Here is a 57,671-nt window from a genome sequence, read left to right as displayed (position 1 = left end):
CGCCCAGGCCCGCACGGCGGCCGCTGCATTGGGAGGTGGCATCAACTTCGGCAACATGCTTGAGGCGCCAACCGAAGGAGCCTGGGGCCTGAAGGTCGAGGACGAGTTCATCCAGCTCGTCGGCACCGGCGCCAGCCCCGCCTACACCCGGGCTGTGCGCCTGCCGGTGCGATGGAGCAACCACGCCAGCGCCGACGCTGCGGCCACCATCGACCCGGGCTTCATGAGCCGTGTCGAGTCCGTCGTCAATCAGCTTCTGGCCCGTGGCGTGACCGTAGTGCTGAACATGCACCACTACCACCAGCTCGACGGCGACGCGGTGGAGGCCGGTGAGACCCGCGTCGCCACCGACGTGGTGCAGCTGCGCTTCTTGGCGATGTGGCGGCAGATCGCCGAGCGCTTCGCCGCGGCCGGGCCGGGACTCGTCTTCGAGCTCTACAACGAGCCGCACAACCAGCTGGAGGCCGACTGGAACACGCTGGCCTCGCGGGCGCTGCGCGTCGTGCGGGCGAGCAACCCCGGCCGCGTCGTCATGATCGGCCCGGTGCAATGGAACAGCGCCTATGCGCTGTCCAGGCTGCAACTGCCGGCCGATGTCCATCTGGTGCTGACCGTCCACCACTACGAGCCGTTCAACTTCACGCACCAGGGCGCCGAATGGATCAGCCCCGTCCCGGCAACCAGCGTGGATTGCTGCGACGCGACGCAGCTCGCCAAGATCCGCGAAGGCCTGGACCTGGCCATCAGCGAAGGCAGGCGCCTGGGCTACCCGGTGGTCGTCGGCGAGTTCGGCGCGTACAGCAAGGCCGCCATCGGCGCCCGCGTGCGCTACCTGCAGGCCATTCGCAGCGAGATGGCGGCACGCCAGCTACCGTGGATGTACTGGGAGCTGGCCTCGGGCTTCGGCCTGTATGACCCCGTAGCGCATGCCTGGCGGGCCGAGCTGGTGAACGCGCTGTACGGCACGACGCCATGAGGACCTTCAGAACAATCCGGAGACCTACGATGACCCTGCGTCAACTCGCCGCCGCCAGCCTGCTGGCCCTGTGCACCCAGGCCGCCACCGCCGCCGGGCCGCTGCCCTGGCGTGGCATCAGCCTGTCCAGCGCCGAATGGGGCGAGAAGCTCCCCTTCCCCGGCATCTACGGCAAGGACTTCGTCTACCCCAGCGTCGACAGCACGGCCTACTACCAGGCCGAGGGCATGAACGTCATGCGCATTGCCTTCCGCTGGGAGCGGCTGCAGCCCACGCTGATGGGCGAGTTCGATGCCGCCGAGCTCGCCCGGCTGCGCGCCTTCGTCGATGGCACCAGCGCCCGCGGCCTGCATGTGCTGCTGGACCCGCACAACTACGCTGCCTACCAGGACCAGCACATCGGCAAGCCCGAGGTGCCCATCGCCGCCTTCTCCGACTTCTGGCGGCGCCTGGCGCTGCAGTTCAAGGACAACCCCAAGGTCCAGTTCGGCCTCGTCAACGAGCCGCGCAACATGCCGACCGAAGTCTGGGCCGAGGCCGCACAGGCCGCCGTCGACGCCATCCGCGCGACAGGCGCCACCAACCTCATCACGCTGCCCGGCAACGGCTACACGGGCGCGTGGAGCTGGTTCGAGACGGGCTGGTACGGCACGCCCAATGCCGAGGTCATGGGCCGCGTGCGCGACCCGCTCGACCACATGGTGTTCGAGGTGCACCAGTACCTCGACAAGGACGGCTCAGGCACGAACGCCGAATGCGTCAGCGCGACGATCGGCGTGGAGCGGCTGCGACGCTTCACGGCCTGGCTCAAGGCCAACAAGCGCCGTGCCATCCTGGGCGAAGTGGGCGGCGGCGCCAACCCGGTGTGCGAGCAGGCCGTGCGCGGTGCGCTCAAGCACCTCGAAGACAACGCCGACGTCTGGGACGGCTGGCTGTGGTGGGCCGGCGGCCCGACGTGGGGCGACTACTTCCTGTCCCTGGAGCCGGGCGCCGATGGCAAGGACAAGCCGCAGATGCGCTGGCTGGCGCCGTTCCTGAAGCGTCCTTAAACGCGCGCCGAGCCTGTCCAGAACCGAACTCAGCGCGCCAACCGGAACACCGCCACCGCCTGCACGAGGCGCTGCGTCTGTTCCTTCAGGCTCTCGGCCGCCGAGGCCGCCTCCTCGACGAGAGCCGCGTTTTGCTGCGTCATCTGGTCGAGATGACCCACGGCGCTGTTCACTTCGCCGATGCCCTGGCTCTGCTCCTGCGCGGAGGCGCTGATCTCGGCAATGATGTCGCTGACCCGCTGCACGCTCTGGACGATCTGCCCCATCGTGCTGCCCGCCTCCGTCACGAGCGCGGCGCCCGAATCCACGCGCTCCACGCTGGACGCGATGAGCGTCTTGATCTCACGCGCCGCCGAAGCGCTGCGTTGCGCCAGACTGCGCACTTCGCCGGCCACCACCGCGAAGCCGCGCCCCTGCTCGCCGGCACGGGCCGCCTCCACGGCGGCATTCAGCGCGAGGATGTTGGTCTGGAAGGCAATGCCGTCGATGACACCAATGATGTCGTGAATGCGGCGCGAGCTGTCGCTGATTTCGCCCATCGTGTTGACGACGCGCTGCATCAGAGTCCCGCCCTGCTGCGCCGTGCCGACGGCCGACACCGCCAGCTGGTTCGCAGTCGTCGCCGAATCCGCTGTCTGGCGCACGGTCCCGGTCAGCTCTGTCAGCGACGCCGCGGCCTGCTGCAGGTTGGAGGCGGTCTGCTCGGTGCGCCCGGACAAATCCATGTTGCCGACGGCGATCTCACTGCTCGCGGTGCTAATGCTGTCGCTGGAGCCGCGCACCTCGCCGATCAGCCGCACGAGCGCGGCCTGCATCGTGCTCATGGCGGCCAGCAACTGGCCGGTCTCGTCACGCGATGACGGCTCGATGCGCCGGCTGAGGTCGAAATGCGCGATGGCATCGGCCACCTGCACCGCGTTGCGCAGCGGCCGCGTGATGGAGCGCGTCAGGCCGACGGCGATCAGCACGCCCGCCAGCAGCGTCACGCTGCCGAACACGACCAGCGCCACGCGGGCTTTCTGGTTGGTCGCAACGACCAGCGCGATGCCGGCGTCCAGCCGTTCGCGCTGCAGGTCGGCCACCGCACGGATGCCGTCGAGATACTCGCGTGATGCCGGCAGGAAGCCTTCGAAGAGCTGCTGCGTCCGGGCGGCATCGCCCGCCTTCTTGGCGTCGCTGATCTGGTCGCGCAGGCTGATGAAGCGCTTGCGCAGATCACCCACCTTGTCGAAGACCTCGCGCTCCTGGGGCGTCTTCAGCGCCTTGTCCAAGCGGCCCTGGAACTCGCTCGACTGCTTGGAGGCCTCGGCGGCGTCCTTGGCGAAGAAGCCCGCCAGGCTCGGGTCCTGGCTCGCTGCGATCGCCGTCGTGCGCGTCGTGCCGTTGAACACCACGCGGTACCAGTCGCTCGCCAGCCGCTCGCTGACGAGGGACTCCTCGTACATGACGCGGGTCTCTTCGGCGACGCGCTGCAGGCCCAGATAGCCCAGTCCCGAGCCGACCAGCGCGACTAGCAAGACCAGCGCCTGGGCCCAGCCCAGTCGCTTGCCGATCGAGGTACGAATTCCCAAGGCATCCAGCATGGTGTCCTCCTCGTGTGGGGGACACCAGCCTAGGCCTCAGCCCCCAGGCTCACAAGGCGACGCGTCGCCGAAAGGGATGAACCAGGCAGCAATGCACACCCGCCCCGTCGCCACGCGGCGAAAACGAGACGGGTCCATGCGGTTCAGCGGCCGAAGCCACCCTTGCGCGGGCCGCCCGGGCCGCGGCGCTCGCCGCCGAAGGACGGGCGATCACCGCCGCCACCGAAGCTGGGCTTGCCAGCGAAGGCCGGCTTGCCACCACCGTGGAAGGGACGGTCGCCGCGCTGCTGCGCGCCACGGTCGTCACGAGGCTGGAAGCCGCGGTCGTCGCGCGGCTGGAAACCGCGGTTGTCGCCACGCGGCGGGAAGCCCTGGCCCTCGCCACGCGGGGCGAAGCTGCGGTCTTCACGCGGCGCAAAGCCACGCTCGTCGCCACGCGGTGCGAAGCCACGGTCGGCGCCGTGACCGAAGGGCTTGCCACCGCCATGGTGCGGGCGGCCACCGTTGTCGTCGCGGCGGAAGTTCTTGCCACCGAAGCCGGGGCGGCCACCGAAGCCGCCACGCGGGCCGCGGTCGTCGAAACTGCCGGCCGGGCGCGGCGGGAAGATGCGCGGTTCCTGTGTCTTGGGCTCCAGGCCGGCGATCTGCTGCACGGGAATCGTCTGCGTCGTGAACTGCTGGATGCGGCGGATCATGCCCACGTCGTCACGCAGGCCCAGCGTGATCGCCAGGCCCTGGCGGCCGGCGCGGCCCGTGCGGCCAATGCGGTGCACATAGTCCTCGGCCTTCATCGGCAGGCCGTAGTTGATGACGTGGCTGATCGTCGGCACGTCGATGCCGCGGGCGGCCACGTCGGTAGCCACCAGCACCTTCAGGTCACCGCGGCGCAGGCCCATCAGCACGCGGTTGCGCTTGCCTTGCGGCATCGCGCCGTGCAGCGGCGCCACGGCATGGCCCAGCTCGGCCAGGCGGTCGGCCAGCCAGTCGGCATCGCGTTGCGTGCTCGTGAAGACGACGGCCTGGTCCAGCTCCGGCTGCGCCAGGATGGACTCCAGCAGCTGGTCCTTGTGGTGCGGGTTGTCGGCCCAGTGCAGGCGCTGCTCGATGTTCTCGTGCGTGTCGGTGTGCGTGGCGACCTCGATGCGCTGCGGGTCTTTCAGCAGCTGCTGCGCGAGGCGGCCGACGTGGCCGGCGAAGGTGGCGCTGAACATCACCGTCTGACGTTCGGCCGGAGTGTTGCCGGCGATCATGTTGATATCGTCGATGAAGCCCATGTCCAGCATGCGGTCGGCTTCGTCCAGCACCAGCATCTCGACGTTGCTCAGCACGCACTTGCCCGAGTTGATGTGGTCGATCAGGCGACCCGGCGTGGCAATCAGGATGTCCAACGGACCGGTCAGCTGACGGATCTGCAGCGGGTAAGGCATGCCGCCCAGCACCGTGGCGACCTTGAGGCCCGGGATGTGGCGGCCGTAGGTCTGCGCCGCCTTGGCGACCTGCATGGCCAGCTCGCGGGTGGGGGCCAGCACGAGCACGCGCGGGCCGTAGATGACGCCCTTCTCACGGCGCTTGGTGTTGTCGCCGCGGGCGGCGAGGATCTTCTCCAGCGCCGGCAGGATGAAGGCGGCCGTCTTGCCCGAACCGGTGCGCGACGAGACCATCAGGTCCTTGTTCGCGATGGCGGCGGGGATGGCTTGCGCCTGCACATCGGTGGCGTTCTCGTAGCCGGCGTCCTTGACGGCTTGCAGCACGGCGGGGCTCAGGCCCAGGGTCTCGAAACTCATTACTTCGTTCTTTCGTTCATTCACCGCGCAGACCCGAAACAGGCCATAGGCGCAGCGCCGAGGAGCATCGGGCTCATCGGAATCACACAAGTCGCTGGGAGAAAGCTCGCGTCGTGCGGCTCGGGCAGAGGATCAGCCCGGGTGCGGCGCGGGGGAACAGTCAGTCAAAGCGACGGCTTCATCGCCGCCGACCGATCCGTGTTCGGAGTCCGATTCGAATGATCGAACGAGGTCAGAGGAGACGTCATACACCTGGGTTGCCCCCAGGCGAAGCAGCGACTATAGCACGCCTCAGGGTTTTCACCAAATGTTCATTGTCTCTGGCACACTGGCGGTCCCGGGTCGGCAGCACACCCAGGCCTTGCCGCACGGCTTTCGCCGTGAGCTGAACCTGCCATCAAACGCCTTCGTTCACGTGAACCCCACGCGTGCGCCCTGGCTGCAAGACGGCAAGCACAGCCTTATTACCGTTGGCGTGCGCATGGAGTGCCACCGTGCCCCGTGAATCGTTTCCCCTCGTCGTGGACGACCTGTCCACTTTTGCCAAGTCGCTGCGCACGCAGCTGCTGGCCCACGAGCAGACGCCTGGCCACCAGACGCTGTTGAACATGCTGGCCCGCGCGGCCGGGCATCGCAACCTGCAGCACCTGCAGGTGCGCCCGCCCCCGCCAAGCCCCCAGGCGCCCGCACCGCACAGCGACCTCGTGCGCCGCACGCTACGGCTGTTCGACGAGCAGGGGCGCCTCACGCGTCTGCCCGTCAAGCGCTCGCTGCAATTGATGGCGCTGTGGGGCCTGTGGATGCGCTTCGACGCCAAGCGCCCCTACCGCGAGCGCGAGGTCAACCAGATCCTGACGGCCTGGCACGGCTTTGGCGACTACTGCACGCTGCGCCGCGACCTCGTCACGCAGCGGCTGATGGCGCGCACGGCGGACAGCTCGGTCTACACGAAGCTGCCGGCACGGCCTGGCGAGGACGCGATGGCGCTGATGCGCGCGCTGCGCCAGCGCGGTCACTGATCCATTAGCTGGCGAACACGCGCCTCGTCGGCCGGTGTGGCCGGGTGGTAGACGATCAGCGTCAGGTCCGGCCGACCTTCCACGGCGAAACCGCTGTACTCCAGCGAGATCGGGCCGGCCACCGGATGCTCGATCTGCTTGGCCGCCTCGCCGTAGCTGCCGCGCACATCCAGCTCGGCCCACATCGCGGCGAACTCGGCATTGGCTGCGCTCAGCTCGCTGACCAGCGCCTGCATGGCCGCCATCGCGCCGGCCCGCGCCGCGTCGGCGCGGAATGCCGCGACGACAAAGCGCGCGTCTTGCGCCCAGTTGGGCATGCGGCCCCGCGCGGCAGGGTTGGCGAAGATGTGGCGGAGGATGTTGCGCCTGTCGGGTGGCATGGCCGCGTAGTCGTTCAGCACGGCAGCGCAAGCACGGTTCCAGGCGACAACGTCCCAGGTCGGTGTACGGATCATGGACGGGCAATGTTCCAGCGCGTCCAGCACGCGCTGCAGCCGCGGCGGTACGTCGGTGGCCACTTGGTAGCGGACCTCGGGCGGACGGTTCTGCGCCAGCAGGAACAGGTGCTCGCGCTCCACGGCACTCAGTTGCAGCGCGCCGGCCAGGCGCTCCAGCACCTCGGTCGACGGCGCGCCGCCGCGCCCCTGCTCCAGCCACGTGTACCAGGTCGGACTCACATGCGCGCGCTGCGCCACCTCCTCGCGGCGCAGCCCGGGCGTGCGCCGACGCGCCAGCGGCAGGCCCAGCGCGGCGGGGTCCAGGCGGGCACGGCGCTCCTTTAGGTAGCGGCCCAGCGGGTTGTCTTCGACGGCGGACATCGTGTTCCTGTTAGTGGCCATACCGGTATGCGCCCACGGCTTCACGCATGCGGCCCGGCTCGCGACAGTGGCGCCACTTCCACCGTTTTACAAGGACTCTTCCCATGCACGTGTTCGTGACGGGCGCGACCGGCTTCATCGGCTCGGCCATTGTGCAAGAACTGCTTTCCCACGGTCACCGCGTGACCGGCCTGGCGCGCTCGGACGCCGCGGTCGAGGCGCTGGCCGCCGCCGGCGCCGCCGCCTACCGCGGCTCCATCGAAGACCTCGATAGCCTGCGTCGCGGCGCGGCCGCGGCGGATGCGGTCATCCACACGGCTTTCAACCACGACTTCTCCCGCTTTGCCGCCAGCTGCGAGGAAGACCGCCACGTCATCACCGCGCTGGGCGATGCGCTGGCCAGCAGCGGCCGCCGTCTGGTGGTCACCTCGGGCACCGCGCTGGTGGCCGGCAAGGCGCTGGCGATCGAGACGGATGCGCCGTCGACACGCCACCCACGAGCGGCGTCCGAGCAGGCCGTTGCGGCGCTGGTCGAGCGCGGCGTGAACGCGAGCGTCGTGCGCTTGCCGCCCTCTGTCCATGGCGACGGCGACCATGGCTTCGTGCCGCTGCTCATTGACCTCGCGAGCCAGAAGGGCCTGGCCGCGTACGTTGGCGACGGCCACAACCGCTGGCCTGCCGTGCACCGGCTGGATGCGGCCGAGCTGTTCCGCCGCGTGGCCGAGGCGGGTCGGGCCGGCGTCAGCTACCACGGCGCTGCCGAGACCGGCGTGCGCTTCTGCGACCTCACAGCGGTCATCGGCCGGCGGCTGGGCCTGCCGGTGCGGGGCCTCGAAGTCGACGCCGCGGCAGCGCACTTCGGCTGGCTCCATCACTTCGCCGGCATGGACAACCCGACCAGCAGCGACTGGACGCAGCGCGAGCTGGGCTGGCGACCACGTCGTATCGGGCTGCTGGCTGACGTGGACCAGCCGGGCTACTTCAGCAACTGAGCCGGCAGCCACCCGCGCAAGCTGTTGAAAAAGGCCAGGCCATCGGCGCGGGCCAGGTCATCGCGCGTCAGGCTCGCTTCCTTGATACGCCCCTGCGCCAGCAGTTCGGCGCGCAACACGCCCGGCAGCAGGCCGGCGGCCAGCGGTGGCGTCAGCCACTGGCCGTCGAGCTGGACGGCAAGGTTGCCGAAGCTGCACTCGGTCAGCTCGCCGGCCTCGTTCCAGAGGATGACGTCGAAGGCCTCGGCCGGCTTGTCCACTGCGTACAGCTCGCGGCGCGTCGTCTTGTGGGCGAGGAATTCGGCGCGGGGGCCCAGCGTCGGCATCGATCGATGTGCCAGCGCAAGCTGCACCGGCTCGGGCGTGGGCGTGAAGGCGAACATCGTGTGTTGCAGGCAACCTCCGGCGTCGCAGGTCAGCCGCAGGCGCCAGCTGCCTTGCGTGTGCGCCGCCGCCGCATCCTTCAGGTGAGCTTTCGCCTCGGCCATCGAGAACCGCAGGCCGAAGTGGCGCGCGGTGCGCTGCATGCGAGCCAGATGCGCATCGCCACGCTGGGCGACGCCGTTCTCCAGCCGCAGCGTCTCCAGCGCCTCGAAGGGCGCTTCGGCGCGGGCCAGAAAGCGCGACTTGGCGCGCCACTCGGCAATCTCGGCGGCGGCTTCGCTGTCCAGGGTGATGGCGCTGCCGACGCCGCAGGTAAGCTGTGCATGGTCGAACTCGACGGTGCGGATGGGCACGTTGAACGTCGCCACGCCACCCGGCTGGATAAGCCCCAACGCGCCGCAATACCAGCCGCGGGCGGTCGGCTCCAGATCGCGAATGATCTGCATCGCCCGCATCTTGGGCGCGCCGGTCACCGAGCCGCAGGGGAACAGCGCCGCGAACGCGTCCGCCAGCGACAGCCCGCGACGGCTGACGGCAGTGACGGTGGACGTCATCTGCCAGACCGTCGGCAACGCGTGCAGCTCGAACAGCCGCGGCACGCGCACCGTGCCCAGCTGCGCGACACGGCTGAGGTCGTTGCGCAGCAGGTCCACGATCATCAGGTTCTCGGCGCGTTCCTTCTCGCTGGTGCGCAGATGGGCCTGGGCGGCCTCGTCGTCGACGCGGTCACGGCCGCGCGGTGCCGTGCCCTTCATCGGCTGGGCCGCCAGCAGCCAAGAGCGCTCGGCGCCGGGCACCGGACGCCAGTCGAAGAACAGCTCCGGCGACACGCTGGCCGCCCCGGCGCCACGCAGGAACAGGCTGAAGCCGCCCGGCTGGCTCGCGTGCAACGCAAGGAACAGCTGGGCCGCATCCAGAGCGGTTGTTTCGGCGCGCAGCCGCGTCGTCAGGTTGACCTGATAGCAGTCGCCGGCGCGGATGTAGTCGCGGATGCTCTCGATGGCGGCCGTCGCATCCGGCTCGTCGGCCTGCCAGTCGAGCAGGCCGGTGTGGGCTCGCTCGCCCTCCGGCCACGGCTCCGGCGGCGTGTCATAGACGGCGAACTCGGCCAGCGGCGCGGCGGCGTCGTGCGTCGCCAGCGCGGGGTCGAAGGCGCCTGCGGCCTCGTAGCGCAGCCCGCCCAGCACCCAAGCACCGGCGCGGGCGGCGGCCTCTGCGTCGGCGACGACCGCCCTGACCTCCCCGAGCACCGAGGCGCGCAGCCAGCGCGACGGTGACGTGTGCCACGCGCCGCGCACGCGCTCGCCGTCCTCGCGGGCCAGCGGATGGCGGGGAAAGTCGAACGCCGCGTAGATCAACTCAAAGCGCCAGGAACGTCGTCCGGTAATGCGCCAGCTCGTCGATGGACTCGTGGATGTCGGCCAGCGCCGTGTGTGCCTGCGCCTTCTTGAAACCCTCCAGCGCGGCCGGCTTCCAGCGCTTGGCCAGCTCCTTCAGCGTCGACACGTCGAGGTTGCGGTAGTGGAAGAAGCTCTCCAGCTCCGGCATGTAGTTGGCGAGGAAGCGCCGGTCCTGGCAGATGCTGTTGCCGCACATCGGGCTCTTGCCCTTGGGCACGTACTGCTTCAAGAAGGCGATAGTCTGCGCGGCGGCCTCGGCTTCACTGATCGTGGAGGCCTTCACGCGGTCGATGAGGCCGCTGCGGCCATGCGTGCCCTTGTTCCAGGCGTCCATCGCGTCCAGCGTCGCGTCGCTCTGGTGGACGGCGAAGACCGGCCCTTCGATGCGCTTGTCCAGGTTGGGGTCGGTGACGACGACGGCGATTTCGATGATGCGGTCACGGTCGGGATACAGCCCCGTCATTTCGAGGTCGATCCAGATCAGGTTGTTGTCGCTCAGGGTCAGGGTGTCGGACATGGTGGGCTCTCAGGCTAGGGGGCAAATTCTCGCAGCCTAAACTCGAGGGCTATGTCCCCCCTGCTGTTGTCCGCCGCGTTGGCCGTCGCGCTCGCTGCTTCCCTGCTCGTGAAGTTCTGGCTGTCGTCACGGCAGATCCGCCATGTCGCGAGACATCGCCACATGGTGCCCGCGGCCTTTGCCGGCAGCGTCACGCTGTCGGCCCACCAGAAGGCTGCGGACTACACCATCGCCCGCAGCCGCTTCGGTCTGCTGGCGCTGGCCTTCAACGCCGCCGTGCTGCTGGGCTGGACGCTGCTGGGCGGATTGGACGTGTTGAACAGCTGGGTGCTGAAGGCCAGCCAGGCCTTGCCAGAGGGCTGGCAGCCGATGGGATACCAGCTGGGCCTCATCACCGCGTTCGCACTCGTTGGCGGCCTGCTGGACCTGCCGTGGGAACTGTGGTCCACCTTCCGCATCGAGCAGGCCTTCGGCTTTAACCGCACGACGCTGCCGCTGTATTTCGCCGACACGGCCAAGGCGCTGGCTGTCGGCGTGGCCTTCGGGCTGCCCATCGTCGCGCTGATCCTGTGGCTGATGGGTGCCGCCGGCCCGCGCTGGTGGCTGTGGGCCTGGGGCGCGTGGATGGGCTTCCAGCTGCTCGTCATGGTGCTGTACCCAACCGTCATCGCGCCGCTGTTCAACAAGTTCGAGCCGCTTGCCGATGCCACGCTGAAGACCCGCGTGGAAACTCTGATGGCCCGCTGCGGATTCGCCGCCAAGGGCCTGTTCGTCATGGACGGCAGCAAGCGCTCGGCCCATGGCAATGCTTACTTCAGCGGCTTCGGCCCGGCCAAGCGCGTGGTGTTCTTCGACACGCTGCTGGCCAAGCTCAACGGGCCCGAGGTGGAGGCCGTGCTGGCGCACGAACTGGGGCACTTCAAGCACCGCCACATCACCAAGCGCATCGTGCTGGCGTTTGCGATGAGCCTGGCCGGCTTCGCGCTGCTGGGCTGGCTCGCCCAACAGCCCGCCTTCTACCTGGGCCTGGGCGTCAAGCCGTCGATGACGGCGCCGAACGACGCGCTGGCGTTGATCCTGTTCCTGCTCGTCGGCCCGGTGTTCGGCTTCTTCGTCACGCCACTGGCCAGCCACTTCTCGCGCCGTGACGAATTCCAGGCCGACGCCTACGCCCGCGCGCAGGCCAGCGGTGCCGACCTGTCATCCGCGCTGCTCAAGCTGCACGAGGACAACGCCGGCACGCTGACGCCCGACCCGGTCTACGCCCGTTTCTACTACTCGCACCCGCCGGCTGCCGAACGGCTGGCCGCCCTTGCCTCATGACCGACCTGCTGCTCGCCCAATGTGACCCGAAAGCGCCACTGCTGGATGCCCCGACGCGCGAGCGCCTGCTCGCCGCGCTGCCCGGCTGGGCGCCCGACCCCGAGCTCAAGCTCATCGGCCGCCGCTTCGGCTTCGACAACTTCTACCAGGTCATGGCCTTCGTAGACGCCGTCGCCGAGATCGCGCACGCGCAGGACCACCACCCTGAAATGCTGGTGGGCTACAACGCCTGTACCGTCAGCTGGACGACGCATTCCCGTGGCGGGCTGACGCTGAACGACGCGATCTGCGCGGCCCAGGTCAGCGCGCTGCCCGAAGCGACCGGCGAATGAGCAAGTTCCAGGCGCTGGACCTGGGACTTGTCGTGCGCGGCCATGGCCGGCATTACATCGTCGAAGACGCAGACGGCCAGCGCCTCGTCTGCCATCCGCGCGGAAAGAAGAGCGACGCCGTCGTCGGCGATCAGGTGCGCTTTGCCGAGTCCGGCGACGAGGGTGTCATCGAGGCCGTCGAGCCACGGCGCAACCTGCTGTTCCGGCAAGACGAGTGGAAGACAAAGAGCTTCGCCGCCAACCTGGACCAGCTGCTGGTGCTGGTGGCCGTGGAGCCGGTGTTCAGCGAATCGCAGCTGGCGCGCGCGCTTGTCGCCGCTGAGTTCGCCGGCATCCGCGCCGCCATCGCGCTGAACAAGACCGACCTGCCCGGCACGCCCGAGGCTCGCGAGCGCCTGGCGCCGTACCGGGCCATGGGCCTGACCGTCTTCGAGGTCGCGCTCAAGGCCGACCGTGAGGGGTCGCGCGCTACGCTGTCGCCCTGGCTGCAAGACCAGCGCACTTTCGTGCTGGGACCCAGCGGCACCGGCAAGAGCACGCTGATCAACCTGCTCGTGGACAACGCCCAGGCCCAGGTCGGCGAGATCTCGCAGGCGCTGAACTCCGGCCGGCACACGACGACGACGACGCAGTGGTACTGGACCGATGCGACGCGCGCGACCGCGCTGATCGACTCTCCAGGCTTCCAGGAGTTCGGCCTGCGGCAGATCGACGCGGCCGCGCTGTGGCGCTACATGCCCGACCTGCGCGAGCACGCCGACTGCCGCTTCCACAACTGTTCACATATTCACGAACCGGGCTGCCGCGTGCGCGCGGCGGTCGAGGCGGGCTTGATCAGCGCCAGCCGATACCGCATATACGGGGAAATCCTTGAAGAACTCCAACGCAAGTCCTGGTGAAACCCGCTCTCCTGCCCCTGTTTGCCGCCGCCCTGCTCGCGGCCTGCGCGACGCCCCCCGCGCCTGACACGCCGCCGCCCGCCGCCGCGGGCGACTGGCAGCCGCTGGGCCTGCCCGGCAAGAAAGCCACGGTCTACCGTTGGACCGAGAAGGATGGCCGCGTGGCGCTGGAGGCCAGTGCCGACCATTCCGCCAGCCTCTGGCGCAAGCGCCTGCAGCCGTCGATGCTGAACGTCGGCGAGGTCAGCTTCTCGTGGTGGGCGCAGAACCTCATCCCGGGCGCCAACGTCTCGGAGATCGACCATGAGGACGCCATCGCGCGCGTCATCTTCGGTTTCGGCGGCGACGTGGACAAGCTGCCGTTGAAGACGCGTATGAAGTTCGAGCTGGCCCAGGCACTGACCGGCGAGCAGCCACCCTACGCGACGCTGATGTACGTGTGGGACAGCCAGCTGCCGGTAGGCACCGTCGTCATCAACCCGCGCAGCGATCGCATCCGCAAGATCGTCGTGGACTCCGGCCCCGCCGGCCTGCACCGCTGGCGCGACCACAAACGCGACCTGGCCGCCGACTTCAGGCTGGCCTTCGGCGAGGAGCCCGGGCCGCTGGTGACGATGGCCGTCATGACCGACAGCGACAACAACGGCGCGTCGGCCCGGACCTGGTACGGCGCGGTGGAAGTGTCAAAGCCCGCCGCCGTCAACGGCGGGGCGGCTGGAGCGGTGACTCCAAGGGCAGCGGCGCCGGGTCCTTGACCTCGCGCACCTCGATGTCGACGACATCTTCCGCCGCGGCGGACGGCGGACGGCGCTGCGCCCACGGATTGCGGTTCATGCGGAACTGCAGGTTGGGCTTGCGCCCTGTCAGCAGACTCGCCACCACGAGCACCATGAACGTGACGATGGCGAACAGGAACAAGCCCAGGCCGAGCAGCGCCCCGGCGATGAGGATGACGACGCGGAGCAAAAAACGGATCAGACCCATGGCCTGATTTTGCGACCGTTCAGCCGCGGCCGACAAAAGGCATGGCAGAAGCCATCACCGTCATGTTCAGCACGTTGGCCGACAGCGGCAGGCCGGCCATGTAGACGACGGCGCGTGCCACGTCATCCACGTCCATGCGCGGCTCCACGGCCGTCGTGCCATTGGCCTGCGGCACGCCGCGCGTCATCCTGTCGGTCATGTCGGTGGCAGCATTGCCGATGTCGATCTGGCCGGCCGCGATGTCGAAGGCGCGACCGTCCAGGCTCAACGACTTGGTCAAGCCCGTGATCGCATGCTTGGTAGCCGTGTACGGCGCCGAGAACGGCCGCGGGGCGTGGGCCGAGATGGAACCGTTGTTGATGATGCGGCCGCCGCGCGGCAACTGCGCCTTCATCAGCGCGAAGGCCGCGCGGGCGCACAGGAAGCTGCCGGTCAGGTTGGTGTCGACGACGGCCCGCCACTGGGCCGGCGTCAGCTCGTCGATGGGCACGGCCGGCGCGCTGATGCCGGCGTTGTTGAACAGCAGGTCCAGCCGGCCGAAACGGGCCTTCAGCACCGTGAACGCCGTCTCCACCTCGGCCTCGTCGGCCACGTCGGCGGACAGGTGCAGAGCGTCCTCCAGCGTCTCGCGCAGCGGCGCCTCGCGGCGGCCCATCAGCGCGAGCGTCCAGCCGTCGGCCGCCAGCGCCCGCGCCACGGCCCGACCGATGCCGGAGCCCGCGCCCGTGACCAGCGCGACCTTCATCATCAATTGCCGACGGCGTTGACCAGCGTGCGCTGCACCCAGCCGCTGAAGTTGGCCGCATCCACCTTGACGAAGCCGTCCTTCACCTCGCCGGTAGCCACCAGCTCATCGCTGCGGTTCAGCGTGGCGACCACCTTGGAGTCCTTGGACGGCGATGCATAGGCCTTCACGTTGGCGATCTTGGGCGCCAGCATCTGGCCGGCATTGATCGGCGCACCGGCCTGCGTGGAGCCGGCCGCATTGGCGTCGCCCGAGGCGCTGCCGGTGCGGATGAGGCTAGGCTGGTCGCGGATGGTCAGCACGATCTTGTTGTAGTTGTCGAGGAAGCTGGCGGCGATCAGCTTGCCTTCGGCCGTGCTCGTGTAGCCACCCATTCCGCCGACGGCACCGCCCCCGAAGCCCCAGCCGCCGATGGAGAAATCGGTCTTGCTGGCCTTGCCCTCGGCCGCGGCCACCTGGATGCTGGAGCGCACGTCGGCGATCAGAAGGCTGGTGGAGGCGTCCTTGAACTTCAGGCCGCCGGCGATAGCGCCGACGATGCCCAGCTTGCCGCCGAGGAAGCCACCCAGGCCGCCGCTGGTGTTGGCGCCGACCTGCACATTGGGCGTCATGACGAAGTCAGCGGCCTGCATCTGGCCTTTGCCGACGTTGGACTCCTGACGCATCTCGCCGGCGGCGGCCAGCGAGCGCTCCTGCTGCAGGTTCTGCATGGCCACGCCACGCTCGACGACGTCGAAGCAGCCGGATTGCTGGATCATCATGCGCAGCAGCGACGCGGGCGAGCCGAGGCCGTACTGCGACAGGTGGTTCCAGCCGTACTGCGGCTCGGCCACAGCGATGACGCCCAGCTTCTTGGGGCACTTCTCGACGGTAGAGCCCGCGTCTTCGGCGTGGGCGGTGGCCGTCGCGAGGCCGGCGAGCATCAGGGCGTACAGGGTCTTGTTCATTCACGGTCCTCCGGAAAACCCGGCATTGTGCCGAGCGCAGATGGCAGGTCGCATCGGCAACCCGCCTGAGCGGTGTCGCCTGGATCAGGGTCGCAGCACGAGACGGTGCTGCGCCGGGCCGGGCAGGAAAGGCAGCGGCTCGCCGGCCAGCCAGGCCGCGTGGTCGCTGCGGTAGAAGGGTGACATCGGGTGGCCGCTTTGGCCACCGGGGATGACGAGGATGCCGAGTTCTTCGTGCCCCGGCGAGACGACCATGCGTTCGCTCTGGCCATGGCCGTGGTTGTGCACGCGCGGCATGTGGCTGTCGCCGGCCATGCCTTGCGATGCCTGGTCGAGCCAGCCGGCCAGCACCGGCACGGCCGGGCTCAAGGGGTGGCGCATGTTCGTCGGGTTGTCCTGGCCCCAGGAGGCCAGCCGGCCGTGTCGCTCGACGATGACGCGGCGGCTGTCCAGCACGGCCCGCTGCAGCAGCGCCTGCCAGCTGGCATGACCGCCGGGCAACGTGTCGGGGCGGGCGGCCTGGATCAGCGCCCAGCCGGGCGTCTCAGGCACGATCTTCAGGTCGTGCAGCTTCAGCCCATGCACCTCCATCAGCGCGGCCAGCGGCGCAAGGATCGACTGCAGTGCCTGCTCGCGGAAACTCCGCACGAGCAGGTAGCCGACGGCGTCGGGCCGGGCGGCGTCCGCACTGCGCACCACCTCGGCGCGGTAGTCCGCCAGGCCGTTGGCGGTGACGAACTCGGGCGTCAGCACCTGATCGAGCAGCAGCCGGCGCCACCGCTGCAGCAGCAGCGCGCGGTGATCCAGCTGGATGGCGTGCAGGCTGGCTTCGTCGAAGCGTTGCTGCGCGCGCAGGTCGTCGCGGATCTGCATCGCGCGGGCGCCGAGGTCCCAGCCGCCGTTGCCGAGCAGCTTCATGGCTTCGCCGCCGACCATTCGGGCATTGGCCGTCCACAGCCGGCCGTCCGCCGGGTCGACAACGCGCGGCTGCTCGGCGGGCGACAGATAGCCCTGCCAGCGCGGCCGGCCGTCGCTCCAGTCCTGCGGCCGGTCCATGTCGCCCGCGTCGGCCAGCCCGACGCGGCGCGGAATGGCGCCGATGATTGTCCAGGCGATGCGGCCCGACGCGTCTGCCACCAGCAGGTTCTGCGCGGGCATGCCGGCGCCAGCGACGCGCTGCACCGCGTCGTCGACGCTGCCGGCCGTCTCCATGTGGAACAGCCGCAGGTTCATGCCCTCGGGGTCGTGCGCCACCCAGCGCAGCGCATAGGCCTGAGACGGCGGGGAGGGCAGGTCTAGCACGGGCCCCCATTCGCTGTCACGCACCACCTGCTCCACGGCCTCGCCGCCGGCCACCTCGATGCGCTCCACGCTGCGCCGCAACGGCTTGTCCACGCCGCCGGACCGGTAGTGCGTGCCGGCGGCATCGAGCTGCAGCGTGACGACATCGGCCCAGTCCGATGTCGTGTTCGTGAAGCCCCACGCCACTCGGCCGTTGCTGCCGACGACGAGCAGCGGTGCGCCTGGCAGTGTGACCCCGGCGATGTCGTGCCCGCCGGCGCCATCCTTCCAGACCATGCGCGCCTTGAACCAGGTACCCGGGGACCTCAGGCCCAGGTGCATGTCGTCGGCCAGCAGCGCCCGGCCCTCGGCACCATGGGCCGCGGCGACGGCGAAGTTGTTGCTGCCGAGGTCGCGGGCATCCTGCAGGCGACAGTCGCTGCACGCCGTCTTCGTGCTGCGCAGCGCGGCCGGCATCGGCCCGGCAGGCACCGGCACGGCAGCCACGCGGCTGTCGTCCAGCGCGGCCTGCCAGTCGGCACTGTGCTGACTCAAAAAGGCATACCAGTCGGCAGGCACTGCGTCGTGCAGCACACCCATGGCCAGGTCGTCGCGCCCCTGGGCGGACTGGAGGTCCAGGTACATGCCGTAGGCGACGAGCAGGCTGTCCTCCTCTGCCCAGGGCAACGGGCGCTGGCGCAGCAGCAGGTACTCCGGCGGACGCGCTCCCAGCGCGGCCAGGCCGGCGTTGACACCGGCGGTGTACGCGTCCAGCAGTTCGCGCTCGTCGCGCGGCAGCGCCGCAAGCGCCGCGACGGCGCGGTGGCGGAAGCGGTGCACGCGCCGCGCGCGGTCCAGCGGCAGCGCCATCGCGCCGACCAGGGCCGACAGCTCGCCCGCGGCATTGCGGCGCATCAGGTCCATTTGGAAGAAGCGCTCCTGCGCATGGACGAAGCCCAGCGCCCGGGCGACGTCCGTGCGGCTCTCGGCCAAGACACTGACGTAGCCGCGCTCGTCGCGCTGCACGTCCACCGGCGCGGACAGCATGGGCACGGTGTGCTCACCGTCGAGCTGCGCGAGGCTAGCCCGCAGCAGCAGCCACACCACCAGCGCCAGCAGCAGCGCGATCGCCAGCAGCGCGACCAGCCCCCGCCTGAGCCAGACCCAGGTCGCGCGCCGCGCCATCAGAACGTGCCAGGGTAGCTGCCGCCGTCGAGCAGGACGTTCTGCCCGGTCAGGTAGCCCGCGTGCACGCTGCACAGCATGGCGCAGACGGCGCCGAACTCGGCCGCCGTGCCGAAGCGCTGCGCAGGGATGGCCGCACGGCGCCGGGCCGCCAGCTCGTCCACAGGCACTCCGGCCTTGGCAGCCGCAGCGCTGAAGTTGCTGCGCAGCCGGTCCGTGTCGAAGGCCCCGGGCAGCAGGTTGTTGATCGTCACGTTGGCGCCGGCGAGCCGCGGCTGGCGGGCAAGCCCGGCGACGAAGCCCGTCAGGCCCGAACGCGCACCGTTGGACAGGCCCAGCGTATCGATCGGTGCCTTGACCGCGCCGGACGTGATGTTGACGACGCGGCCGAACCCCCTCTCCGCCATCGCGTCGACGGTGGCCTTCATCAGCTCGATGGGGGCCAGCATGTTGGCCTCCACGGCGGCCAGCCACTGCTCGCGACCCCAGTCGCGGAAATCGCCGGGCGGTGGACCACCGGCGTTGTTGACGAGGATGTCGACCTGCGGGCACGCAGCGAGTGCGGCGGCACGCCCGGCTTCAGTGGCGATGTCGCCCGCCACGGCACGCACCTCGGCGGCAGCATTGAGCATACGCAACGCTTCGGCCGTGACCTGCAAGTCCGCTTCGCCACGCGCCGTGATGACGACGTTGACGCCCTCCCCCACCAGCGCCTCGGCGCAACCGCGCCCCAGGCCTTTGCTGGCTGCGCACACCAGCGCCCAGCGCCCCTTCAAACCCAGATCCATGTCGCCAACCTCCTGATGCAGTCCCCGAAGGGCGGCTGCATCATCGCGCGGAACCTGCGGGTCCGGCTCCGCCGGCGCGCTAGGTTCGCCCCCTTGAGGGGGCCGGCGAAGCCGGTACGGCGTGGGCTAATCACCGCCTGAATTTTCCATCCTCACCCACGATGGACACGTCGGTGAAGTCCAGGCCGTTGTGGTCCTTGTCGGTGTAGTGCACCTGCAGGCCGCCGAGGTCGAACCGCGCGCCGTCCAGCGCCTTCAGGAAGCTCTCGCGGCTGATGTCCTTGCCGGCGCGCTTGAGGGTCTCCACGACCAGCTTGGCCGCGGCATACCCTTCCAGATGGGCGGGCGTCAGCTCGTTGCGGCCCGCGGCCTTCGCGGCCAGCAGGGCCTCTCGCACCATCAGGTTAGCCGTCGAACGCTCGTACGGGAAGAGCTGCGTCACGATGACGCCGCGGGCATCCTTGCCCAGTTCCTTGACGAATTCAGTGGACGCGTTGTTGGACAGCGTGGCGATATGCGCCGTCGAGTCGGCTTCCCGCAACGCCTTCACGCCTTCGACGACGGCGTAGCCGGGGCCGATCAGCACGACGGCCTCGATGCCGGCCTTGGCGATGGCCTGCATCGTCGGCGCCAGCTCGGGCTTGTTGCGGTCGAAGCGCAGGTTGGACATCGCTCGAAGCTTGATGTCATCCAGGCCCTTGATGGCGCCCTTGCCGGCGTCGTTGCCGAACGGATCGTTGACCTGCACGATGGTGATGCGCTTGACGCCGATGCCCGCCAGGTGCTTGACCGCGCGCTCGGCCTCTTTCTGGTAGCTGGCGCGCAGATGGAAGACATAGGGCTGCACCGGCTCGCGCAGGTCCATCGCGCCCGTGGCCGGGGCGACGAGCGCGAGCTTGTTCTCCTTGAGGACCGGCAGCATCGCCTCTGTCGGTCCCGTGCCGCGGCTGAGCATCAGCGCGATGACGCCCTGTCCCGCCAGCGCCTTGGCCTGGGCCACGGCTGCCGCGTCGTTGTACCTGTCATCGGCCGTGACGAGCTCGATGTTCTGGCCCTTGATGCCCCCCTGGGCATTGACCGAATCGAAGTAGAGCTTGGCGCCCTCCGCACTCTCCTGCACGATGCCGGCCACCGGTCCCGTGAACCCGGCGACCATGCCGATGCGCAAAGTGCTCTGCGCTGAAGCGCCGCTCATCCCGATGCAGGCAGCCATCGCGGCTGCCACGCGGACCCAACGATTCAATTTTTTCTCCTCAACGACGCCGGCTCGGCGCAGCCCGGCGGCGGATTTTGGGGCCAGCCCCCTACTTTGCAGGAGGCACTCACCCCCGGGAAAAACCCGGCCCCAATGGCCCGCAGTTGCGCATTCCGACCGGATTTGGCGCCATACACTCGGTCGGCTGCCGCGCCTCGAGCGCCCCGCCATGCCGGACCGTTATGCCCCGATCACCGCCGCCCTGCCCTCGGTCGCTCCGCGCCTGATCGGCTGGCAGCGCAACTCGCTGACCTTCGCCATCACGCTGGCCCTGCTGCTGGGCCTGCTGCTGCCGACGACGGCCGTGCTGGTCTACGACAGCCAGACGACGCGCGCCACGGCGATGGAAGATCTGCGCCGCGACCTGGCTCGCACGACCGAGGTCATGTCACTGTCGCTGGCCGAACCGGTGTGGCAGGTGTCGCCCGACCTGGCCGAGCCCATGGTGAAGGCCCAGGTGGACGATCCGCGCTTCGTCGCCGTGCGCGTCATCGAGCCGGGCGCCACAAGTCCCTTCCTGTCCTTCGAGCGCCGGCAGGACGCCGACACCGGTGCGCTGACGCTCAGCCAGAGCCGCCCCATCCTGCGTGACGGCCGCGAGATCGCGCAGCTGACCGTCACGATGACCGCGGCCCCGCTGCTGCAGGCCAAGCAGGCCGAGGTATGGCGCACGGTGTGGCGCAGCGGCCTGACGCTGACGCTGTCGCTCGTGCTCATGCTGTGGGTGCTGCAGCGCTATGTGCTGCGGCCGATGACCGCCCTCACCGGCGCGGCCGAGGCGCTGGCCGCCGGTCGGCTGGAGCAACCACTCCAGGTGGGCGGCGCCGACGAGATCGCCCGCGTGGGCATGGCGATGGAACGCATGCGCCAGGCGCTGCTGTCGGCCTTCGAGGCGCTGCGCCAGCACAACCTCAACTTGGAAGAGACTGTCACGCAGCGCACCGCCGAGCTCACGGCCAGCAACGCCGAGCTGTCGCAGGCGCTCGCGACGCTGCAGACGGCGCAGCGCGAGCTGGTCGAGTCCGAGAAGCTGGCGTCGCTGGGCCGGCTGGTGGCCGGCGTCGCGCATGAGCTGAACACGCCGCTGGGCAATGCGCTGACGGTGGTTTCGACGCTGGATGACCGCTACAGACAGCTGGAGGCGCTGCTGGCCGGCACCGTGCAGCTGCGCCGCAGCACGCTGGAGGAGCTGGCGCGCGACACGCGGCGCGCGCAGGACATCTTGCAGCGCAACGTGCAGAAGGCGGCCGACCTCGTGCGCGATTTCAAGCAGGTGGCCATCGACCAGACGGCCGACCTGCGGCGCGACTTCGAGCTCGGCAAGGTCGTGGAGGACGTGCTGGTCATGGTGGAGCCGAGCTTCAAGAAGACGCCTTACGTCATCGACACCGACCTGTGCCAGGGCTTGAGGATGAACAGCTACCCCGGCGCGCTGGGCCAGGTGCTGACCAACCTGCTGATGAACGCACTGTTGCACGGCTTCGACGGCCGCGAGCAAGGCCACGTGACAGTGCACTGCGCGGCGCTGGGCAGCAACGAGGCCGAGCTGAGCGTCACGGACGACGGCCGCGGCATGGACGAGTCCGTGCGGCGGCGCATCTTCGACCCTTTCTTCACGACCAAGCTCGGCACCGGCGGCTCGGGCCTGGGCATGCACATCGTGCACAGCATCGTCACGAACGTGCTGGGCGGCCAGATCGAGGTGAAGTCGTCGCCCGGCCAGGGCACGCAGATGCTGATCCGGCTGCCGCTGGTGGCACCGCAGCGCAAGGGCGCCTAGGTTTACTGCGACGACGCGGAGGCGGGCATGGACGCTGCCTCGACAGCTGCGCTGACGGCTGCGGAAGCCGCGGGTTCTTGGGCGGCGCTCACGTCATGCTTCTCGCCGCCCATGTCGATGTTGCCGCCGCTCTTCATCAGGATAAACAGCGCCAGCGCGGCGAACACGACGAAACCCAGGACGATCTTCCACATGCCATTGTCTCCAGTTGACTGACCGGAGATTCTGTGCGGCGAGGCTGACGCTCAACTGAAGGCGTCAACTGAACGCGAAGTGCTGCGTACCGCCCGCCCCATCGCTGCAGGTCAGCGCATGGTCGCGGCTGGCGAAGTCGATACGCAGCGCGGACCAGTGCGCGCCATGCTCCCAGCGCAGCTGCAGCTCGGTGTCGCTGCTGGCGCCGACGCTGAACGTGCCGCCGAAGGCCGGGTGCCGGTTGCGCAGCCGGATCAACTCGATGAGACGGCCCACGACGGGCCGTTCGCACTCGCGCGCGATCTCGTGCTCGCTGTAAAAGTGCCGATTGATGTCACGGCCGACCTGCGTGCGGGCGAGCAGGTCCAGGTCGTTGTGGCCGGCCAGCAGGCCGACGTAGTAGACCTGCGGCACGCCGGGCAGGAAGAACTGCAGCGCACGGGCCAGCAGGTAGGCCGTCTCGTCGCGGCCCATGGCGTCGAAGAAGGTGCAGTTGACCTGGTAGAGGTCCAGGTTGCTGGCCGCCGCCCCCGTGGCCAGCCGGCTCTCGCCGCCGCTGGCGGCGTGGATGCGCTCGACGAGCGCATCCAGCTCCTCGGGCGGCACAAGGCCCGGGCGGGCCGCGCGGTCGCTCGCGTCGGCGCCGATGTCGATGATGCCGATACCGTCGTGCGTGTCCAGCACCGTCAGTGCGTTGGTGGGGCGGATGCCGATCCAGCGCTTGAGCGCCGTGGCGGTGCCGAAGCTGAAGGCGTGTAGCACCAGCGGCGGCAGCGCAAAGTCGTAGACCCAGTCGACCCGGCCGGCGATCTCGATCTGGCGCTGGTAGTAGGAATGGATCTCCACCAGCACCTCGATGCCGAGCGCCTTCGCCTCGGCAGCGAACTCGCCGATGAAATCGAAGGTCTCAGGCATCATGAAGCAGCTCGCGCCAGCCTTCTTGATGGCGTAGCCGACGGCGTCCAGCCGCACCATGCGGATGCCGTTGTCGGCAAAGGTGCGCAGGATGCCGCTCAGGTAGGCGCGGCCCTGCGGGTGGTGCACTGCGATGTCGATCTGCGCGGGCGTGAAGGTCGTCCACAGCAGGCGCCGCTCGCCATTGCGCAAGGTCGCATACGTCAGAGGCAGCCCCGGGCGTGGGCGGTAGACGGCCAGCAGGTCGCGCTCGTTCACGCCCTGCGGGAAGACGGCATCCAACGTCAGGAACAGCCCCGCATAGGCCGAAGCCTCGCCATTCTCGGAGTAGTCCTGGAACTGCGGCGAACCGCTGGACATGTGGTTGACGATGACGTCGGCCATGACGTCGAGCTGGCCGGTCAGCGCCTTGATATCGGCCCAGTCACCCAGGCGCGGGTCGACCTCGGTGTGGTCGATCGGGTCGAAGCCAGCGTCTGCGCCGTCGATGGCATGAAAGAACGGCAGCAGATGCACACTGCCGAACACGCCGGCCAGCGGCGAGCCGGGCTCGGCAAGCAGGCGGCGAAGACGCTTCAGGTCGCCACGGTCGCGCTGACCGCCGAGGCGGTCGACATAGGTGATGAGCTGGACTTGGTTTTTCATGGCGATTTCTCGGAGGGCACGCGCAGCACGCACAGCGCGGCCAGCGCCAGCAGCACGCCGGCAAGACGGATGACGTTCTCGGGTCGGCCGCCCAGCAGGCTGTCGTAGATCAGCGGCAGCGTCACCGCCTGGATCAGCATCGGGATGACGATGAACATGTTGAAGATGCCCATGTAGACACCCGCCCGCTCGGGCGGGATGCTGCCGGCCAGCAGCACATACGGGTTGCCCATGATGGAACCCCACGCCAGGCCGATGCCGACCATCGGCAGGAACAGCCACGCCTTGTCGCGGATGCCCGGCAACGCCCACATGCCGGCCGCGGCGCAGGCGAGCGCGAACGCATGGACCCATTTGGCGCCGAGGCGGCGCGTGAACGGAAGCATGGCGAACGCGGCGACGAAGGCGACCGCGTTGTAGAAGCCGCCCACCTGGCCGTTGAGCAGGCTGGCGTCCCGGAAGCCGGCGCTGTGCGGGTCGGCCGTGCCGAAGACCGTGGCCGCCAGCATCGGCACGATGTAGATCCAGTAGCACATCATCCCGTACCACTGGAACAGCGCCATCCACCACAGCCGGCGCATCGTGGGCGGCATGTCGCGCAGCGCGGCGCCGATCTCCGCCAGGGCCGGGCCGAGCCCGCGCGGCAACGCGCGCAGCCGGGCCAGCTCCTGCGGCGGCAGCGGCAGCTCGGGCACGCGCCGCACAGACCACCACACCGTCGTGAACGACAGCAGCGCCCCGATCAGGAAGGCGAGCGTCGTGACGACCGGAATGCCATTCGCGCCAAGCGCATCCTTGCTCAGGCCGAGGCCCACGAGCAGGCTTGGCGTCAGGTAGGCCAGCGTCTGCGCGAGGCCCGTGAACGACGCCTGTGTCAGGAAGCCGCTGGCATGCTGCTCTTCGCGCAGCCGGTCGCTGACATAGGCCCGGTAGGGCTCCATCGTCACGTTGTTGGCAGCATCGAGGATCCACAGCAGGCCGGCAGCGAACCACAGCGCCGGGCTGAACGGCATGGCCAGCAGGCCCAGCGAGCAAATCAGCGCGCCGATCAGGAAGTACGGCGTGCGGCGCCCCCACCGGTGCGTCGTGCGGTCGCTCATCGCGCCAATCAGCGGCTGCACCAGCAGCCCGGTGATCGGCCCGGCCAGCCACAGATAGGGCAGGTCCTTGCCGTCAGCGCCCAGCATCTGGTAGATCGGGCTCATGTTGGCCTGCTGCAGGCCGAAGCTGAACTGGATGCCGAGGAAGCCGGCATTCATGTTGACGATCTGAGAGGCCGACAGCCGCGGCTTGTTCATCGGGAAGGCCAGGGTCATGCACCCTCCTCGGCGGCGGGCAGCTGGTGCAGGGCCTCGCGCCACGGCGAAAGTGCCGCCGGGTCCGCCGGCAGCGGGCCGCGCACGCCACAGATCATCGCGGCGTAGCGGTTGGCAAGATGCAACGTGGCGTCGAGGTCGCGCCCCAGCGCGAGACCGGCCAGCAGCATCGCCGTGAAGCCATCGCCCGCGCCGACACTGTCGACGAACGCCGGCGGGTCCACGCCCTCGCCGCTGGCGATCTGCTGCCCACGGATGCCGAAGAACGCATAGCCCGACGCGCCGCGCGTCAGCACGACGCGCTCCAGCGCGAAGCGGGCCATCAGCGCGGGCAGCGTCGGCTCGAACCACGCCAGCAGCCGCTCGAGTTCGTCCTCATTGAGCTTGACCCAGTCGGCCAGCATCAGCGATTCGGCCGCCAGCGCGGGCGTGTCGGCGCCTGCACGCAGGTTCAGGTCCAGCAGGCGCCGGCCGGCCGAGCGCTTCAGTAGAGCGCGGAGCGTCGACCGGGAGACCACATGGCGCTGCGCCAGGCTGCCGAAGTAGACGAGGCCCGCATCGCCAGGCGCCGGCGGCGCCAGGTGATCCCACGCGGCATCGGCATGGATCTCGAAGCGGTGCCCGCCCCCCTCCTCGTGCACGCTGACGCGGCCGGTGGCGTGGCTGGCGTCGCGCTGGATGTCGTCCACGGCTAGGCCGTAGCGCGACGCGCTGTCGAGCAGCAGTCTTCCCGCCATGTCGTCCAACCCGATGCGGCTGACGAAGCGAACGGGCGCGCCGAGCGCGGCCAGCGAGCGCGCCACGTTGAACGGCGCGCCACCGGCGACGGCGCCGTCGTGGAACTCGTCCACCAGGGCCTCGCCCAGCACCAGGACGGGATGGGCCGTCATCGCGATCAGAAGCTGTAGCGCAGCGAGGCCTTGACCGTGCGGCCCGTGTAGGCGCGCGCCGCACCGCGACCGTCGTTGCTCTCGGTGTAGGCCAGCTCGTTGAGCAGGTTGTTGGCGGCCAGCGTCAGCGTGGCGCGCGGCGTCAGCGCATAGCTCGCGAACGCGTTGACGACCGTGTACGCCGGCAGCGTGATCGTCAGTGGTCCGGCCGGGCCGTCGTCCCGGCTCTTGGTGGTGCCGACGATGCCCAGGCCCAGCGTCAGCGCATCACCGATGTTCGCCGTGGGCGTGAGCTGGTAGACGACCTTGGCCTGGCGCTTCGGCGCGCGGCCGTCGGCCTGCTTGGCGCTGGTGTAGGTCAGACCGCCCAGCACGCTGAAGATGCCGACCTGCGCCGACCCCTCCAGCTCCAGCCCGTTGCTGCGGTAGCTGTTGGCCTTGGCGACGATGGGCGTCGTCGTCACGTCTACGTTGACCTCGTCGGTCTTGGCATGAAAGAGCGTGGCGAACAGGCTCATGCCATGGCCGCGCAGCTTCACGCCCACCTCGGCCTGCTTGACCTTGTTGGTCGGGATGGTGGGACTCCTGCCGTTGACGAGGTCGGGGCTGTTGAAGAAGGTGATGCGGTCGGCGTTGTAGGCCGCGCCATCGGAGTAACGGGCGAAGACGGACAGATCGTTGCTGAGCGCATAGTTCCCGCCCAGCGAGTAGGACGTGCGGCCAAAGTCGTAATCGATGACGTTGGGCTTGCTCAGGTCGTAGCTCAGGCCGGCGTTTGACTGGTAGTAGGCGCCGCTGGCCTTTTGGTTGTCGCGGCGCACGCCGATGTCCGCCGACAGCGCGCCGGACTCCAGGTTCAGCACCAGGTAGGGCGCGTCGGTCGTGTACTTGCTGTCCTGCGTGTTGCTACAGCAGCCGCCGAATCCCGGCGCGCCATTGATGACGCCGGGCACGTTCAGCAGGCGCGCACCGTTCTCGTCAGCCGACAGCGAGTACTGGTTGAAGTTCCACGTCAGGTCCAGCTTCTGCACAGACGTGTAGAGGCCGGCCACCGCGCTGAGCCTGCTGCCGCCACCGAGGTCGAAGTCACGCGAGAACTTCAGGTCGTTGGCCATCAGGCCCACGTTGTCGACCTGGGTGTTGAAGACGACGGCGGTGAACTTGTTGCCGGTGTAGGCCTTGCCGGCATCGGCACCGGTGGCAATCGTGGTGCCGGCTGGCGCCGCGGCCACGTCATCGCCCGGAAAGATGCCAATGAAACGACCCGAGTTCTTGCTCCACGAGAACTTGTCCTGCAGCCGGAAGCCGCCGCCGGCGTCCAGGTCCACCTCGGCGCCGAAGGCATCGCTCTTGGCGACCAGGCCGTCGCGGATGTTGCTGGTGGCGCGGCCGTTGGTAGCCGTCAGCGTGTTGTCCAGCGGCCAGCCAGCGTTGTAGAAGGCGGTGCGGCGCGGGTCCAGCCCGGGGATCTCCTGGATGCTGCCGTTCACGTACTTCACCGGCGTGGGCATGAAGGTGGGCGTGTGGTCGTCCAGGTGCTTGACGCTGAAGCGCACGAAGCTCTTGCCCTCCAGCTCAAACGTCACGTTGGCGCGGATCTGGCCGCCGTTCTCGGTACCGTCGGCGCCCTTGCGGCCACCATCACCCGTGCGGTAGAAGCCGCCGACGAAGAACCGCGTCTTGGGCGCAAGACGTCCGCCGTAGCCGATGTCCACACGGGTCTGCTCGAAGTCCAGCCCCTTGGTGAGCTGGATGCTGCCGCCCTGCTCCAGGCCGGTCTTGGTGATGAAGTTGATGATGCCGCCCGGCGCGCCGGTGGCCAGCAGCGCGGCCGAGCCGCCGCGCACGACCTCCAGCCGTTCGAAGCCAGCATCAGCGCGCATCCAGGTGTCGGGCGTCGCGAAGGCGATGTCGCCGAACTGCAGGATGGGCAGGCCATCTTCCTGGAACTGGATGTAGCGCGCGCCACCGGCGGACACGGGGATGCCGCGGACGGCGACGTTGGCGTTGGACTCGCCGCCGCTGGCCTCGGCGCGGATGCCCGGCACGGCCCGCAGCACGTCGGTCGCGCTGGCAGCCGTGACGGCTGTGACGCCCTCGCTCTCGATCGTCGAGATGGCCACGCTGGATTTCATCTTCGACTTGGCCGACGACGACCCCGTGACGACCACAGCCTCGAGCTTCAGGCCGTCGGGCGCCGCCGTGGCGGCCTCCTGAGCCTGCGCGCCGGCGCCGGCCAGGACCAGCGCGATGGCCACGGCGATGGGATGCACGGCGCCCGGGCAGCGGGGGATACGGGGGATGAGGTGGTTCGAGGTCATGGTGTCTCCTTGGGTAGCGCTCTGGTGGCGGGAGGCTGGCCCGGGATCGGTCTCGGGTGCCGTGGCGGCATTCTGCGACTCCAATGCAATCGATTGCAATTCGTCGTAAATACCTATTTAAGTTCAAATTAACAACATAGCCAACCACCAGATGCAATCGATACCAACAAGCCGAAAGCACGGTCGACCGTGCCTGATGTTTCAGCCGCCCGCCATCGGCGCGCTCTCGCGAAGCTTCAGATAGACGGGCATCGTGCGCGGCTCGGCCCGGTCGCCGCGCATCTGGCCCAGCAGGGCCTCGACGAGTTCGGCGCCGGCCTCGGCCACCGGTTGGTGGACGGTCGTCAGCGGCGGATCGCAATAGGCGGCCAGCGGCATGTCGTCATAGCCCACGACGGCGACGTCGCCCGGCACGCTGCGGCCGACGGCGCGCAAGGCCTGGATGGTCAGCAGCGCCAGAACGTCGCTGCAGCAGACGACGGCATCGAAGTCGCGCACGCGGGCACAGAACTCGCGCAGCACGTCACCGGCAACGCCAGGCTCGAACGGCGCGGGCGACTCCAGCGCCGGGTCCACCGCGACGCCGGCTTCGCGCAGCGCCTGCGCGTAGCCCTGCCGACGCAGCCAGACTTCCGGTAGGTTGGCGTCGCCGACGAAAGCGATGCGACGCCGGCCCTGCTGCAACAGGTGGCGCGTGGCCAGCGTGCCGCCCAGCACGTTGTCGCCGCCCACGCTGCAGTAAAGCTGCTGCGGCATCTCGCCACCCCATACGACCAGCGGCAGTTTTCGCGCCGCCATCTCGTTGAGCTGGTCGTGATGGCGCCACTGCCCGATGAGGATGATGCCGATGGCCTTGCCGGAGTCGAACCAGTGCGAGGCCAGGTCCAGCCGCTCGGCGTCCACGCGCGACAACAGCATGTCGTAGCCGCGGTCCGTCAACGCGTCGGCGATGGAGCCGACGATGGACAGGAAGAACGGGTCGGAGATGTGCTGACGCGACGCCGCGTCATAGGGCACGACGACGGCGACGGTCTTGTTCTCCTGCAGCCGCAGGTTGCGCGCTCCGAAGTTGATCGAGTAGTTCAGCGACCGCGCCAGTTCGGCCACTCGCTGGCGGGTCTCGGCATTGACGAGCTCGCTGCCGTTGAGCGCGCGGGACACGGTGGACACCGACACGCCGGCCAGCCGGGCGATGTCGACCATCTGCAGGCGGCGCTGTTCGCCGCCGGACTCTTGCTTGGAATTGGGCTTGGACATTGACGTCATCCTCTCAGTCTCGCCGTCAGCAGACAAGCGAGGCCACCCGCAGCGCACAAAAAAGCCGGCAAATGCCGGCCTTGCTGCGCGGCCCGGAGCAGCGCTCCGGGCTTGCGTCTGACGTCAGTCCTTGCCGTAGATGTCCACATCCTTCGTCTCGCGGACGAACAGCAGGCCGATGACGAACGTGACCGCTGCGATGACGATGGGGTACCAGAGGCCGTGGTAGATATTGCCGTTCTGCGCCACCATCGCGAACGTGATGGAGGGCAGCAGGCCACCGAACCAGCCGTTTCCGATGTGGTACGGCAGGCTCATCGACGTGTAGCGGATGCGGGTCGGGAACATCTCGACGAGCGCCGCGGCGATCGGGCCGTAGACCATCGTCACGTACAGAACCAACACGAACAGGATGGCGATGACCATCGGCACGTTGGCCTTGGCCATGTCTGCCTTGGCCGGGTAGCCGGCGGCCTTCATCGCGTCGCCCAGTTCCTTCTTGAAAGCCGCGATGGCCTTGGTGCTCGCTTCGTCGAACTTGTGCTCGGTCAGCTTGCTGGCGGTGGGCACGGCGATTTCCTTGTCGCCGATGCGCACGACCGTCGGCACACCGGCGCCGGCCTCGACCGTCTCGGAGCTGGCCGACGACACGGCCAGCGCACGCTTGGCGATGTCGCAGGCGCTGGTGAAGTCCACCTCGCGCGCCACCGGACTGCCCTGGAAGGAGCAGCTGGCGGTGTTCGTCACCAGCGTAACCTTGGCCGTTTCCTGAGCCTTGGCGAGGTCCGGGTTGGCCGCGCCCGTCAGCGCCTTGAACAGCGGGAAGTACGTGACGGCAGCCAGGATCAGGCCGGCCATGATGATGGGCTTGCGGCCGATCTTGTCGGACATCGAACCGAACACGACGAAGAACGGCGTGCCGAGGATCAGCGAGATGGCGATCCAGATGTTGGCGCTGGACGCGTCGACCTTGAGCACCGACGTCAGGAAGAACAGCGCGTAGAACTGGCCCGTGTACCAGACCACGCCCTGGCCGGCGACCAGGCCGAACAGCGCCAGCAGCACGATCTTCAGGTTCTTCCACTGGCCGAAGGATTCGGACAGCGGCGCCTTGGAGGTCTTGCCCTCGGCCTTCATCTTCTGGAAGGCCGGCGACTCATTCATCGACAGGCGAATCCACACCGAGATGCCCAGCAGCAGGATGGACACGATGAACGGCACTCGCCAGCCCCACTCGCCGAATTCCTTCTCGCCCAGCGAGGTCCGCACACCGAGGATGACCATCAGCGACAGGAACAGGCCCAGCGTCGCAGTCGTCTGGATCCACGACGTGTAGGCGCCGCGCTTACCCTGCGGCGCGTGCTCGGCCACGTAGGTGGCGGCACCGCCGTACTCACCGCCGAGTGCCAGGCCCTGCAGCAACCGCAGGCCGATCAGGATGACCGGCGCGGCCGCACCGATCGTCGCGTAGGACGGCAACACGCCGACGATGAACGTCGACAGGCCCATGATCAGGATCGTGACCAGAAAGGTGTACTTGCGGCCGATCATGTCGCCGAGGCGCCCGAACACCAGCGCGCCGAAGGGGCGCACGATGAAGCCGGCGGCGAAGGCCATCAGCGACGCAATGAAGGCGGCCTGCGGGTCCAGGCCCGCGAAGAACTGCTTGGCGATGATGGGCGCCAGCGAGCCGTAGAGGTAGAAGTCGTACCACTCGAACACCGTGCCCAGCGAGGAAGCGAAGATGACCTTCTTTTCCTCTTTGGTCATCGGCGCCGCGGCGGAACCTGCTGCAGTTGCCATTTGAAAAGTCTCCGTCTGTTGTCAAGCCGCCGCCCGACGGGCGGCCTTGCAGCGCGACTATTCACAGGCCCTCTGACCGTGTTCTGACGCCAGTCTGAATCGAGGCTGACAAACTCCGCAGGAACCCGCGGTTCGCATTTCTCAATGCGAGAGTTGAAGGCCGTCGCGGGTAAATCCGGGGGGCGTGATCTGCATCACGCCTGACCGTCGTCAATGCCTGCGGGCGACACCCGGCCGCGGCTGTGCGGCGGCCTCCCAGGCTCCGCTGCGGAACCACGGATCGCCGTCCAGCGCCGCGCGCACCATCGGCAGCGCGTCCTGGCCCCAGAACAGCCGGCCGTCCAGCTCGACGGTAGGCACGCCGAACACGCCCAGGCGCAGCGCGGCCTCGGTCTCGCTGCGCAGACGCTGCTTAACGGCCTCGCTAGCGGGGTCCTGCGCCGGCGCCAGCCGTTCGGTCAGCGCCGCCAGCCGGGCCGTGTCGTTGGCGTCGGCGCCCGCACCGCGCCAGACGTGGTGGAACAGTTGCTCGACGACCCAGCGCCCGGGCGTGTCGCCAGGCTCGCCCTCGACCGCGGCGCAGGCCCAGGCCAGGCGCAGCAGCGGAAGCGGGTTGAACGGATGCTGGGCCGGCGGGTCAAGCGGGACACCCTGGCGGTGCGCCAGCCAGGCTACCTGGCGGAAGGTCCAGCGCCGCTTGACCTCGATCTCGGCCGGCCCCTTCTGGCCCAGCGCCTGCAGCAGCGCCGCCAACAGGATGGGCCGGTAGACCACCTCCACACTGTGGCCGGCAAGCGCCTCCGGAAGGGCCTCGAAGCCCAGCGCCGCGTACGGCGAGATGGGGTCGAAATAGAACGTCAGTCGCTTCACGCAGCCTCCGGCGATGCAGACGGCGGGCCCAGCCACAGGCCGCGACGCTGCAGCTCGGCCTGCCGCGCGGGCAGTTGGGCCAGGATGTGGCCGTGGCGGCCCGCCGGCGCAGTGCCCCAGCCGGCAATCTCGTCAAGCCGGCGCGCGCAGCCCCGGCACCAGCCGCTCGCGGCGTCCATCACGCAGACGTTCACGCACGGCGAGCGCACGGCGGCGGTCATGCCGGGCGGCGTCATGGCTGCACCACGTCCAGCACCGGCGCGCCGGTCAGCTGGACCAGCGCCGCCGGCGTCAGCTTGAACACGCCGTTCGGATGACCGGCCGCGGCCCAGATGACGTCGAAGCGGAACAGCTCGCGGTCGATAAACAGCTGCGGCGCGGTGAAGCCGGCCACCGGCGCAAAACCGGTGGGCGACACGCCACCGATGGAAAAGCCGGTGCGGCTCTTGACGAATTCGGCATCGGCGCGGCCCAGCGGGCCAGTGAGCGGCGTCAGCCTGGCCTCGTCGACGCGCTTGTCGCCGGACGTGATGACAAGCACCGCCGTATCGTCCGCCTTGCGACGGAAGACCACCGACTTGGCGATCTGCCCGAGCGTGACGCCCAGTGCGTCCGCGGCCTCCTGGGCGGTGCGGGCGGCAACGTCGAGCCACAGCGGCGGATGCGGGTGAGCCTGCGCCTGCAGCGCGGCGGTGACGCGCCGGAACCCTTCGGGTCGGGCGTCCTGGAGATCGGTATCAGCCATGGACGCGATTGTGGCCATATCGCCGGCCCTCGGTCGTCGATGTGGGTCGTGAGGCCGCCATGCCGGCGATCCTTGGCGACACGTGGCTACCCCACCGCCTCGCGATCACCCGCCAGCGGCAGGTACAGAGGATTTGCGACACGCACCGGCACCACGTCCAGCAACGCACCGAGCACCGTGTAGTCGACACCGGCGGGCGTCGCGTCGCGCCAGCCGACGAGGCCGGGTCCACGGTGCAGGCGGAACTCGAAGCCGATGTCCGCGTGCTCGTCGCCGGCGCGCGAGTGGCCGCGGCAGGCCAGTCCGCGCACCTCGGGGAACGGTCCGTCCAGCAGCTGCACCAGCGCGCCGATCAGGCAACCGTCGCCGAGGATGTCGAGGAAATACCGTTCGGCCCGCAGGCTCGGCACGAAGCCGGGCGCCGCGGGGTCCAGGCGCTGGCCCTGCTGCTTGCGGTCGGCAGGAGTCGTCTGCCCGGTCGCGAGGTCATGGCAGTCACCATGATCCAGGTAGCTCAGGCGCGCCCCCCGCAGGTTGAATGCCGGCAATGCGGGGTCATGCGTCGCATCGCCCAGGTCCACCAGCACGGCGCCGCTGCCACCGATGACCTCCAGCCGGCTGCCGTGGATGACGGCCGCAGCGTTCTCGTCTACCCCGAGGCCCAGACGGCAGCCGAGGCGGTGCAGCGCCGGCAGCATGCGGCCGATGCGCCCGCGCTTGAGGAAATGCTGGTCGATGAGCAGGCCGTCGATAAAGCCGAGGCCGTGGTCGTACTCCTGCCCGGCGCGCCAGCGGCCGTTGAGGATGGCGAGGTTGTCCATCGCATCGCGGAACATCATGCGGCTCATGACGGCCGCACCGGCGCTGGTGCCGGCGATGACACCGCCGGCCTCGAAGACGCTGCGAATCGCCTCCAGCATGGCCGTCGGCCGGCCGCCGGGCTGCAGCGTGTCAACGATGAACTCCTGCGCGCCGCCGGAGAAGAACACGGCCCGGCTGGCCGCCACGCGGGCGATCAGCGCCGCGTCGTTCAACTGCGCCGCCAGGTCGATGCCGTCCCATTGCGGCGCGACGGGGATCAGCTCGGCCGCCGCGCCACAGCGGTTCAGCGAGGCGACGATCTGCGCGCCGATGCGCTCGGGCTCCGTCGCGGCCGTCGGGAAGACGGCGATGGGCACGCCGGCGCCGCCGGCTTCATCGACGATGCGCTGCCAGACGGCATCGCTGCCGACCTTCAAGGCACCGCCGATGACGATGACGGTGCCGGTCGCGGGAGAAGTCTGCAAGATGAAGGCCGCCGCCCGACGACGCGCCGGGCATGAAGGAGTTCGACAGCCTGCCATCTTGGCAGGCCTCGGGCCAGCCGCGCCACGGGTGATGCCCGCAGGGTGGACAGGCGGGGCGAAGGCGACTACTGCGTCACGCTGCCCTTGGACTGCGGCGGCGGCGTCCAGCCGCCATACAGCGGCATGGGCAGGCGCACCGGGCTGATGTCCAGGTACAGGTTGGTCACCGTGAACTGCTCGCCGCCGAACTCCTCAGTGCTCCAGCCCAGCGAATCCGAGCCCTTGTAGAGCCGGAACAGGAAGCCCAGCTCAGCCAGTGGGTCGTTGGCCTTGGGCAGCACGTCGAACGCCAGGCCCTTGACCTCCTTCTGCACGCTGTCGATGAGCCGGCTCATCGCGCCCGAGATGGTCGAGTCGCCCAGCATGTCGAGGTGGAAGACATCGTCCGTGTAGTAGGGCTTGAAGTTGGGCGACTCGGCGTCGTGCAGCTCGCCGCGCAGCTTGGGGGCCGACGGCGTCGTCGAACGCGCGCGCAGGTGATAGCGGTCGCCATGCTCCAGGTAGGACAGCCGCGCGCCCTGCACGTTGAACGCGCCGAGCGACGCATCGGTGCTGGCCTCGGTCAGGTCGACGATCAGGCAGCCGCGGTCGCCGATGACCTCGATCTCGTCGCCACGGATGATGGCCGCGGTGTTCTCGTCCACGCCCAGGCCCAGCTTGTAGCCCTTGGCCATCATCAGCGGGATCATGCGGCCGAAGCGGCCGCGCTTGAGGAAGTGCTGGTCGACAAACAGGTTCGGGCCGACGAAACCAAGCCCGCGGTCCACCTGCTTGCCGTCGGCGAAGCGGCCCTTGAGGACATTGATGACGCTGGGCGCGTCGCGGAACATCGTCGTGCTCATGATGGCGGCACCGGCTGACGTGCCGGCCACGACGCCGCCACGGCGGTAGACGTCCCAGATGGCCTCCAGCATGGGCGTGCTCTGGCCCCCGGGCTGCAGCACATCGACGATGCGCTCCTGCACGCCGCCGGTGAAGAACACGCCCTTGGCCGCCTTGACCTTGCCGATCAGCGCCGGGTCGCGGACGACCTTGTTCAGGTCCACCCACAGAAACTTGGGCGCTACCGGCAGCGCCTCGGCGACTGCGCCGCGGCGCTGCAGCAGGTCGACGATCTGCTTGGCGCTGGCCTCCGGGTCCTCGCTGGCCGTGCCGAAGACGACGAAACGCGAACCCTTGCCGCCGGCCAGCTGCACGAGGCGCTGCCAGACCTCCTCGTTGTCCGCCTTCAGCGCGCCGCCGATGGCCACGGCGTAGCCGCGGATGGCCGGCTCGGCGTCAGCCAGGGGCTGGAGCGCGCCGGAAGGGGCCGACGCGGCTGCGGCGGCTGGCGCCGCCTTCGGCGCAGTGGCCTTTGCGGCCGCTGCCGGCGTGGATGGACGGAACAGCCGGAACCCCTGTGCCCCGCTCGCTGCCGTCGCCGGCGCAGTGGGCGCCGCCGCCTGCACACCCATCGCCCATGCCATGGCCACCACACCGGCCCAAATCCATGCCCTCATGCCCTGCATCCTCCTCGTCGTCGGCTGCGGATCATGACAGACGTCGTGTGACGCGTAGCCCCTCATACGGACGACACCATGCGTGGCGCGCAAGAGACGATTCCGAGGCGCGGTTGATGGCGTGCGATGTGGCTGTCCCTAGACTCGGCCCAAACCCTATCCGTGAAGGAGTTCCGTCGATGAAGTCCCCCCGCCCTTCCCGCACCGCCGCCGCTGCCGCCGTGCTCGTCACCCTCGCCTGCTCCGCGCAGGCACAGGACAAGCTCGAGCGCGTCGAAGTCACGGGTTCGGCCATCAAGCGCATCGAGGGCGAGACGGCGCTGCCGGTGCAGGTCATCACGCGGGACGAGATCGACAAGGCCGGTGTGACGACGGCGGCGGAGCTGATCTCGCGCCTGAGCGCCAGCGCGGCCAACCTGACTGATGGCGGCAGCGTGGCCTACGGCGGCTTCCGGGACCAGATGGGCTTCAATGCCGCCAACCTGCGCGGCCTGGGTGTGTCGTCCACGCTGGTGCTGCTGAACGGCCGCCGCGTGGCCAACTTCGCGTCGCCCGGCGACGCGGCCGGTGTGGATCTCAACAGCATCCCGGCAGCGGCGATCCAGCGCGTCGAGGTGCTGCTGGACGGCGCGTCGTCGCTGTACGGCTCGGACGCCATCGGTGGCGTCATCAATTTCATCACCCGCAAGGACTTCACCGGTGCGGAGGTCAGCGCGCTGGCCGGCAACACGACCGAGGGCGGCGGTGGCAACAAGCGCTCCGCGACGCTGGCCGGCGGCTTTGGCGACTACGGCCGCGACGGCTTCAACGTCATGGCCGTGCTGGACGTGCAGAAGACCACCAGCCTGAACGCGTCACGCCGCAAGTTCATTAAGGAGCTGGACATCCCGGGCCGGCTGCCGGACCTGCTGTCCAGCGCCGGCTTCCCCGGCAATATCAAGCTCGACGAGAACCTGGACGGCTCCGAGCAGCGCGACCTGCTGATCGCCGAGGGCTTCAAGGCCAATGGCAAGGACGTCATCAGCAGCTACACGATCAACCCGGCCGCAGCCACCGGTTGCAACCCGCCGGCCACGCTGTACCTGCCGAACGGCATCGGCGGCGTCGATGGCTGCACGTACGACTACATGCGCGACATCGAGCTGTACCCGAAGTCCACGAAGAGCAGCCTGTTCAGCCGCGGCGTGCTCAACCTGGGCGGAGGGCACCAGCTGTTCCTCGAGGCATCACTGGCGCGGGCCCGCACGCTCTACACCGGCACGCCCAACCGCGTTGACGCAGAGATGGACGTTTCGCTGATCCCGTCGCTGAAGAACACGGGTCTAGCCGCCTTCGACGCTGGCGACGAGCGCCGCGTCATCGTCGTGCGCACGCGGCTGCAGGAGGCTGGGCTGCGCACCAGCGAACTGGTGTCGTCCACCAACCGCTTCGTCCTCGGCACGAACGGCGTGCTGGCCGGCTGGGACTACGAATGGGCGCTGAACCACAGCACCAGCAAGGTGTCCGACCGCGACCACCAGGGATATCTGGACGAGAAGATGATCATGGATGGCTTCGCCGACGGCACGTTGAATGCCTTCGGCCCGTCCAGTGCCGCCGGCCTCGCGTTGTACGAGAAGGCCCAGATCCGCGGTGAGGTGCGCCGCGCCACCGGCACGATGGACAGCCTGGACTTCAAGGTGTCCAAGGCGCTGGCGCAGTTGGCCGGCGGTGACCTGGCACTCGCGCTGGGCGGGGAGATCCGCCGCGAGAAGCAGAACTACCACCAGTCCGACGCGCTGAAGCAGGACCTCATCCTGGGCGAGACCTCGCAAGGCCCCGACTCCGACTTCGGCAAGTCGCGCAGCATCGGTGCGGCCTTTGCCGAGATCAGCGCGCCCATCACCCAGCAGCTGGAACTGCAGGGCGCCGTGCGCTATGAGCACTACCAGGTCAGCGGCAGTGCGGTCAGCCCCAAGCTGGGCCTGAAGTACGTGCCCATGCGTGAACTGCTGCTGCGCGCTTCGGTCGGCAAGGGCTTCCGCGCGCCCAGCCTGTCCGACCTCTACCGCCCCGTCACCCAGGGGTCGTCGGCGACGTTGGTGGACCCGGTCTGCCTGGCCGACGATCCGACCAACACCGTCACCGACTGCTCCGACATCTGGACGACGCTGAACTACAGCAACGCCAAGCTCAAGTCCGAGAAGTCGCGCCAGTTCTCCGCCGGCGTCGTGTTCGAGCCGCAGCGCGGCGTCAGCTTCAACGTCGACTACTGGAACATCGAGAAGAGCAACCTGATCAGCACGCTCGGCGTGGACGTCATCCTGGGTAACCTGGACAAGTACGGTTCGCTGGTGCACCGCCGCCCCAATGGCAAGATCGACTTCATCGACCTCGTCAAGGACAACCGCGGCAAGCAGCGCCTGTCCGGCCTGGACTTCGGCGTCGCGCTCAGCGAGCTCAAGACCAGCATCGGCCAGTTCGGCTTTCGCCTGAACGGCACGTTGACGCTGAAGTCCGAGCAGCAGACGGGCGACGGCGACCCGTTCGTCAGCAACCTGGGCGCCTTCATCAACGACGGTGTCGTGCAGCGCTGGCGGCACACGGCCAGCGTCGACTACGACATCGGCCCGCTGTCCTTCACGCTGTCCAACAGCTACCTGTCGCGCTACACCGACCAGCACATCATCGGCAAGGACGACCGCAAGGTGGCGGCCTATTCGCTGTGGAACCTGTCGGCCGCGTGGGAGGCCAGCAAGGCGCTGACGCTGCGCGCCGGCGTGCAGAACCTGTTCGACAAGTCGCCGCCGTTCTCGCAGCAGGCCTGGTTCTTCCTGTCCGGCTACGACCCTAGCTACACCGACCCGCGCGGCCGCTACGCGTACGTCAGCGCGAAGTACAGCTTCCGCTGACCGGCAGACCCGGGCAGCGAAGCGCAGCCCAGCACCGTGGCGGCGATTGCCGTCACGGCGTGATGCCCAGCTCCGCCGCGATGCGGTCCACCAGCTGGCGCAGCGACGCGACCTCGGCACGCAGCGCGGCAATCTCCGCCTTGTGCAGCGCGATTTCCTCGTCCCGCGGCATTGACGCCGCCACGGCCTGCTCGACAGAGGCCACCGGCCCGCACAGCAGGTGCGCCCAGCGCGACTCGCGGGCGCCCGGCGCCTTGGGCAGCTTCACGGCAAACGGCGGCTCGCGCCCAGCCAGCTCCTCCAGGAAGCCTTCCACCGACGACACATCGGCGAAGCGGTGCAGCCGCTCGGTGTTCTGCCGCAGCTCCGCGGCCGTCTGCGGGCCCCGCAGCATCAGCTGCGTCAGCAGCGCCTGCGCCGCACCGGGCACGCCCATGCCGCGGGCGAAGTTGTGCTCGTAGCGCAGCACGCGGTTGCCGCTGACGGTGTTGACGAGGCTCAAGCCCTTCAGCTCCTCGACAGCGGCCAGCACCTCGGCCTCGCCGACGTCCATGACCGGGTCACGCGCGGTCTTCTGGTTGCAGCCGGCGGTCAGCGCATTGGCCGACAGCGGGTAGCTGTCGGGCACGGTGTGCTCCTTCTCGACCAGCACGGCCAGCACGCGGGCCTCAAGGGGGGTCAGGTCTCGCTTCAGCATCGTCGCTCAGACCCCGAATCCGTCGTCCGCCTGGATGACCGCGCCATTGATGAAATGGCTCTCGTTGGCGCACAGCATCAGCAGCGCCGTATCCAGGTCCTTGGGCTGACCCACGCGCTTGCGCGGCAGCAGCTCGATGAGCTTCCTGCCCTGCTCGGTGTCCCAGTGGTGATGGTTGATCTCGGTGTCAATGTAGCCGGGGCAGATCGCGTTGACGTTGATGCCGTACTTGCCCCACTCCAGCGCCATCGCGCGCGTCATGTGGATGACCGCCGCCTTGCTCATCGCATAGACGCCGATCTGGCTCAGCACCCGCAGGCCGGCCATGGACGCGACGTTGACGATGCGCCCGCCGATGAACGTCCCCGGCGCCGCACCGCGGGCCCGCGCCAGCATGCGCTTACCCACCTCCTGCGCCACGAAGAACGCCCCGCGCGTGTTGGTGTCCATCACGTAGTCGTAGTCATTCTCCGTGACGTCGGTCAGACGCTGCGTCGTGCTGACGCCGGAATTGTTGATGAGGATGTCCAGCGTGCCGACCTCGGTCTCGGCGTGGGCCACGGCCGCCTTGATGCTGGACACGTCGGTCACGTCCAGCTGCACGACATGGGCATCACCGCCCTGTCCTTCGATCTCGGCACGCAAGTCCTTGAGCCGCTCCAGCCGCCGCCCCGCCAGCACGACGCAGGCGCCGGCCTGCGACAGCGTGCGCGCGAACTGCGCACCCAGGCCGCTGGACGCACCGGTGATCAAGGCCACGCGGCCTTCGAGGTTGATGGAATAACTCATGGGACTGCCTTGTCGGTGGTTGGCTGCCATCGTACCGGCCTGGAGTCCGCGCACTAAAAAAGCACGACCGTTCGATTTGCGGTGCCGCCTCTCTAGAATCCCGCCCAGTTTTCAAAGTCCCCGGAGCCTCCCGCATGACCCCCGAAGAAATCCTGACCCAGTTCGGCCCCCGCGAGTCCATGGAGTACGACGTGGTCGTCGTCGGCGGCGGGCCGGCTGGGCTGGCCACGGCCATCCGGCTCAAGCAGGTCCGTCCGGACGCCAGCGTCGTCGTGCTGGAAAAAGGCTCCGAGCCGGGGGCGCACATCCTGTCCGGTGCCGTCATGGACCCGCGCGCGCTCACCGAGCTGCTGCCCGACTGGCAGTCGCTCGGTGCACCGCTCAATCAGCCGGTCACGAGCGACGATGTGCTCTTCCTCGGCGAGACCGACAGCACACGCACGCCGGACTGGCTGGTGCCGCGCAACTTTCACAACCACGGCTGCTACGTCGTCAGCCTGTCCGACGTCGTCAAGTGGCTGGCACAGCAGGCCGAGAGCCTGGGCGTCGAGATCTTCCCCGGCTTTGCCGCCGCCGAGGTGCTCTACGACGAACAGGGCCGCGTGAAGGGCGTGGCCACCGGCAACATGGGCCTGGGCAAGGACGGCGAGCCGACCGACCATTTCCAACTGGGCATGGAGCTACTAGGCAAATACACCGTGTTCGCCGAGGGCGCGCGCGGCCACCTGGGCAAGCAGTTGCTGGCCAAGTACAAGCTGACCGAAGGCAAGGACACCCAGACCTTTGCCATCGGCATCAAAGAGCTGTGGGAGATCCCGGCGGACAAGGCCCAGCCCGGCAAGGTCGTGCACACGGCCGGGTGGCCGATGGAAGGAGACACCTTCGGCGGCGGTTTCCTTTACCACCTCGCGGGAAACAAGGTCACGCTCGGCTTCGTCATCGGGCTGGACTACGACAACCCCTACCTGAGCCCGTTCGAGGAGATGCAGCGCTGGAAAACCCACCCGGCCATCCGCGCGCACATCGAAGGCGGCAAGCGCATCGGCTATGGCGCCCGCGCGATCAACAACGGCACGCCGCAGGCGCTGCCCAAGACGGTCTTCCCCGGCGGCGCGCTGATCGGCTGCGACGCGGGCTACCTGAACGCCGCGCGCATCAAGGGCAGCCATGCGGCCCTCAAGAGCGGCATGCTGTGTGCCGAAGCGCTCGCTGACGCACTGGCCGCCGGCCGCGCGCAGGACGAGCTGACGGCCTACCCCGCCGCCTTCGAGACGAGCTGGCTGAACGAGGAACTACAGCAGACGCGCAACTTCAAGCTGTGGTTCAAGAAGGGCAAGACCGCCGGCCAGCTGATGACCGGCATCGAGCAATGGCTGCTGCCCAAGCTGGGCGTGCAAAGCCCGCCATGGACGCTTCATAACCACAAGGCCGACCACGATGCGTTGCGCCCGGCGGCCGAATGCCAGCGCATCGCCTACCCGAAGCCGGACGGCCAGCTGACCTTCGACCGGCTGTCGTCCGTCTTCATCTCCAATACCAACCACGAAGAGAACCAGCCCTCTCATCTGACGCTGAAGAGCGACGCGGTGCCGGTGCAGGTCAACCTCGCGAAGTTTGCCGGCCCAGAGAGCCGCTACTGCCCAGCCGGCGTCTATGAGTTCGTCACCGCGGAAGCCGGCGGCGAGCGGCTGCAGATCAACGCGCAAAACTGCGTGCACTGCAAGACCTGCGACATCAAGGACCCAACCCAAAATATCGTCTGGGTGACGCCCGAAGGCGGCGGCGGGCCTAACTACGCCGGCATGTAGACTTCCTCCCGCAAGCCACGAGCCAGCACCGCCCTCCGGGCGTGCTGGCTCTTTTTTTGCCGCCCGGCCGCAGAGCCGGCGCTCCAACACCCTTCGCTGTCATCCGAATGCGCCCGATACTTTTCGCCCCGCTGCTGCTGGCCGCCTCGCTGTGCCTGCCCCCTGCTGCCGCCCAGACGCCTCTGACCGACACGCCGCCGCCCTTGCAGCCGCTGACGGTCGATGAAGCATTCAGCAGCGCTAGATTCGCTGCGCCGCGCCTGTCGCCCGACGGCCGCTACCTCGCGCTGCTGGCGGCGCGTCGCGGCCGCATGGGGCTGAGCATCTTTGACCTGCAGGAAGGCCGGTACGAATCCCACATCGGCTTTATCGATGCCGACATCGCGCAACCGATGTGGCTGGGCAATGGCCGCCTGCTGTACACGCTGGACCAGCACGGCCAGAGCCGCAAGACCCAGTTGCGCCAAGGTGGCCTCTTCGTCATCAGCCGCGATGGCCAGCAGGAACGCAAGCTGCACGCCACGTTCAACGACTGGGTGAACAGCAGCCGGCGCCGCTACACCTCGATGACGCCGGTCCAAGCCGTGCCTGACAGCGACGAGGAATTCATCGGCCAGTGCAACGACGTCGACAAGGACAGCGTGGACCTCTACCGCGTCAACGCTGCCACCGGTAAACGCCAGCTGCTGACGGCACAGCGGCCCGCGCGCACGATCGACTGGGTGCTGGACCCGCAGCTGGAGCCCCGCGTGGCGATCAGCGACGTGGAGCGCACCACCGAGCGCGTTGTGCATTACCGCGACGCCGACGGCCGCTGGCGCGAGCTGTGGCGCTTCCGCACGGGGCGCGACGATGTGCGCCTGCCCGTCAGCGTCGAGCCCGACGGCAAGCTGCTGGTAGCCACCAACGAAGGCCGCGACACCGTCGCGCTGCGCGAGTACGACCCCGCCAGCGCCCAGTGGGGTGACGTGCTGATCGAGCATCCGAGCTACGACGTGGCCGTGGATGCCTTCGGCGACGACATCGGCGTGCTGCTGCGCAGCGCCAACGGCGAGCTGCTGGGCGTAGAGATGGATACCACGCGCCCCGTCTTCGCGTGGATGGACGAACGGCGCCGGCGGCTGCAGACGCTGGTAGACCAGGCGCTGCCGGGGCGCATCAATGCGCTGCAGTTCTCCGCGTCGTCGCAGGTGTTCGTCAGCTCGCGCTCCGACACCGAAGTCGCGCGTTGGTATCTGCTGGACTCGGTCAGCGGGCGGCTGAGAGAGGTGCTCAACGTGCAGCCCGGCCTCGACGCGCGCCGCGTGCCGGCCACCGAGACGCTGGCGCTGCGCACGCGCGACGGCCTGCCGCTGTCGGCGCACGTACTGCGGCCGCCGCAGGCCTCCCCCGCTGCGCCGCTGCCCACCATCGTCATCGTGCACGGCGGGCCATGGGTCCGAGGCGCGACCTGGGGTGATGCCGACGGCGACATGGCCATGGCCCGCTGGCTGGCGTCGCGCGGTTACCAGGTGCTGCTGCCGAGCTTCCGGGGCAGCACCGGTTTCGGCAAGCGGTTCGCGCTGGCGTCACGGGGCCAGATAGGCCTGGCGATGCAGGACGACGTCGATGACGCGCTGGACGCGCTGATCCAGCGCGGCGTCGCCGACCCGCAGCGCCTGTGCATCATGGGCGCCAGCTACGGCGGCTACGCCAGCCTGATGGCCGTCGCTCGGACCCCGGACCGCTACCGCTGCGCCGTGGCTAGCTTTCCGGTCTCGGACCTTGCGCGGCAGCTCACGTCGGACTGGGGCGACCTGTCACGGCACCACGAGGCCCGTGCGCTGTGGATCGACATGACGGGCGACCCCGTGAAGGATAAGGCCGCTCTGGACGCGGTGTCGCCGCGCTACCTGGCGTCGCGCATCAAGGCCAGGGTCATGATCGTGGCCGGTCAGCACGACCAGCGCACGCCGCTGGAGCAGGCCGAGTTCATGCGCGATGCGCTCAGGCGCGCCGGCAACGAGCCCTTGTGGCTCGCGAAGTTCGGCGAAGGCCATGGTTTCAGCCTGCGGTCCAGCCACCAGGAGATGCTGGACATGCTCGAACCGTTCCTCGCCGAACAGCTTGCACCGCTGAAGCCACACCGATAGATTCGCGCCACCCAACCGCCCAGGAGGCAGCGTGAGCGAAGGAAAGATCCGTGTCGGCATCGGTGGCTGGAACTTCGAGCCCTGGCGGGACAACTTCTATCCCAAGGGCTGGCCGCAGGCGCGCGAGCTTGCATACGCAAGCCAGCGGCTCACCGCCATCGAGATCAACAGCACTTACTACGGTGCGCAGAAGCCGGCCACGTTCGCGAAATGGCGGCACGAGACGCCGGACAGCTTCGTCTTCTCGCTGAAGGCCATCCGCTTCGCCACGCAGCGGCGCGTGCTGGCCGAGGGTGCGGAGTCGATCCGACGTTTCATCGATTCGGGCATCGCCGAGCTGGGCGACAAGCTCGGCCCCATCGTCTGGCAGCTTGCGCCCAGCCACAAGTTCGACGCTGCCGACCTGACGGCTTTCCTGGAGCTGCTGCCGCCGAGCGTCGACGGCCTGGCGCTGCGCCACGCGCTGGATGTCCGACATGACAGCTTCCAATGCGCGGACTACCTGGCTCTGGCCCGCCAGTTCAACGTGGCGACAGTCTTCACCGAGTCCGACGATCACCCGCCCATCGCCGACGTGACCGGTGACTTCGTCTACACGCGCATCATGCGCACTCACACCGACGAACCGCTGGGCTGCAAGCCCGACGTTTTTCCCCAGCTCGCCGCTGCTGCACACGCCTGGGCAGCGGGTAGCGAGCCGGAGGGCGTGCCCCGCATCGAACCCTCAACGGGTGGCACCGGCCGACCGCGGGACGTGTTCGTCTACTTCATCAGCGGCGCAAAGGAGCGCGCGCCACACGCGGCGATGGCGCTGCGGCGGGCGTTGGGCGAGGCGGTCGAGGCCTAGCCGCCCAGCCTCGTCATCCAGTCCGCCACGGCACGCTCATCGCCGCGCGTCGATACCGCTAGCGCCTCGCGGATGCGTTCGCGCTCGACAGCAGCGCGGTTCTGGCTGAGCTTGAGTTTCAGCTCCCAACGGGTCACATGGATGCGAAAGCCCACGATGGCGCCCAGCAGCTTGTACTGGTAGTCCTCCGGCAGGCCGCGCCACTGTTCGGAGTAGTCGGGCTCGAACTGCCCGATCAGGCGCTTGAGCAGCGCGTCCTTGTCGGCGGCGCCGTCGATCAACACCACATCGCCATAGGCGTGCAGTGCCGCGTAGTTCCATGTCGGCACGTTCTTCACCGACTCGTAGTGCCGCGGGCTCACGTAGGCGCTCGGTCCGCTGAAGACAGCCAGCACGCGCCGCTGCGCCTGCAGCCAGCCCCAATGCGGATTCGCGCGGGCCATGTGGCCTTCCAGCACGAGGCCATCGCCGGGCACGGCGACCAGCGGCACATGCGTGCCGAAGCTCTCGCCCTGCGCGTCCGGGCCCACGAGCAAGGCCAGCGGATGCTCGGCGATGAGCCGCAGCGCATGGCCGATGTCGGTGTCGTTGAAATGGGCGGGAAGGTACACGGCGGCTCCGGCGGAATGACGCTCCTATCATCGCCGCCATGGACCAGGACTTCGCACCGCTGCTGACACTGCAACCGCTGAACACGCCCGCCGAAGAGACCGTCGCCGTCGAGGTGCCGGTGGCGCTGACGGTCAACGGCATCTCGCAGGCCGTCATGCTCGCGACGCCAGCGGACCTGGAGGACTTCGCGCTGGGTTTCGGCCTCGCGGAGGGCTGGGTCGGCAAGCGGCAGGAGCTGCTGGACGTAGAGGTGGACCTACGGCCCGAAGGCATCGAGCTGGCGTTGACGGTGACCGCCGCTTGCGAGCAGCGGCTGAAGGTGCGGCGGCGCACGCTGGCCGGCCGCACCGGCTGCGGGCTGTGCGGCGTGGAAAGCCTGGCGCAGCTCGGTGCTCTACAGCCCGCGGCGGTCACGGTGCCGACGCTCGCGCCCGGCGCTCTCGACCATGCGCTGGCCGCCTTGCGCGACGCACAGGTATTGAACGCCCACTGCGGCGGCCTGCACGCGGCAGCCTGGTGCCGGCCGAGCGGCGAGGTCGTGCTGGTGCGCGAGGACGTGGGCCGCCACAACGCGCTGGACAAGCTGGTTGGCGCCCTCGCCCGCCGCGACGCCGACCGGCACGACGGCTTCGTGCTGATGTCCAGCCGCGCCAGCTTCGAATTGGTCCACAAGACCGCCATGGCGGGCGCGGGGCTGCTGGCCTGCATGTCCGCGCCCAGCAGTCTGGCCATTGCGACGGCGCGCGGCCTGGGCCTGCAGCTGTGGGCCTTCGTTCGCCCCGGCCGAGCCACGCGTTACGCCTGACACGCCGCACCCCGCAAGAGGGGTTGCCATGCCCCGGAACCGGACCGATGCGGGCGCGCCACGCTGGGCTGAACGAGCCTGAAGACCCGGCAATCTGCCACCACTTTCGCCCCTTTACCGGCTTGCCGGCGCATGAAGCGCAGGACTAGGATGGGTTCGCCAAGTTACAGAACTAGGGCGGCATGACCGCCGGTCCGGCGAACAACCTGTTTGCAGATCGGCACCGGCCAGCATCGGAACAGGGAGCGGATCTCAAGCCAAGCCCGGCTAGCGCGCCGTGTTCGGCCGTCGTGCCTTCCCTGTCCGTGGCCTCGGTCATGCGGCTCCAAAGAAACGGAGACGCAAATGCATCGAGCCCGACGAGTGCTCACCCCCGTGGCCGCCACACTCGCCGTGCTGCTGGCGCCTCCGTTGCGCGCGCAGACACCACCGACCGGCGAAGACCTGCTGAGGGAGGCCGAGAAGGCCACGTCCCGGCCGCGGCCATCGGGCCTGCCCGCGCCACCGGCGCCCAGACCGTCCCAGGTGGCACCGGGCGTCGGTGTCATCGTGCAGCGCTTCGACGTGCAGGGCGCGCAGCTCCTCGATGCCGAGGCCTTGCAGACGGTGCTCCAGCCGTGGGTGGGCCAGAAGCACGACCTGGCCTCGCTGCGGCGTGCCGTGGACGCCATCGTCGAGGCCTACCAGCAGCGCGGCTACCTGGCGCGCGCCTGGCTGCCGGAGCAGGAGGTGCGCGACGGTGTGGTGCGCATCCAGGTGGCCGAGGGTCGGCTGTCGGCGGTGCGCATCGAGAACCGCGGCGCCCCGCGCGCGCTGGCCGAGGCACGGGCGCGCGACTACCTGCTGGCCCGCCAGAAGGAAGGCGAGCCGCTGCGGACGGACGACGTGCAGCGCGCCATCACGCTGCTGAACGAGACGCCCGGCATGCGCGCGGCATCGGTGCTGGAGCCGGGTGACAAGGCCGGCGACACACGCCTTGTCGCCGCGCTGACCGACGCGCCGCTGCTGACCGGCAACGCGATGGTGGACAACACCGGCTCCCGCGCCACGGGCGAGGCCCGCGTTGCCGTGAACCTGGCGCTGAACGGACCGCTGGCTCAGGGCGACCAGTGGTCGCTGGCCACCTTCGGCAGCAAGGACTCAACCTACGGCCGCGCGGCGGTGTCGCTGCCGCTGGGCAGCGACGGGCTAAGGGGCACGCTGCAGACCTCCGGCCTGCATTACGGCTACGACCTGAACACCGTGCGCTACGCCGGCAACGCCAGCACGCTGGGTGGCCTGCTGAGCTACCCGCTGCAGCGCAGCACCGAGCGCAACGCCAGCCTGCAGCTCGCGGCCGAGCGCAAGCATTTCAAGAATCTCGTAGCCGGCGTGGAGCTGAGCCGCAAGCGCATCGACCTGATGACGCTGTCCTTCAACCTGGACCGGCGTGACGACTGGGGCGGCGGCGGTGTCTGGATGGTGGCTGCGCAGGCCGTGGTCGGCAAGCTGGACCTGTCGGACAACGCCGCCGACCTGGCCAGTGACCAGTTGCCCGGCGGCCCGCGCCGCAACGGCCATTTCGGCCACTTCAACGCCACGCTGACGCGGCTGCAGCGGCTGGATGCGCAGCAGACGCTGACCCTGTCAGGTGCCGCGCAGAAAGCCAGCAAGAACCTGGACCCGTCGGAGAAGTTCCAGCTCGCCGGTCCCTACGCAGTGCGCGCCTACAGCACGTCGGAGCCCAGCGTGGACTCCGGCCTGCTGCTGAACATCGACTGGAAGTTCAAGTTCTCGCCGGCCTGGGCGGTGAGCCTGTTCCACGACCAGGGCATGGGCTGGCGCGACGAGGACCCTAACCTCGCAACGCAGCAGCCCAACCGCTTCCACCTGAGCGGCTCGGGCGTGGAGCTCACGTGGGAGGCGCCGGGCGGCGTGACGGCGCGTGCGGCGCTGGCCCACCGCCACGGGCGCAACCCCACGCGCAACCCGGTGACGCAACAGGACGCCGACGGCACGCGCAAGGAGACCCGCGCACTGCTGTCCCTGTCCAAGTTTTTCTGAGACGGCCGGCCTTCCCCTGCCCGCCCGCCCTCGCTAGCAATCGTTGAGGTTTGACATGAAAAACCGTGGTCCTGGTTCGATGAACCGTGCGTTCCGTCTGGTGTGGAGCGACGCTGCCGGCGGCTTTGTCGCCGTGGCTGAACTCGTCAGCGGGCGCGGCAAGGGCCGCGCCGGCGCCGCCAAGGCTGTGGCCAGCGTTGCGCTGGCGGGCGCGGCGCTGTCGGCCTGGGGCCAGGCCACGCCGCCGCCCACCACGGCGCTGCCGCAGGGCGGCAGCGTGACGCAGGGTCAGGCGCAGTGGGCGCAGAACGGCAACCGCCTGGACGTCACCCAGGGCAGCGCCAAGGCGGCCATCAACTGGCAGCGCTTCGACATCGGTGCACAGGCCGAGGTGCGCTTCCTGCAGCCCAACGCCAACTCGGTCGCCTTAAACCGGGTCGTCGGCGGCAACTTGTCGCAGGTGTTCGGCAAGCTCTCGGCAAACGGCCAGGTGCTGCTGGTCAACCCGAACGGCATCGTCTTCGGCCAGGGCTCGCAGGTGGACGTGGGCGGGCTCGTCGCATCGACGATGAACCTCTCGGACGAGGACTTCTTGGCCGGCCGCCTGCGCTTCACGCGCGGCAGCAGCACGGCCAGCGTCGTCAACCAAGGCACGCTGACGGCTGCCGACGGCGGCTATGTCGCATTGCTGGCCCCCGAGGTGCGCAACGAAGGCGTCATTAGCGCCCGCCTGGGGACGGTAGCGCTGGCCGGCGGCGACGCGGTGACGCTGAACTTCGACGGCTCGCAGTTGCTGGGCATCAAGGTCGACCCGAGCACGCTGGACACGCTGATCGAGAACCGGCAGGCCCTGGTGGCCGACGGCGGCCAGGTCATCCTCGCCGCGGGCGCCGCGCGCCAGCTGCTGCAGCAGGCCGTGGCCGGGGGCAGCAGCGCCAGCCAGATGGTGGAGCAGGACGGGGTCGTGCGCCTTGTCAGCACCTCGGGCAGCATCGCGGCCGCTGGCGGCCGGGTGTCGATCAGCGGGGGCAACGTGGACGTCAGCGGCGCCATCACCGCACGCGACGGCGGCAGCATCCAGCTGCAAGGCGAGTACGTCGGCCAGTCGGCGCGGCTGGACGTGTCGTCCAGGACCGGTCACGGCGGTGCGGTGCAGGTGCAGGCGGAGACCGTCGTGCAGACGGCGCAGGCCGCCATCGTCGCCGACGGCGCCACGGCCGGCGGCCGCATCGCCGTCACCGGCAGCACGGGCGCCAACAGCAGCGCCACGATCTACAGCTCCGCGCAGTTCAGCGCGCAATCCAGTGCAGGCCGCGGCGGCAGCATCGACCTGACTGCGGCCAGCGTGCAGCTGCGTGCCGCGACGCTGGATGCCAGCGGCACCCTGGGCGGTCGGCTACGCGTCGGCGGCGGCTTCCATGGCGCCGACGCCGACCTCGGCAACGCGACGACCGTGGGCATCAACGCCGCCACCGTGCTGCGCGCCGATGCGAACGGTGCGCGGGGCGACGGCGGCCAGATCGTCGTCTGGTCCGACGCCAAGACGCTGTTCGCCGGCAGCCTCAGCGCCCGGGGCGGCACGCTGGGCGGCGCCGGAGGCCAGGCGGAGGTGTCGGGCAAACAGGATCTGATCTTCCAGGGCCTGGCCGACCTTTCCAGCCGGGACGGCCGCAACGGCCAGCTGCTGCTGGACCCACGCAACATCCTCGTCGACAACGCCTCCACTGCGCTCGCGACGCTGGACCTGAGCGACCCCACACCCACGACGACGAACGGCTTCGGCAGCACCGTTCAGGTCCTGGGAAACGGCAACGCCGTCATCACCTCCCCCACGGCCAACACCGGCGCCACCACGGCCACCGGCGCCGCCTACCTGTTCAACAGCAGCACCGGCGCGCTGCTGGCCAACCTGCGCGGCCCCAGCGCCAACGACAAGATCGGCAGCGGCGGCATCAAGGTGCTTGGCAACGGCAACTACCTGGTGCTCAGCCCCGACTTCGGCACCATCACCAACAGGACCGTCACTTCCTACGACTCGCAGGACAGCAGCGGCTCCGCCGCCTCGCCCGCCGCCAGCCGCGCCTATGCGCTGGTGGACAACACCACCGCGTCGGCCGGCGCCATCACGTGGCAGAGCCAGACGGGCAGCGGCTCGCACACCGTCGGCTCCGGCAACAGCCTGGTCGGCAGCACGTCCAACGTCGACAGCCTGGTCCGCTACACCTACAGCGGCCTCACGGTCAACAACGCCGGCTCGGTCACCGTCACGGCCAACGACCGCGTGGGAGGCGGTGACCAGCTGGATGCCGGTGGCTCCAACGTTGTGCGGCCCGGCACCACCATCACGGAGCTGACCGACGGCAACCTCGCCATCGGCGTGCCGACCTGGTTCAACGGCCGCGGCGCCGTGGCCTGGATGGATGCCAGCACCGGCCAGCTGGCCGGTGGCGCCTCCGGTGGCGCGATTTCCAGTAGCACCGCACTGCTCGGCAGCTCCCCCAACCGCACGCAGGCCCCCGTGGACGCCGCCGCCAGCGACAGCAGCAAGAAGGTCTACGTGCTGGGGCAGCGCACGCCCTACAACCCGGCCTACACGCCGGTGGACCTGGAGCGCTTCGGCACCGCGTCGCTGCCCTACCAGTACAGCGACGGCGGCACGAACCGGCGCACCACGACGCCCGGCGCCGCCGGCGACCTCGTCGGCCAGCTCGTCACGCCGCTGCCGGGTGGCGGCTACGTCATCAACTCGCCGCTGTGGACCAACGGCAGCGCCACCTACGCCGGTGCTGTCACTTGGGTCAGCGCCGGCGGCCTGGTGGGCACCATCGGCACCAACAACAGCCTGGTGGGCAGCAGCGCCTACGACTTCGTCGGCAGCGGTGGCGTCAAGCAAGTCGGCCTCACCGGTCAAAACTATGTGGTCGTCAGCCCCTACTGGAGCGGCAACGGCAACACCGCAGCCGGGCGCTTCTTGGAGAACAGCCCCAACGGCGCGGTCACGTGGGTGGATGGCAGCAATGGCCAGCCATTCGGCGTCGGCGCCACAAACGCGGCGGTCAGCGCGTCCAACAGCCGCATCGGCGATGCTGGTGACGGCATCGGCGCCTACTCGCTGGGCGACAGCTCGCTGTACTCCAGCTACGACTACAACGGCAGCACGCTCATCACGACCAGCACGACCCGCAAATCCGGCGCGCTCTCCGGCGGTGTGCGCGTGCTGAGCAATGGCAACTACCTGATCGACGCGACGACCTGGACCGGCAGCGCCGGCGCCGTCGGCTTTGGTGATGGCGCGATCGGCACGGCAGGCGTGGCGACGTCGTCCAACAGCCTGGTGGGCTCCACCGGCAGCGACCAGGTCGGCCAGTTCATCGTTGAGCTGGCGGGTGGCAACTACGCCGTGGTCTCGCCCAACTGGGACAACGGCGCCGCCGCCAACGCCGGCGCGGTGACGTGGGGCAGCGGCACGGCGGGCCGCACCGGTGCCGTCGGCAGCGGCAACAGCCTGGTCGGCTCGGATGCCTACGAAGCCGTCGGCTCTGGCGGCGTGCTGGCGGTGGGAGCCACGGGCGCCAACGGCCTGCGCAGCAACTACATCGTGCTGAGCCCGCAATGGGGCAACCGCAGCAGCGCTGCTCAGACCACGGTGGCCTACGGTGCCGTGACCTGGGTGGACGGCAGCAACGGACAGCCCTTCGCCGCCGGCAGCACCGGCGCGGCGGTATCGTCAAGCAACAGTCTCGTCGGCAACCATGCGGGCGACTACGTCGGCAGCGTGCACTATGGCGACCACCGTGGCTACGGCGCCTACAGCTCCAACAGCAATGGCATCTACTACAGCTCGATCGGCAACTGGGATGCGCAGCTGACGTCCGCGGTCGCCGTGCTATCCGACGGCAGCTACGTTGCGCGCAGCCCCAATTGGGACAGCGGCAAGGGCGCGGTCACGCTCGGCAGCGGCAGCACAGGCCTGGCTGGCAACATCAGTGCCAGCAACAGCCTGGTGGGCACCACGTCCGACGTGACGAGCCTGTCCACCACCAACCAGACCCGCGGCGGCATTGCCTGGACGGACGCCACCACCTACCTGACCACGACGGGCGACCACATCGGCCTGCTGGGCGGTGCGCTCAACGGCGGCAGCTACCTCGTCGTCAGCCCGTTCTGGGGCTCTGGCAAGGGCGCCGTCTCGTGGCTGGGCAGCGGCAACAGCACCGGCACCGTCAGCAGCAGCAACAGCCTGGTCGGCAACACAGCCGACACCTTCAACAACGGCAACCACACGGCCATCACCGCCGTGGGCGACCGGCTGGGCACGCTGGCAACGACGGCCTGGGCGACGCCCACGGTGTCCTCCGGCACGATTGCCGGTCAGCCGGTCACCACGACCCTCACGCGCCCGGTCGGCCCCTATGTCGCGACGGCTTCCACCGCCACCTTCGGCAGCGACTACTCGGTACCGACGCCGCAGCCGCTGTCCTTGCTGATCGACGTCTACGGCATCACCACCGGCTTCGTGCTCAACGTCACGCCGATCTACCAGCAGCTGACCAACGGCAACGTGCTGGTGGCCAGCCCCAACTGGAACAACACCGGCGCGGCTCAGGCGGGCGCGGTGACCTGGATGAACGGCAGCAACGGCCAGCTAGCCAGTGGCGCTAGCGGCGGCGTGCTGTCGGCCAGCAACAGCTTGGTCGGCAGCCACGCAGGCGACTACATCGGCTTTCGCCTGCCCATCGACGGCGTGACAGAGCTGACGAACGGCAACTTCGTGCTGTCCAACTCGCAGTGGTACAGCGAGCGCGGCGCCGTCACCTGGGGCAGTGGCACGGCCGGCGTGACCGGCACGATCTCGGCCAGCAACAGCATGGTCGGCACGACGCCCTCCACCAGCGTGCAACAACCGACGGGCAACCAGAAGCTGCTCGGCATGACCGACTCGGCCGACTACATCTACCGCTACATCGAGGGAAAGGGCTTCAACTACGACTGGCCCGACCGTGTGACGACGATGGACGGCGACCGCTTGGGATGGGGCGGCGTGAAGGCGCTGGCCGACGGCAACGCCGTCGTGGCCTCGCCGTTCTGGGCCTCCTCGGCCGCGTGGGACCAGTTCTCGGCCCCGGCCTCCAAGGGCGCGGCCACGTGGATCAACGGCGGCACCGGCCAGCTCAAGGACGGCAGCCCGGGTGGCGCGGTCAGCGCCACCAATTCGCTGGTGGGCGCCGTGGCGGGTGACGCAGTTGCCTACTCGGCCTACATCGATCCCAACTCTGCCCAGCACTTCGCCTTTGGCGGCATCACGACGCTGGCCGGTGGCCGCTACGCCATCGTCAGCCCCTGGTGGTCCAACGGTTCGGCCACCGGCGCAGGCGCGGTCACGTTCGGCGGCACGGGCGGCGTCTCGGGCACCGTGTCGACCAGCAACAGCCTGGTCGGTTCGTCGACCGGCGACCACATCGGCATGGCCACCTCGCTGTATGACAGCTACCTGGGCACCAGCTCGGTGATCAGCGGCGTGGCGGCAGTGACGACCAACGGCCAAACCAACTACGTGGTGCGCTCCAGCCACTGGACCAACACCGCCGACCGAAGCGCCGGCGGCGCGGGAGCCGGAGCGGTCACCTGGGTCGACGGCTCTACCGGCCACGCCTACGGGGAGTCCTCCACCGGTGCCGCCGTCAGCGCCAGCAACAGCCTGGTGGGCAATGCCGCAGGCGACGGCGTCGGCGCCAACTACGTGGCGCTGACCCGCAACGGCACGGCCACCGGCGACCTGCTGTTCATGAGCGCGCTGGACTACTGCGGCATCGACGGCTACGGTGCCGTCACGCTGCTGTCCGGCGCTCAGGGCGCGGCCGGCCAAGTGAGCTGGCGCAACAGCATCCTGGGTATCGCACAGACCAGCCTGGGGCAAAACACGTCCACCGTGGGCGTTGGTACGTTGACCAGCGATATCCGGGTCGCCATGCTGCCCACGGCCGTCACCAGTGCAGAGCGCGTCGCCTACAGGCCCTTGATCTGGGCTGCGCCGAACGGCTCGTCCGGCAATAACAGCAACCATGTCTACGCCGCGACGCTGGTCGATGAAAGCGCCTCCGGCGGCAGCATCGTCACGCCCATCCATAACGCCGGCGGCGCCAACTGGAACGGCAGCCGCTTCGTGCCCGATGGCAGCGCCTACACTGCCAGTGGCGGCAGCACGTCAACCGGGCTGCTGGGCTTCTCGGCCAACCCGTCGACCGACATCGTCATCACGCCGTCTGCCATCACCGGCATGCTCAACGCCGGCACAGGCGTCACGCTGCAGGCCAACAACGACATCCGTGTGGCCCGCGCCATCACCACCTCGGCCAGCGGCGCCGGTGGCAGCCTCACGCTGGAGGCGGGTCGCAGCGTCTACGTCGACGCCAGCATCACTACCGACAACGGCAATCTCACCCTGATTGCCAACCAGGGCGTGGCCCAGGGCGTCGTGGATGCGAACTGCAGCAGCTGCGTGTCCGAGATCGTCCAGCGTGCCGGCACCACGCTGGATGCCGGGACTGGCCAGGTGGCCATCACGCTGAAGAAGTCGACCGACAAGACCAGCAACGCCGCCGGCGACATCGTGCTGGCCAACGTCAACGGCGCTGGCATCGCGGTCACCAATGCCGGCCTCAATGGCAGCAGCCAGGGCCGCGGCGTGCGCTTCCAGGGCGGCGCCGTCATTGGCGGGGCCGGCACTCAGTCGCTGGTCTTCCAGGTCGGCGGCTACACAGCCCAGGGCGGCGGCCTGCTGCTGGCGGGTGACACTCAGCTTGTCGGTACCAGCACCGGGACCCTGCAGGTGGCCGCTGCCGACCCGACGCTGACGGCCGCTATTGGCGGCAACAACAACGGCTTCGGCATCACAACCGGCCAGATCGGCGCCGTCATCCAGCAGTCCAGCGGTTTCACCGACCTGAAGTTCGGCCGCACCGACCAGAGCGGTGCGACCAGCATCAGCACGCTGGACTTCACGCAGGCCAGCATGAAGCGCGGCGGCGCCACGCTGGACGCCGACGTCAGCCTGCTGGGTGGCTCGGGCGGCGTGCCCCTGGGCGGCAACATCGCTTCCGGCGAGGCGACCGGGCGCCGGCTGGCGCTGCAGGCCAATGGCGGCACGCTGGCGCTGGGCAACAACACGGTGACGGCCAGCACCGGCGTGCTGGAACTGGCGACCGGCACATCCGGCACCATCACGCAAGGCGCCTCAGGCACCGTCAGCGCCAACCAGCTGATCCTCAGCGGCACCGGCACGGCCACACTCAACGGCAGCGGCAACGCCGTCGGCACCGTGGCTGGCCAACTGGGCTCCGGCACGCTGACGAACGCCGCCACCAGCCTCACCGTCGGCAGCGTGGACGGCGTCGACGGCCTGAGCTTCACCAGCGGCGGCACGGTGCGGGCCGCAGGCGCCAGCAGCGACGTGGTGCTGAACAAGACGCTCAGCACCGGCTCGAACGACCTCATCGTGGCCGCCGGCCGCAACTTCGTCAACAACCTCCCCACCGACACCGGCCTGAGTGTGGGCAGTGGCCGCTACCTCGTCTACTCCACGTCGCCCTCGGCCACCACGGAGGGGATGAGCAGCTACAGCAAGCGCTACAACCTGAGCTACAGCTCGTCACCGGGCAGCGGCAACTGGTTCGTCTACAGCACGGCACCCACGCTGACTGTGTCGGTGGGCTCCGGTTCGTCCATCACCTACGGCGACTCGGGCGCTGCCCCCGGCGTCATCATCACCGGCTTTATCGACGGCGACACGCAGGGCTCCGCCACCACCGGCAGCCTGAACTTCACGAGCAGCAGCTACGCGCCGTCAAGCGCCGGCTTCATGCCAGCAGGTACCTACACCGTCAACCTGACCGGCCAGGGCACGTTCGCGTCGTCTCTCGGCTATCAGATCACCGTCAACACCGGCAGCAGCAACTTCACCGTCAACCCCAAGTCCATCAACGTGAGCGGCCTGACAGCGGCCAACAAGGTCTATGACGGCACAACCACCGCCCAGGTCAGTGGCGGGGCGTCCATCAGCGGTGGCGGCGTCAACGCCAGCGACGGCAAGGCGCTGAACGGTGACGACGTGTACATCTCCGGCACGGCCACCGGTGCCTTCGCCGACCGCCACGCCGGCACAGGCAAATCCGTCACGCTGGCTGGGCTGACGCTCGGCGGCGCCGACGGAGGTAACTACACCATCAGCGCCGGCTCCGTGCAGGCCAACATCACGCCCAAGGCGCTGACGGCCAGCGGCCTGACGGTCGCAGCCAGCCGGTCCTACAACGGCGGCGTCGTGGCCACGCCCATCGGCACCGCCGCGTTGCTGACAACGGAGACGGCTGGCAGTGGGAGCACGGCCGACGGCAAGCCGTACTCTCTGGACACCGTGTCCCTCAGCGGCACCGCCACAGCGACCTACAACAGCAGCCAGGTGGCACTGGCTTCGCAGGTGCAGTTCGGTGGCCTGACGCTCAGCGGCGCCAACGCCGGCAACTACACGCTCACGGCGGGCACACAGGCCGCGACGATCACCCCGAAGGCCCTGACGGTGACCGGCACAACCGTCGCCAACAAGGTCTACGACGGGCTCACCACCGCCTCGCTCAGTGGCGGCAGCCTGGTGGGGATCGTCGGCGGCGACGCCGTCACGCTGACGCAGGCCGGCAGCTTTGTCGACAAGAGTGCCGGCACCGCCAAGGCCGTCACCGCCGCCGATACGTTGGGCGGCACCGACGCCAGCAACTACAGCATCACGCAGCCCACCGGCCTCACGGCCGACATCACGCCCAAGGCACTGACCGTCACCGGCACGATAGCTGCCAACAAGGTCTACGACGGCGTGCTGCTCGCCTCGCTCTCGGGCGGCAGCCTCGTCGGCATCGTCGGCAGCGACACCGTCACGCTGACCCAGGTCGGCAGCTTTGCCGACAAGAACGTCGGCACCGCCAAGGCCGTCACAGCCGCCGACACGCTGGGCGGCACCGACGCGGGCAACTACAGCGTCACGCAACCTACCGGCCTCTCCGCCGACATCACGCCCAAGGCGCTGACCGTCACCGGCAGCACCGTCGCCAACAAGGTCTACGACGGCCTCACCACAGCCTCGCTGACCGGTGGCAGCCTCATCGGCATCGTCGGCAGCGACACCGTCACGCTGACCCAGGTCGGCAGCTTCGTCGA

42 protein-coding genes (1 of these 42 running past the window's edge) are annotated in these 57,671 nt (G+C 69.0%); 16 read left to right on the top strand and 26 right to left on the bottom strand.

Features of this window, described 5'->3' with window-relative positions; all coding sequences use genetic code 11:
- Positions 1-976 carry the 3' portion of a glycoside hydrolase family 5 protein gene (locus LXT13_RS19780; RefSeq protein WP_233373693.1) on the top strand. It extends 158 nt beyond the left edge of the window, so 976 of the gene's 1,134 nt are visible here — the last part of the coding sequence; its start codon lies beyond the left edge, outside the window; it ends in the stop codon at positions 974-976.
- Between the two features lie 29 nt (positions 977-1,005).
- A complete protein-coding gene (locus tag LXT13_RS19775) occupies positions 1,006-2,025 on the top strand; it encodes a glycoside hydrolase family 5 protein (RefSeq protein WP_233373692.1) in 1,020 nt (339 codons plus the stop codon).
- A gap of 29 nt (positions 2,026-2,054) precedes the next feature.
- On the opposite strand, the gene LXT13_RS19770 is transcribed toward LXT13_RS19775, so the two are convergent.
- Both LXT13_RS19770 and LXT13_RS19765 read right to left on the bottom strand, forming a co-directional pair.
- Entirely contained in the window at positions 2,055-3,608 is a 1,554-nt protein-coding gene (locus LXT13_RS19770) for a methyl-accepting chemotaxis protein (RefSeq protein ID WP_233373691.1), read from the bottom strand.
- Between the two features lie 143 nt (positions 3,609-3,751).
- A complete protein-coding gene (locus LXT13_RS19765; RefSeq protein WP_233373690.1) occupies positions 3,752-5,392 on the bottom strand; it encodes a DEAD/DEAH box helicase in 1,641 nt (546 codons plus the stop codon).
- Positions 5,393-5,886: 494 nt separating this feature from the next.
- Between LXT13_RS19765 and LXT13_RS19760 the strand changes: the two genes are divergently transcribed.
- Positions 5,887-6,411, top strand: a complete 525-nt coding sequence (locus LXT13_RS19760; protein WP_233373689.1) for a DUF2087 domain-containing protein — start codon at positions 5,887-5,889, stop codon at positions 6,409-6,411.
- Here LXT13_RS19760 and LXT13_RS19755 read toward each other — a convergent pair.
- Positions 6,405-7,229, bottom strand: coding sequence for a helix-turn-helix transcriptional regulator (locus LXT13_RS19755; RefSeq protein WP_233373688.1), 825 nt, complete (start codon positions 7,227-7,229; stop codon positions 6,405-6,407). The genes LXT13_RS19760 and LXT13_RS19755 overlap by 7 nt on opposite strands.
- Positions 7,230-7,333: 104 nt before the next feature.
- Between LXT13_RS19755 and LXT13_RS19750 the strand changes: the two genes are divergently transcribed.
- Entirely contained in the window at positions 7,334-8,221 is an 888-nt protein-coding gene (locus tag LXT13_RS19750; RefSeq protein ID WP_233373687.1) for an SDR family oxidoreductase, read from the top strand.
- On the opposite strand, the gene LXT13_RS19745 is transcribed toward LXT13_RS19750, so the two are convergent.
- Positions 8,206-9,963: a chorismate-binding protein gene (locus tag LXT13_RS19745; RefSeq protein WP_233373686.1), complete on the bottom strand. Its 1,758-nt coding sequence runs from the start codon at positions 9,961-9,963 to the stop codon at positions 8,206-8,208. The genes LXT13_RS19750 and LXT13_RS19745 overlap by 16 nt on opposite strands.
- Before the next feature lies 1 nt (position 9,964).
- The gene (orn, locus tag LXT13_RS19740; protein WP_233373685.1) at positions 9,965-10,522 is read right to left on the bottom strand and encodes an oligoribonuclease; all 558 of its coding nucleotides are present in this window, start codon (positions 10,520-10,522) and stop codon (positions 9,965-9,967) included.
- Positions 10,523-10,573: 51 nt separating this feature from the next.
- On the opposite strand from orn, the gene LXT13_RS19735 reads away from it, so the two are divergent.
- The 4 genes from LXT13_RS19735 to LXT13_RS19720 are packed head-to-tail and all read left to right on the top strand — an operon-like array spanning position 10,574 to position 13,831.
- Positions 10,574-11,845, top strand: a complete 1,272-nt coding sequence (locus tag LXT13_RS19735) for a M48 family metallopeptidase (RefSeq protein ID WP_233373684.1) — start codon at positions 10,574-10,576, stop codon at positions 11,843-11,845.
- Positions 11,842-12,177 (top strand): 4a-hydroxytetrahydrobiopterin dehydratase, encoded by a 336-nt coding sequence (locus LXT13_RS19730; protein WP_233373683.1) that lies wholly within the window; start codon positions 11,842-11,844, stop codon positions 12,175-12,177. Before LXT13_RS19735 ends, LXT13_RS19730 begins: the two co-directional genes overlap by 4 nt.
- On the top strand, positions 12,132-13,076 hold the full coding sequence (gene rsgA / locus LXT13_RS19725; protein ID WP_419964697.1) for a ribosome small subunit-dependent GTPase A: 945 nt from the start codon (positions 12,132-12,134) through the stop codon (positions 13,074-13,076). Before LXT13_RS19730 ends, rsgA begins: the two co-directional genes overlap by 46 nt.
- Positions 13,073-13,831 (top strand): DUF3047 domain-containing protein, encoded by a 759-nt coding sequence (locus tag LXT13_RS19720; protein WP_233373681.1) that lies wholly within the window; start codon positions 13,073-13,075, stop codon positions 13,829-13,831. Before rsgA ends, LXT13_RS19720 begins: the two co-directional genes overlap by 4 nt.
- Here LXT13_RS19720 and LXT13_RS19715 read toward each other — a convergent pair.
- The 6 genes from LXT13_RS19715 to LXT13_RS19690 all read right to left on the bottom strand — a co-directional run bounded on the left by LXT13_RS19715 (position 13,776) and on the right by LXT13_RS19690 (position 20,249).
- The gene (locus tag LXT13_RS19715) at positions 13,776-14,060 is read right to left on the bottom strand and encodes a hypothetical protein (RefSeq protein WP_233373680.1); all 285 of its coding nucleotides are present in this window, start codon (positions 14,058-14,060) and stop codon (positions 13,776-13,778) included. The genes LXT13_RS19720 and LXT13_RS19715 overlap by 56 nt on opposite strands.
- Positions 14,061-14,079: 19 nt before the next feature.
- On the bottom strand, positions 14,080-14,805 hold the full coding sequence (locus LXT13_RS19710; protein WP_233373679.1) for an SDR family oxidoreductase: 726 nt from the start codon (positions 14,803-14,805) through the stop codon (positions 14,080-14,082).
- Positions 14,806-14,807: 2 nt separating this feature from the next.
- Complete coding sequence (locus LXT13_RS19705) at positions 14,808-15,752, bottom strand: CsgG/HfaB family protein (RefSeq protein WP_233373678.1); 945 nt, start codon at positions 15,750-15,752, stop codon at positions 14,808-14,810.
- An 84-nt stretch (positions 15,753-15,836) separates the two neighbouring features.
- The gene (locus LXT13_RS19700; protein ID WP_233373677.1) at positions 15,837-18,218 is read right to left on the bottom strand and encodes a penicillin acylase family protein; all 2,382 of its coding nucleotides are present in this window, start codon (positions 18,216-18,218) and stop codon (positions 15,837-15,839) included.
- Positions 18,218-19,006: an SDR family oxidoreductase gene (locus LXT13_RS19695; RefSeq protein ID WP_233373676.1), complete on the bottom strand. Its 789-nt coding sequence runs from the start codon at positions 19,004-19,006 to the stop codon at positions 18,218-18,220. The genes LXT13_RS19700 and LXT13_RS19695 overlap by 1 nt, the downstream gene beginning before the upstream one ends.
- A gap of 130 nt (positions 19,007-19,136) precedes the next feature.
- On the bottom strand, positions 19,137-20,249 hold the full coding sequence (locus LXT13_RS19690; protein ID WP_233373675.1) for an ABC transporter substrate-binding protein: 1,113 nt from the start codon (positions 20,247-20,249) through the stop codon (positions 19,137-19,139).
- Positions 20,250-20,430: 181 nt separating this feature from the next.
- Here LXT13_RS19690 and LXT13_RS19685 point away from each other — a divergent pair, with 181 nt between their 5' ends.
- Positions 20,431-22,041 carry a sensor histidine kinase gene (locus tag LXT13_RS19685; RefSeq protein WP_233373674.1) on the top strand — a complete coding sequence of 537 codons (1,611 nt, stop codon included), beginning with the start codon at positions 20,431-20,433 and terminating at the stop codon, positions 22,039-22,041.
- A 2-nt stretch (positions 22,042-22,043) separates the two neighbouring features.
- Here the strand turns inward: LXT13_RS19685 and LXT13_RS19680 are convergent, their stop codons facing one another.
- The 12 genes from LXT13_RS19680 to LXT13_RS19625 form a co-directional block, all read right to left on the bottom strand.
- On the bottom strand, positions 22,044-22,235 hold the full coding sequence (locus tag LXT13_RS19680) for a hypothetical protein (protein WP_233373673.1): 192 nt from the start codon (positions 22,233-22,235) through the stop codon (positions 22,044-22,046).
- 64 nt (positions 22,236-22,299) lie between these two features.
- Entirely contained in the window at positions 22,300-23,796 is a 1,497-nt protein-coding gene (gene gtfA, locus LXT13_RS19675; protein WP_233373672.1) for a sucrose phosphorylase, read from the bottom strand.
- Positions 23,793-25,112, bottom strand: a complete 1,320-nt coding sequence (locus tag LXT13_RS19670; RefSeq protein WP_233373671.1) for an MFS transporter — start codon at positions 25,110-25,112, stop codon at positions 23,793-23,795. The genes gtfA and LXT13_RS19670 overlap by 4 nt, the downstream gene beginning before the upstream one ends.
- Positions 25,109-26,002, bottom strand: a complete 894-nt coding sequence (locus tag LXT13_RS19665) for a PfkB family carbohydrate kinase (protein WP_233373670.1) — start codon at positions 26,000-26,002, stop codon at positions 25,109-25,111. Before LXT13_RS19665 ends, LXT13_RS19670 begins: the two co-directional genes overlap by 4 nt.
- A gap of 5 nt (positions 26,003-26,007) precedes the next feature.
- A complete protein-coding gene (locus tag LXT13_RS19660; RefSeq protein WP_233373669.1) occupies positions 26,008-28,323 on the bottom strand; it encodes a TonB-dependent receptor in 2,316 nt (771 codons plus the stop codon).
- A 201-nt stretch (positions 28,324-28,524) separates the two neighbouring features.
- Positions 28,525-29,580, bottom strand: coding sequence for a LacI family DNA-binding transcriptional regulator (locus tag LXT13_RS19655; protein ID WP_233373668.1), 1,056 nt, complete (start codon positions 29,578-29,580; stop codon positions 28,525-28,527).
- A 123-nt stretch (positions 29,581-29,703) separates the two neighbouring features.
- Positions 29,704-31,383, bottom strand: coding sequence for an MFS transporter (locus LXT13_RS19650; protein WP_233373667.1), 1,680 nt, complete (start codon positions 31,381-31,383; stop codon positions 29,704-29,706).
- Between the two features lie 210 nt (positions 31,384-31,593).
- Positions 31,594-32,253 (bottom strand): 2-hydroxychromene-2-carboxylate isomerase, encoded by a 660-nt coding sequence (locus LXT13_RS19645; protein ID WP_233373666.1) that lies wholly within the window; start codon positions 32,251-32,253, stop codon positions 31,594-31,596.
- Positions 32,250-32,489 (bottom strand): DUF1289 domain-containing protein, encoded by a 240-nt coding sequence (locus tag LXT13_RS19640; protein ID WP_233373665.1) that lies wholly within the window; start codon positions 32,487-32,489, stop codon positions 32,250-32,252. Before LXT13_RS19640 ends, LXT13_RS19645 begins: the two co-directional genes overlap by 4 nt.
- Positions 32,486-32,998, bottom strand: coding sequence for a YbaK/EbsC family protein (locus LXT13_RS19635; RefSeq protein ID WP_233373664.1), 513 nt, complete (start codon positions 32,996-32,998; stop codon positions 32,486-32,488). Before LXT13_RS19635 ends, LXT13_RS19640 begins: the two co-directional genes overlap by 4 nt.
- Before the next feature lie 86 nt (positions 32,999-33,084).
- Positions 33,085-34,284 carry a cyanophycinase gene (locus tag LXT13_RS19630; RefSeq protein WP_233373663.1) on the bottom strand — a complete coding sequence of 400 codons (1,200 nt, stop codon included), beginning with the start codon at positions 34,282-34,284 and terminating at the stop codon, positions 33,085-33,087.
- A gap of 125 nt (positions 34,285-34,409) precedes the next feature.
- The gene (locus LXT13_RS19625) at positions 34,410-35,843 is read right to left on the bottom strand and encodes a cyanophycinase (RefSeq protein ID WP_233373662.1); all 1,434 of its coding nucleotides are present in this window, start codon (positions 35,841-35,843) and stop codon (positions 34,410-34,412) included.
- Positions 35,844-36,022: 179 nt separating this feature from the next.
- Between LXT13_RS19625 and LXT13_RS19620 the strand changes: the two genes are divergently transcribed.
- Positions 36,023-38,734, top strand: a complete 2,712-nt coding sequence (locus LXT13_RS19620) for a TonB-dependent receptor (protein ID WP_233373661.1) — start codon at positions 36,023-36,025, stop codon at positions 38,732-38,734.
- A 52-nt stretch (positions 38,735-38,786) separates the two neighbouring features.
- Here the strand turns inward: LXT13_RS19620 and LXT13_RS19615 are convergent, their stop codons facing one another.
- Complete coding sequence (locus LXT13_RS19615; protein WP_233373660.1) at positions 38,787-39,431, bottom strand: YceH family protein; 645 nt, start codon at positions 39,429-39,431, stop codon at positions 38,787-38,789.
- A gap of 6 nt (positions 39,432-39,437) precedes the next feature.
- A complete protein-coding gene (locus tag LXT13_RS19610; RefSeq protein ID WP_233373659.1) occupies positions 39,438-40,220 on the bottom strand; it encodes an SDR family oxidoreductase in 783 nt (260 codons plus the stop codon).
- 134 nt (positions 40,221-40,354) lie between these two features.
- On the opposite strand from LXT13_RS19610, the gene LXT13_RS19605 reads away from it, so the two are divergent.
- The 3 genes from LXT13_RS19605 to LXT13_RS19595 all read left to right on the top strand — a co-directional run bounded on the left by LXT13_RS19605 (position 40,355) and on the right by LXT13_RS19595 (position 45,007).
- The gene (locus tag LXT13_RS19605) at positions 40,355-42,028 is read left to right on the top strand and encodes an electron transfer flavoprotein-ubiquinone oxidoreductase (protein ID WP_233373658.1); all 1,674 of its coding nucleotides are present in this window, start codon (positions 40,355-40,357) and stop codon (positions 42,026-42,028) included.
- A gap of 107 nt (positions 42,029-42,135) precedes the next feature.
- Positions 42,136-44,160 (top strand): prolyl oligopeptidase family serine peptidase, encoded by a 2,025-nt coding sequence (locus tag LXT13_RS19600; protein ID WP_233373657.1) that lies wholly within the window; start codon positions 42,136-42,138, stop codon positions 44,158-44,160.
- A 31-nt stretch (positions 44,161-44,191) separates the two neighbouring features.
- Positions 44,192-45,007, top strand: a complete 816-nt coding sequence (locus tag LXT13_RS19595) for a DUF72 domain-containing protein (RefSeq protein ID WP_233373656.1) — start codon at positions 44,192-44,194, stop codon at positions 45,005-45,007.
- Here the strand turns inward: LXT13_RS19595 and LXT13_RS19590 are convergent.
- Positions 45,004-45,618, bottom strand: coding sequence for an FMN-binding negative transcriptional regulator (locus LXT13_RS19590; protein ID WP_233373655.1), 615 nt, complete (start codon positions 45,616-45,618; stop codon positions 45,004-45,006). The genes LXT13_RS19595 and LXT13_RS19590 overlap by 4 nt on opposite strands.
- 38 nt (positions 45,619-45,656) lie before the next feature.
- Here LXT13_RS19590 and fdhD point away from each other — a divergent pair, with 38 nt between their 5' ends.
- The 3 genes from fdhD to LXT13_RS19575 all read left to right on the top strand — a co-directional run.
- Complete coding sequence (gene fdhD / locus LXT13_RS19585) at positions 45,657-46,424, top strand: formate dehydrogenase accessory sulfurtransferase FdhD (RefSeq protein ID WP_233373654.1); 768 nt, start codon at positions 45,657-45,659, stop codon at positions 46,422-46,424.
- A gap of 363 nt (positions 46,425-46,787) precedes the next feature.
- On the top strand, positions 46,788-48,467 hold the full coding sequence (locus LXT13_RS19580; protein WP_233373653.1) for a ShlB/FhaC/HecB family hemolysin secretion/activation protein: 1,680 nt from the start codon (positions 46,788-46,790) through the stop codon (positions 48,465-48,467).
- 79 nt (positions 48,468-48,546) lie between these two features.
- Positions 48,547-57,671, top strand: a 9,125-nt coding sequence (locus tag LXT13_RS19575; RefSeq protein ID WP_233373652.1) for a YDG domain-containing protein, incomplete at its 3' end; no start/stop codon positions are given.

The organism is Pelomonas cellulosilytica, assembly GCF_021353265.1.
Taxonomy (GTDB): Bacteria; Pseudomonadota; Gammaproteobacteria; order Burkholderiales; family Burkholderiaceae_C; genus Pelomonas; species Pelomonas cellulosilytica.
The sequence above is the reverse complement of the archived record's forward strand: the minus strand, read 5'-3'. Positions and strand labels throughout refer to the sequence as shown.

What these genes read in the sequence shown, in the direction of transcription:
- LXT13_RS19730 (WP_233373683.1), top strand. Translation starts at nt 11,842, where the DNA reads ATGACCGACCTGCTGCTCGCCCAATGTGACCCGAAAGCGCCACTGCTG.
- LXT13_RS19650 (WP_233373667.1), bottom strand. Translation starts at nt 31,383, where the DNA reads ATGGCAACTGCAGCAGGTTCCGCCGCGGCGCCGATGACCAAAGAGGAA.
- LXT13_RS19615 (WP_233373660.1), bottom strand. Translation starts at nt 39,431, where the DNA reads ATGCTGAAGCGAGACCTGACCCCCCTTGAGGCCCGCGTGCTGGCCGTG.
- LXT13_RS19775 (WP_233373692.1), top strand. Translation starts at nt 1,006, where the DNA reads ATGACCCTGCGTCAACTCGCCGCCGCCAGCCTGCTGGCCCTGTGCACC.
- LXT13_RS19755 (WP_233373688.1), bottom strand. Translation starts at nt 7,229, where the DNA reads ATGTCCGCCGTCGAAGACAACCCGCTGGGCCGCTACCTAAAGGAGCGC.
- LXT13_RS19620 (WP_233373661.1), top strand. Translation starts at nt 36,023, where the DNA reads ATGAAGTCCCCCCGCCCTTCCCGCACCGCCGCCGCTGCCGCCGTGCTC.
- LXT13_RS19625 (WP_233373662.1), bottom strand. Translation starts at nt 35,843, where the DNA reads ATGAGGGCATGGATTTGGGCCGGTGTGGTGGCCATGGCATGGGCGATG.
- LXT13_RS19715 (WP_233373680.1), bottom strand. Translation starts at nt 14,060, where the DNA reads ATGGGTCTGATCCGTTTTTTGCTCCGCGTCGTCATCCTCATCGCCGGG.
- LXT13_RS19710 (WP_233373679.1), bottom strand. Translation starts at nt 14,805, where the DNA reads ATGAAGGTCGCGCTGGTCACGGGCGCGGGCTCCGGCATCGGTCGGGCC.
- LXT13_RS19680 (WP_233373673.1), bottom strand. Translation starts at nt 22,235, where the DNA reads ATGTGGAAGATCGTCCTGGGTTTCGTCGTGTTCGCCGCGCTGGCGCTG.
- LXT13_RS19670 (WP_233373671.1), bottom strand. Translation starts at nt 25,112, where the DNA reads ATGACCCTGGCCTTCCCGATGAACAAGCCGCGGCTGTCGGCCTCTCAG.
- gtfA (WP_233373672.1), bottom strand. Translation starts at nt 23,796, where the DNA reads ATGAAAAACCAAGTCCAGCTCATCACCTATGTCGACCGCCTCGGCGGT.
- LXT13_RS19705 (WP_233373678.1), bottom strand. Translation starts at nt 15,752, where the DNA reads ATGAACAAGACCCTGTACGCCCTGATGCTCGCCGGCCTCGCGACGGCC.
- LXT13_RS19685 (WP_233373674.1), top strand. Translation starts at nt 20,431, where the DNA reads ATGCCGGACCGTTATGCCCCGATCACCGCCGCCCTGCCCTCGGTCGCT.
- LXT13_RS19770 (WP_233373691.1), bottom strand. Translation starts at nt 3,608, where the DNA reads ATGCTGGATGCCTTGGGAATTCGTACCTCGATCGGCAAGCGACTGGGC.
- orn (WP_233373685.1), bottom strand. Translation starts at nt 10,522, where the DNA reads ATGTCCGACACCCTGACCCTGAGCGACAACAACCTGATCTGGATCGAC.
- LXT13_RS19605 (WP_233373658.1), top strand. Translation starts at nt 40,355, where the DNA reads ATGACCCCCGAAGAAATCCTGACCCAGTTCGGCCCCCGCGAGTCCATG.
- fdhD (WP_233373654.1), top strand. Translation starts at nt 45,657, where the DNA reads ATGGACCAGGACTTCGCACCGCTGCTGACACTGCAACCGCTGAACACG.
- LXT13_RS19660 (WP_233373669.1), bottom strand. Translation starts at nt 28,323, where the DNA reads ATGACCTCGAACCACCTCATCCCCCGTATCCCCCGCTGCCCGGGCGCC.
- LXT13_RS19700 (WP_233373677.1), bottom strand. Translation starts at nt 18,218, where the DNA reads ATGGCGCGGCGCGCGACCTGGGTCTGGCTCAGGCGGGGGCTGGTCGCG.
- LXT13_RS19610 (WP_233373659.1), bottom strand. Translation starts at nt 40,220, where the DNA reads ATGAGTTATTCCATCAACCTCGAAGGCCGCGTGGCCTTGATCACCGGT.
- LXT13_RS19600 (WP_233373657.1), top strand. Translation starts at nt 42,136, where the DNA reads ATGCGCCCGATACTTTTCGCCCCGCTGCTGCTGGCCGCCTCGCTGTGC.
- LXT13_RS19735 (WP_233373684.1), top strand. Translation starts at nt 10,574, where the DNA reads ATGTCCCCCCTGCTGTTGTCCGCCGCGTTGGCCGTCGCGCTCGCTGCT.
- LXT13_RS19765 (WP_233373690.1), bottom strand. Translation starts at nt 5,392, where the DNA reads ATGAGTTTCGAGACCCTGGGCCTGAGCCCCGCCGTGCTGCAAGCCGTC.
- LXT13_RS19635 (WP_233373664.1), bottom strand. Translation starts at nt 32,998, where the DNA reads ATGGCTGATACCGATCTCCAGGACGCCCGACCCGAAGGGTTCCGGCGC.
- LXT13_RS19640 (WP_233373665.1), bottom strand. Translation starts at nt 32,489, where the DNA reads ATGACGCCGCCCGGCATGACCGCCGCCGTGCGCTCGCCGTGCGTGAAC.
- LXT13_RS19665 (WP_233373670.1), bottom strand. Translation starts at nt 26,002, where the DNA reads ATGACGGCCCATCCCGTCCTGGTGCTGGGCGAGGCCCTGGTGGACGAG.
- LXT13_RS19750 (WP_233373687.1), top strand. Translation starts at nt 7,334, where the DNA reads ATGCACGTGTTCGTGACGGGCGCGACCGGCTTCATCGGCTCGGCCATT.
- LXT13_RS19695 (WP_233373676.1), bottom strand. Translation starts at nt 19,006, where the DNA reads ATGGATCTGGGTTTGAAGGGGCGCTGGGCGCTGGTGTGCGCAGCCAGC.
- LXT13_RS19655 (WP_233373668.1), bottom strand. Translation starts at nt 29,580, where the DNA reads ATGTCCAAGCCCAATTCCAAGCAAGAGTCCGGCGGCGAACAGCGCCGC.